This is a genomic window from Gaetbulibacter sp. PBL-D1 (assembly GCF_050509525.1).
GTDB classification, from domain to species: Bacteria; Bacteroidota; Bacteroidia; order Flavobacteriales; family Flavobacteriaceae; genus Gaetbulibacter_B; species Gaetbulibacter_B jejuensis.
In genome coordinates this window covers 57672-115342 of the sequence record NZ_JBNWKB010000006.1, presented here as the reverse complement: position 1 = coordinate 115342, position 57671 = coordinate 57672, and the positions used below count along the sequence as shown (strand labels likewise).

Annotated in this window: 51 protein-coding genes and 1 CRISPR repeat array (1 of these 52 only partly in view); of the genes, 27 read left to right on the top strand and 24 right to left on the bottom strand. The window is 33.6% G+C overall.

Translation table 11 applies throughout. From position 1 onward, the window contains the following. Together ACQ0RB_RS06765 and uvrB are read left to right on the top strand one after the other, a co-directional pair. Positions 1 to 1034, top strand: the 3' end of a protein-coding gene (locus tag ACQ0RB_RS06765; protein WP_430497405.1) for a T9SS type B sorting domain-containing protein. Its footprint begins 1879 nt before the window's first position; 1034 of the gene's 2913 nt are visible here — the last part of the coding sequence; its start codon lies beyond the left edge, outside the window; it ends in the stop codon at positions 1032 to 1034. A gap of 35 nt (positions 1035 to 1069) precedes the next feature. Further along, positions 1070 to 3076 carry an excinuclease ABC subunit UvrB gene (gene uvrB, locus ACQ0RB_RS06760; RefSeq protein WP_430497403.1) on the top strand — a complete coding sequence of 669 codons (2007 nt, stop codon included), beginning with the start codon at positions 1070 to 1072 and terminating at the stop codon, positions 3074 to 3076. 42 nt (positions 3077 to 3118) lie between these two features. Here uvrB and ACQ0RB_RS06755 read toward each other — a convergent pair whose 3' ends face one another. Then, a complete protein-coding gene (locus ACQ0RB_RS06755; RefSeq protein ID WP_129761634.1) occupies positions 3119 to 3520 on the bottom strand; it encodes a TerB family tellurite resistance protein in 402 nt (133 codons plus the stop codon). A 315-nt stretch (positions 3521 to 3835) separates the two neighbouring features. On the opposite strand from ACQ0RB_RS06755, the gene ACQ0RB_RS06750 reads away from it, so the two are divergent. Beyond that, positions 3836 to 4093, top strand: a complete 258-nt coding sequence (locus ACQ0RB_RS06750; protein WP_129761633.1) for a DUF1456 family protein — start codon at positions 3836 to 3838, stop codon at positions 4091 to 4093. Between the two features lie 47 nt (positions 4094 to 4140). Here ACQ0RB_RS06750 and sucC read toward each other — a convergent pair whose 3' ends face one another. Continuing rightward, on the bottom strand, positions 4141 to 5331 hold the full coding sequence (gene sucC, locus ACQ0RB_RS06745; RefSeq protein ID WP_131507770.1) for an ADP-forming succinate--CoA ligase subunit beta: 1191 nt from the start codon (positions 5329 to 5331) through the stop codon (positions 4141 to 4143). Between the two features lie 236 nt (positions 5332 to 5567). Here sucC and lysA point away from each other — a divergent pair, with 236 nt between their 5' ends. The 16 genes from lysA (at position 5568) to ACQ0RB_RS06665 (ending at position 22131) form a co-directional block, all read left to right on the top strand. Continuing rightward, on the top strand, positions 5568 to 6773 hold the full coding sequence (gene lysA, locus ACQ0RB_RS06740; protein WP_129761631.1) for a diaminopimelate decarboxylase: 1206 nt from the start codon (positions 5568 to 5570) through the stop codon (positions 6771 to 6773). A 60-nt stretch (positions 6774 to 6833) separates the two neighbouring features. Further along, complete coding sequence (locus ACQ0RB_RS06735; protein WP_430497399.1) at positions 6834 to 8189, top strand: Kelch repeat-containing protein; 1356 nt, start codon at positions 6834 to 6836, stop codon at positions 8187 to 8189. A gap of 71 nt (positions 8190 to 8260) precedes the next feature. Beyond that, on the top strand, positions 8261 to 10144 hold the full coding sequence (locus tag ACQ0RB_RS06730) for a sensor histidine kinase (protein ID WP_430497398.1): 1884 nt from the start codon (positions 8261 to 8263) through the stop codon (positions 10142 to 10144). Then, on the top strand, positions 10144 to 10761 hold the full coding sequence (locus ACQ0RB_RS06725) for a response regulator (protein ID WP_430497396.1): 618 nt from the start codon (positions 10144 to 10146) through the stop codon (positions 10759 to 10761). Before ACQ0RB_RS06730 ends, ACQ0RB_RS06725 begins: the two co-directional genes overlap by 1 nt. A 271-nt stretch (positions 10762 to 11032) precedes the next feature. Beyond that, positions 11033 to 11464 (top strand): hypothetical protein, encoded by a 432-nt coding sequence (locus ACQ0RB_RS06720; RefSeq protein WP_430497394.1) that lies wholly within the window; start codon positions 11033 to 11035, stop codon positions 11462 to 11464. A gap of 20 nt (positions 11465 to 11484) precedes the next feature. Beyond that, on the top strand, positions 11485 to 12264 hold the full coding sequence (locus ACQ0RB_RS06715; protein ID WP_430497392.1) for a hypothetical protein: 780 nt from the start codon (positions 11485 to 11487) through the stop codon (positions 12262 to 12264). 11 nt (positions 12265 to 12275) lie between these two features. After that, positions 12276 to 12794, top strand: coding sequence for a nuclear transport factor 2 family protein (locus ACQ0RB_RS06710; RefSeq protein WP_430497390.1), 519 nt, complete (start codon positions 12276 to 12278; stop codon positions 12792 to 12794). A 142-nt stretch (positions 12795 to 12936) separates the two neighbouring features. Next, on the top strand, positions 12937 to 13395 hold the full coding sequence (locus ACQ0RB_RS06705; protein ID WP_430497388.1) for a hypothetical protein: 459 nt from the start codon (positions 12937 to 12939) through the stop codon (positions 13393 to 13395). Continuing rightward, complete coding sequence (locus ACQ0RB_RS06700; protein ID WP_131507786.1) at positions 13352 to 13606, top strand: lactate/malate family dehydrogenase; 255 nt, start codon at positions 13352 to 13354, stop codon at positions 13604 to 13606. Before ACQ0RB_RS06705 ends, ACQ0RB_RS06700 begins: the two co-directional genes overlap by 44 nt. Positions 13607 to 13637: 31 nt before the next feature. Beyond that, positions 13638 to 14972: an MFS transporter gene (locus ACQ0RB_RS06695; protein WP_430497386.1), complete on the top strand. Its 1335-nt coding sequence runs from the start codon at positions 13638 to 13640 to the stop codon at positions 14970 to 14972. A gap of 193 nt (positions 14973 to 15165) precedes the next feature. Beyond that, positions 15166 to 16569, top strand: coding sequence for a vWA domain-containing protein (locus tag ACQ0RB_RS06690; protein WP_430497384.1), 1404 nt, complete (start codon positions 15166 to 15168; stop codon positions 16567 to 16569). A gap of 2 nt (positions 16570 to 16571) precedes the next feature. Continuing rightward, entirely contained in the window at positions 16572 to 17543 is a 972-nt protein-coding gene (locus ACQ0RB_RS06685) for a hypothetical protein (protein ID WP_430497382.1), read from the top strand. Between the two features lie 20 nt (positions 17544 to 17563). Next, positions 17564 to 18808 carry a DUF418 domain-containing protein gene (locus tag ACQ0RB_RS06680; RefSeq protein WP_262732605.1) on the top strand — a complete coding sequence of 415 codons (1245 nt, stop codon included), beginning with the start codon at positions 17564 to 17566 and terminating at the stop codon, positions 18806 to 18808. Next, on the top strand, positions 18805 to 20109 hold the full coding sequence (locus ACQ0RB_RS06675; protein WP_262732604.1) for an APC family permease: 1305 nt from the start codon (positions 18805 to 18807) through the stop codon (positions 20107 to 20109). Before ACQ0RB_RS06680 ends, ACQ0RB_RS06675 begins: the two co-directional genes overlap by 4 nt. A gap of 134 nt (positions 20110 to 20243) precedes the next feature. After that, on the top strand, positions 20244 to 21731 hold the full coding sequence (locus ACQ0RB_RS06670) for a PAS domain-containing sensor histidine kinase (protein ID WP_262732603.1): 1488 nt from the start codon (positions 20244 to 20246) through the stop codon (positions 21729 to 21731). Continuing rightward, positions 21718 to 22131 carry a response regulator gene (locus ACQ0RB_RS06665; protein ID WP_262732602.1) on the top strand — a complete coding sequence of 138 codons (414 nt, stop codon included), beginning with the start codon at positions 21718 to 21720 and terminating at the stop codon, positions 22129 to 22131. The genes ACQ0RB_RS06670 and ACQ0RB_RS06665 overlap by 14 nt, the downstream gene beginning before the upstream one ends. On the opposite strand, the gene ACQ0RB_RS06660 is transcribed toward ACQ0RB_RS06665, so the two are convergent. From ACQ0RB_RS06660 to ACQ0RB_RS06620, 9 genes are all read right to left on the bottom strand, one after another. Continuing rightward, complete coding sequence (locus ACQ0RB_RS06660; RefSeq protein WP_430497379.1) at positions 22128 to 22703, bottom strand: DinB family protein; 576 nt, start codon at positions 22701 to 22703, stop codon at positions 22128 to 22130. The genes ACQ0RB_RS06665 and ACQ0RB_RS06660 overlap by 4 nt on opposite strands. A gap of 5 nt (positions 22704 to 22708) precedes the next feature. Next, on the bottom strand, positions 22709 to 24112 hold the full coding sequence (locus ACQ0RB_RS06655) for a M20/M25/M40 family metallo-hydrolase (RefSeq protein WP_430497377.1): 1404 nt from the start codon (positions 24110 to 24112) through the stop codon (positions 22709 to 22711). Between the two features lie 72 nt (positions 24113 to 24184). Continuing rightward, positions 24185 to 25066 (bottom strand): PPK2 family polyphosphate kinase, encoded by an 882-nt coding sequence (locus ACQ0RB_RS06650; RefSeq protein WP_131507806.1) that lies wholly within the window; start codon positions 25064 to 25066, stop codon positions 24185 to 24187. 11 nt (positions 25067 to 25077) lie between these two features. Next, entirely contained in the window at positions 25078 to 26241 is a 1164-nt protein-coding gene (locus tag ACQ0RB_RS06645; RefSeq protein ID WP_129761614.1) for a sigma-54-dependent transcriptional regulator, read from the bottom strand. Positions 26242 to 26244: 3 nt separating this feature from the next. Further along, positions 26245 to 27078 (bottom strand): mechanosensitive ion channel family protein, encoded by an 834-nt coding sequence (locus ACQ0RB_RS06640; RefSeq protein WP_131507808.1) that lies wholly within the window; start codon positions 27076 to 27078, stop codon positions 26245 to 26247. Positions 27079 to 27082: 4 nt separating this feature from the next. Next, complete coding sequence (locus tag ACQ0RB_RS06635; RefSeq protein WP_335974649.1) at positions 27083 to 28396, bottom strand: ABC transporter permease; 1314 nt, start codon at positions 28394 to 28396, stop codon at positions 27083 to 27085. 2 nt (positions 28397 to 28398) lie between these two features. Further along, complete coding sequence (locus ACQ0RB_RS06630; RefSeq protein WP_430497370.1) at positions 28399 to 29325, bottom strand: ABC transporter ATP-binding protein; 927 nt, start codon at positions 29323 to 29325, stop codon at positions 28399 to 28401. 223 nt (positions 29326 to 29548) lie between these two features. Further along, complete coding sequence (gene dnaJ, locus ACQ0RB_RS06625; protein WP_430497368.1) at positions 29549 to 30673, bottom strand: molecular chaperone DnaJ; 1125 nt, start codon at positions 30671 to 30673, stop codon at positions 29549 to 29551. 5 nt (positions 30674 to 30678) lie between these two features. Next, positions 30679 to 31218, bottom strand: coding sequence for a nucleotide exchange factor GrpE (locus ACQ0RB_RS06620; protein WP_129761609.1), 540 nt, complete (start codon positions 31216 to 31218; stop codon positions 30679 to 30681). A 157-nt stretch (positions 31219 to 31375) separates the two neighbouring features. Between ACQ0RB_RS06620 and ACQ0RB_RS06615 the strand changes: the two genes are divergently transcribed. After that, positions 31376 to 32020 (top strand): YceI family protein, encoded by a 645-nt coding sequence (locus ACQ0RB_RS06615; protein ID WP_129761608.1) that lies wholly within the window; start codon positions 31376 to 31378, stop codon positions 32018 to 32020. 59 nt (positions 32021 to 32079) lie between these two features. Here the strand turns inward: ACQ0RB_RS06615 and ACQ0RB_RS06610 are convergent, their stop codons facing one another. The 4 genes from ACQ0RB_RS06610 to ACQ0RB_RS06595 form a co-directional block, all read right to left on the bottom strand. Beyond that, positions 32080 to 32985 carry a TIGR01777 family oxidoreductase gene (locus ACQ0RB_RS06610; protein WP_134201056.1) on the bottom strand — a complete coding sequence of 302 codons (906 nt, stop codon included), beginning with the start codon at positions 32983 to 32985 and terminating at the stop codon, positions 32080 to 32082. Between the two features lie 81 nt (positions 32986 to 33066). Further along, complete coding sequence (gene mnmD / locus ACQ0RB_RS06605; protein ID WP_430497365.1) at positions 33067 to 33735, bottom strand: tRNA (5-methylaminomethyl-2-thiouridine)(34)-methyltransferase MnmD; 669 nt, start codon at positions 33733 to 33735, stop codon at positions 33067 to 33069. Positions 33736 to 33737: 2 nt separating this feature from the next. Next, a complete protein-coding gene (locus ACQ0RB_RS06600; RefSeq protein ID WP_430497363.1) occupies positions 33738 to 34175 on the bottom strand; it encodes a hypothetical protein in 438 nt (145 codons plus the stop codon). Continuing rightward, on the bottom strand, positions 34176 to 34679 hold the full coding sequence (locus ACQ0RB_RS06595; protein ID WP_129761604.1) for a DUF4920 domain-containing protein: 504 nt from the start codon (positions 34677 to 34679) through the stop codon (positions 34176 to 34178). 270 nt (positions 34680 to 34949) lie between these two features. Here ACQ0RB_RS06595 and ACQ0RB_RS06590 point away from each other — a divergent pair, with 270 nt between their 5' ends. Then, entirely contained in the window at positions 34950 to 36014 is a 1065-nt protein-coding gene (locus tag ACQ0RB_RS06590; RefSeq protein WP_187347856.1) for a branched-chain amino acid aminotransferase, read from the top strand. Positions 36015 to 36046: 32 nt separating this feature from the next. Here ACQ0RB_RS06590 and ACQ0RB_RS06585 read toward each other — a convergent pair whose 3' ends face one another. Next, positions 36047 to 36433 carry a nucleoside triphosphate pyrophosphohydrolase family protein gene (locus ACQ0RB_RS06585; protein ID WP_131507820.1) on the bottom strand — a complete coding sequence of 129 codons (387 nt, stop codon included), beginning with the start codon at positions 36431 to 36433 and terminating at the stop codon, positions 36047 to 36049. Between the two features lie 513 nt (positions 36434 to 36946). Here ACQ0RB_RS06585 and ACQ0RB_RS06580 point away from each other — a divergent pair. Next, a complete protein-coding gene (locus ACQ0RB_RS06580; RefSeq protein ID WP_430497360.1) occupies positions 36947 to 37972 on the top strand; it encodes an SRPBCC family protein in 1026 nt (341 codons plus the stop codon). Further along, positions 37973 to 38338 carry a fluoride efflux transporter CrcB gene (gene crcB / locus ACQ0RB_RS06575; RefSeq protein WP_129761600.1) on the top strand — a complete coding sequence of 122 codons (366 nt, stop codon included), beginning with the start codon at positions 37973 to 37975 and terminating at the stop codon, positions 38336 to 38338. It begins immediately after the preceding gene. Here the strand turns inward: crcB and ACQ0RB_RS06570 are convergent, their stop codons facing one another. Next, on the bottom strand, positions 38339 to 38941 hold the full coding sequence (locus ACQ0RB_RS06570; RefSeq protein ID WP_430497358.1) for a DUF1684 domain-containing protein: 603 nt from the start codon (positions 38939 to 38941) through the stop codon (positions 38339 to 38341). It lies immediately after the preceding gene. A 233-nt stretch (positions 38942 to 39174) separates the two neighbouring features. On the opposite strand from ACQ0RB_RS06570, the gene ACQ0RB_RS06565 reads away from it, so the two are divergent. From ACQ0RB_RS06565 to ACQ0RB_RS06555, 3 genes are read left to right on the top strand one after another with little or no spacing between them, the layout of a single operon-like run. Continuing rightward, complete coding sequence (locus tag ACQ0RB_RS06565) at positions 39175 to 40407, top strand: MDR family MFS transporter (RefSeq protein ID WP_430497357.1); 1233 nt, start codon at positions 39175 to 39177, stop codon at positions 40405 to 40407. A 27-nt stretch (positions 40408 to 40434) separates the two neighbouring features. Beyond that, positions 40435 to 41406 (top strand): YpdA family putative bacillithiol disulfide reductase, encoded by a 972-nt coding sequence (locus ACQ0RB_RS06560; protein WP_430497355.1) that lies wholly within the window; start codon positions 40435 to 40437, stop codon positions 41404 to 41406. Beyond that, a complete protein-coding gene (locus tag ACQ0RB_RS06555) occupies positions 41403 to 41888 on the top strand; it encodes a hypothetical protein (protein WP_430497353.1) in 486 nt (161 codons plus the stop codon). The genes ACQ0RB_RS06560 and ACQ0RB_RS06555 overlap by 4 nt, the downstream gene beginning before the upstream one ends. Here the strand turns inward: ACQ0RB_RS06555 and ACQ0RB_RS06550 are convergent, their stop codons facing one another. Then, positions 41889 to 42332, bottom strand: coding sequence for an Lrp/AsnC family transcriptional regulator (locus tag ACQ0RB_RS06550; protein ID WP_129761596.1), 444 nt, complete (start codon positions 42330 to 42332; stop codon positions 41889 to 41891). It lies immediately after the preceding gene. A 118-nt stretch (positions 42333 to 42450) separates the two neighbouring features. Between ACQ0RB_RS06550 and ACQ0RB_RS06545 the strand changes: the two genes are divergently transcribed. Then, entirely contained in the window at positions 42451 to 42846 is a 396-nt protein-coding gene (locus ACQ0RB_RS06545; RefSeq protein WP_430497351.1) for a hypothetical protein, read from the top strand. Between the two features lie 89 nt (positions 42847 to 42935). On the opposite strand, the gene ACQ0RB_RS06540 is transcribed toward ACQ0RB_RS06545, so the two are convergent. From ACQ0RB_RS06540 to ACQ0RB_RS06515, 6 genes are all read right to left on the bottom strand, one after another. Continuing rightward, positions 42936 to 44171 (bottom strand): toxin-antitoxin system YwqK family antitoxin, encoded by a 1236-nt coding sequence (locus ACQ0RB_RS06540; RefSeq protein ID WP_430497349.1) that lies wholly within the window; start codon positions 44169 to 44171, stop codon positions 42936 to 42938. Between the two features lie 220 nt (positions 44172 to 44391). Further along, a CRISPR array of direct repeats spans positions 44392 to 46256; the repeat unit is 46 nt; unit sequence GTTGTGAATTGCTTTCAGATTACTAAATTAGTAGACCATTCACAGG. Positions 46257 to 46363: 107 nt separating this feature from the next. Beyond that, positions 46364 to 46711: a CRISPR-associated endonuclease Cas2 gene (cas2, locus tag ACQ0RB_RS06535; protein ID WP_430497347.1), complete on the bottom strand. Its 348-nt coding sequence runs from the start codon at positions 46709 to 46711 to the stop codon at positions 46364 to 46366. Between the two features lie 253 nt (positions 46712 to 46964). Further along, the gene (gene cas1 / locus ACQ0RB_RS06530; protein ID WP_430497345.1) at positions 46965 to 47861 is read right to left on the bottom strand and encodes a type II CRISPR-associated endonuclease Cas1; all 897 of its coding nucleotides are present in this window, start codon (positions 47859 to 47861) and stop codon (positions 46965 to 46967) included. Between the two features lie 3 nt (positions 47862 to 47864). Next, the gene (gene cas9, locus ACQ0RB_RS06525) at positions 47865 to 52280 is read right to left on the bottom strand and encodes a type II CRISPR RNA-guided endonuclease Cas9 (protein WP_430497343.1); all 4416 of its coding nucleotides are present in this window, start codon (positions 52278 to 52280) and stop codon (positions 47865 to 47867) included. Positions 52281 to 53115: 835 nt separating this feature from the next. Further along, complete coding sequence (locus tag ACQ0RB_RS06520; RefSeq protein ID WP_430497342.1) at positions 53116 to 53862, bottom strand: hypothetical protein; 747 nt, start codon at positions 53860 to 53862, stop codon at positions 53116 to 53118. Positions 53863 to 54045: 183 nt separating this feature from the next. Further along, a complete protein-coding gene (locus ACQ0RB_RS06515; protein ID WP_430497340.1) occupies positions 54046 to 57468 on the bottom strand; it encodes a methylmalonyl-CoA mutase family protein in 3423 nt (1140 codons plus the stop codon). Positions 57469 to 57671 lie beyond the last annotated feature (203 nt).

The window sequence follows — 57671 nt, the reverse complement described above, 5'->3', positions numbered from 1 at the left end:
TTAATGCTGGTGACAACATAACCACTAACCAAACTATTTATATTTACAATGAAGTTGGTACTGCTCCAAACAACTGCTCTAACGAAAGTAGTTTTGAAATAACCATTATAGGAACTCCTAGCGTTGACTCGCTTCCTGATGTTGACGTTTGCTCTGAATACACATTACCAACTCTTACCAATGGAAACTATTACACAGCAACTAACGGAACAGGAACACAGCTTAATGCTGGTGACAACATAACCACTAACCAAACTATTTATATTTACAATGAAGTTGGTACTGCTCCAAACAACTGCTCTAACGAAAGTAGTTTTGAAATAACCATTACAGGAACACCTAGCGTTGACTCGCTTCCTGATGTTGACGTTTGTACCGAATACACATTGCCAACACTTACAAACGGAAACTATTACACTGCAACTAATGGAACAGGAACACAGCTTAATGCTGGTGACAACATAACCACTAACCAAACTATTTATATTTACAATGAAGTTGGTACTGCTCCAAATACCTGCTCTAACGAAAGTAGTTTTGAAATAACCATATACCCAGCAACCGATTTTAGTTTAGACTCCACAAATATTATCATTGGCGCTAATAACATTACTGTTGTTATGGACGACTCTAGTATTAATTATGAGTTTGCTATTGATAATTCCAATTTCCAAACGAGTACTATCTTTAATAATCTAAGCGAAGGTTTCCATACTCTTTTTGTTCAAGATGCAAATGGATGCGTTATAAAATCTTTACAATTCTTAATTCAAGCAAGTTTACATATTCCTAAATTTTTCACTCCAAATAGTGATGGCTTCAATGACACTTGGATGGTATATGACCCAAACAATAGTGTCAAAGAAATTTTTATATTCAATAGATACGGTAAACTACTTAAACAGCTTTCTCCAAACTCTTATGGTTGGGATGGAACTTACAATGGTAACAATCTAGAGTCTAATGACTATTGGTATCTTATTACTTTGCATAACAACCAAGAGCTTAAAGGTCATTTTACATTAAAACGGTAGTTGAATACTCGCAATCTTTATCGTAAATTTGTGTTATGCGATTTAAGATAGAGTCAGAATTTAAGCCTACAGGAGACCAACCCAAAGCTATAAAACAATTAGCTACTGGTATAGAGAGTAATGAAAAATACCAAACGCTTCTTGGTGTTACAGGTTCAGGTAAGACATTTACTGTTGCCAATGTTGTTCAAGAAGTGCAAAGACCAACTTTGGTTTTAGCGCATAACAAAACATTAGCAGCACAATTATACAGTGAGTTCAAGCAGTTTTTTCCTGACAATGCTGTAGAGTATTTTGTGTCTTATTATGACTACTACCAACCAGAAGCTTACATTCCTGTATCTGGTGTTTACATTGAAAAAGACTTATCAATAAACGAAGAAATTGAGAAGATGCGTTTAAGTACAACCTCTTCTCTGCTGTCTGGTCGTAGAGATGTTTTGGTAGTTGCTTCAGTGTCTTGCTTGTATGGTATTGGAAACCCAATTGAATTTCAAAAGAATGTAATTTCTATTGAAGTTGACCAAACCATTTCCCGAACCAAACTGCTCCATCAACTTGTGCAAAGTTTGTATTCGCGTACTGAAGCCGATTTTAATCATGGTAATTTCAGAATAAAAGGTGATACAGTAGATATTTTCCCTGGTTATGCAGATAATGCATTCAGAATTCATTTCTTTGGAGACGAAATTGAAGAGATTGAAGCGTTCAACCCAATAAGCAATGAAATTATTGAACGTTATGAAAAGCTCAACATCTATCCTGCAAATATGTTTGTGACCTCTCCTGAAGTCTTACAAAATGCAATAAAAGACATTCAAGATGATTTAGTAAAACAACATGATTATTTCAAAGAAATTGGTAAACATTTGGAAGCCAAACGTCTTAAAGAACGTACCGAATTTGACCTTGAAATGATTCGCGAACTTGGGTATTGCTCAGGTATTGAAAACTATTCGAGATACCTAGATGGTAGAGCTCCTGGAACGCGACCGTTCTGTTTGCTAGATTATTTCCCTGATGATTTTCTTATGGTTGTGGATGAAAGTCATGTAACCATATCGCAAGTGCATGCTATGTATGGAGGTGACAGAAGTCGAAAAGAAAATCTGGTTGAATACGGTTTTAGGTTGCCTGCAGCTATGGATAATAGGCCTTTAAAGTTTGAAGAGTTTGAAGCTTTACAAAACCAAGTAATTTATGTAAGTGCTACTCCTGCAGATTATGAACTTCAAAAAACCGATGGTGTTTATGTTGAGCAAGTGATTAGGCCTACAGGTCTATTAGACCCTGAAATTGAAGTTAGACCGAGTTTAAATCAAATTGATGATTTAATAGAAGAAATTCAGCAACGTGTTGAAAAAGATGAGCGCACACTTGTTACTACACTTACCAAACGTATGGCAGAAGAGCTTACCAAATATCTGGAGCGCATACAAATTCGTTGTCGTTACATTCATAGTGATGTAGATACTTTGGAACGTGTTGAGATTATGCAAGATTTAAGAAAAGGCTTGTTTGATGTACTTGTAGGTGTCAACTTGCTTCGTGAAGGGTTAGATTTACCTGAAGTGTCTTTAGTTGCTATTTTAGATGCTGATAAAGAAGGTTTTTTACGTTCAGCACGCTCATTAACCCAAACCGTTGGTAGAGCTGCGCGTAACCTTAACGGTAAAGCCATTATGTATGCTGATAAAATTACCAATAGTATGCAAAAAACCATTGATGAAACTAATTACAGACGTGAAAAACAAATTGCTTATAACACAGCTAACAATATTACACCAAAAGCATTAAACAAAAGTTTGGATAATGCCTTAGCAAAAAACTCAGTGAGTACTTACAGCTATGAACTAGAAGCTTTAAAAGCTGCAGAACCTGAAAATGAATATTTAACAAAAGGTGAATTAGAAAAGAAAATACGCGAAAAACGTAAATCAATGGAACAAGCTGCCAAAGCATTGGACTTTATTGTTGCTGCTCAATTAAGGGATGAAATTAAAGTCTATCAAGAGAAGTTAGAAAAACTAAAAGTAAAGTGATTTGTGTTTAACATTTAGAACAACTGCTAACTGCTTACAAATCTAATTATATTGTACTTTAAAGATGTCAATTAAAAAATCTGGTGGTACAATTTTGTTTGGGAAACTTTCCATTAAATCCAACACTCTATTTATAGATTCGTGGCTTAAGCCCATTCTCAACCCAAAATTATGTAACCTTACAAGTTCTTTGGAAGTAAATTCTTTATCCAAATTCATTAACAACACCAATCTATGGAATTGTACAATGCGTTCGCTGTGCGATTTTAAATGCACATAATGTACTGGAGACTTAAATAAATAATCAAAATCTTCTTTAGATATTTCTAATTGTTTAGCGATGCCTAAAAGAAAATTGTATTCAATGGATTTAATATTCTCATCTTTCATAGCGAATGCTATCATCTCGGATAACAGACTCAACTTTTCAACACGATTTATCATACCTGAGGGAGTAATTATTACTTTTTATAAAGTTAAATAGATAAATACTTTTATTGTCGTCGATATTTCGTCGCTTATCGAAAAAAAAGATGTCATTCATCGTAGTTTTCTTACGTTCGTATATTTATTTCATATAAATAACTAAAAATCAACACGTTAACAACATATGCGCATTTCGTCGATTTTATAGACTTAAAAAAACAAGTTCGATGAAATGCACATTAGGAAATCGTTAAATTTATTGTACTTTGGTTTTTTATTAATGATTTCAAAAAATTCAGAGAAAAATCACCTTCTCAATTAAGTTAACAGACTATGACAAACAACGATATATTTAAAAAATTACGAGTAGCTCATAAATTAAGAGACGATGAAATTGTTGAAATTTTAGCTTTGGTTGATTTTAGAATTTCAAAAAGTGAACTTGGTGCTTTTTTCAGAAAAGAAGACCATCCTAAATATATGGAATGTGGCGACCAAATTTTACGTAACTTTTTAAATGGACTTATCATTCATTTACGTGGTCCGATGCCTAAAAAGGAAAATTCAAATAAACCACAAAAAAAGAGTTGAAACTTAAAAGCCTCAACTCTCTTATCTATTTTGGATTTATAATATTCTTAAGCCAATACCTGCTGTACTTTATCTGCAGCTTCTTGGAACTCAGTAGCACTTAGTACATCTAATCCTGAATTATCAATTAATTCTTTAGCGATATCAGCATTAGTTCCTTGTAAACGTACAATAATTGGCACGTTTATAGTTCCCATGTTTTTATAAGCATCAATTACACCTTGTGCAACACGATCACAACGAACAATACCACCAAAGATGTTAATTAAAATAGCTTTTACGTTAGGATCTTTTAAGATAATCTTAAACGCAGCTTCTACACGAGCAGCATCAGCAGTACCACCAACGTCTAAGAAGTTAGCTGGCTCTCCACCTGCTTGCTTAATCAAATCCATAGTTGCCATTGCTAAACCAGCACCATTTACCATACAACCAACGTTTCCATCAAGGTCAACATAGTTAAGTCCAACTTCTTTAGCTTCAACTTCAATAGGATTTTCTTCGCGTAAATCTCTTAAATCTATATAGTCTTTGTGACGGTAAAGTGCATTGTCATCAATAGTCACTTTAGCATCAACAGCCATAATTTTGTCATCACTTGTTTTTAAAACCGGATTAATCTCAAAAAGAGAAGAATCAGACTTTACATAAGCAGTATATAATGAAGAAACAAATTTTGTCATTTCTTTAAAAGCTACTCCACTCAACCCTAAGTTAAATGCAATACGTCTTGCTTGAAAAGGCATTAAACCTACAGCAGGATCAACTTCTTCATGAAAAATTAAGTGTGGTGTTTCTTCAGCAACAGTTTCAATATCCATTCCACCTTCAGTAGAATACATAATCATATTTTTACCTGTACCACGATTTAAAAGCACAGACATGTAAAACTCGTCTGGTTCACTATCACCTGGATAATACACATCCTCAGCAACTAACACTTGGTGTACTTTTTTACCTTCAGCAGAAGTTTGAGGCGTAACCAAATTCATTCCTATGATTTGTCCTGCTATACTTTCTACTTCTTGAAGGTTTTTGGCTAGTTTAACTCCTCCTCCTTTTCCGCGTCCACCTGCATGAACTTGAGCTTTTATAACATGCCAACCTGTTCCAGTTTCTTCAGTTAATTGCTTAGCAGCAGCTACTGCTTCTTGAGCGTTTTGGGCTACAATACCACGTTGTACGCGAACTCCAAAACCTGCTAATATGTCTTTTCCTTGATATTCGTGTAAATTCATAATTCGCTATAAAGTTTAAGTGGGACAAATGTAATTAATAGAGATTACTTACCCTAATATTTACTCGATAATTGAAATTTTAATCCTCTAAAAAAATACTGTCATAAAAGTCTTTTATTCTAGATAAAATTATTTGTTAATTATTTAACACAATGTTTAAATTGTGTGATATTTTAAATCTTAAATTTCAATTTAAAGGGAATAAAATACCTTTGGAAAAAATTTGCACCAATATAATGTTAGAAAAGCAACTACTTAATATCGCTCAAGAATTCGGGAGTCCTGTTTATGTATATGATTCTGAAAAAATAACCTCTCAATACAAGAGATTAACCAATGCTTTTAATAAAGTAAAACATCTTAAAATCAATTATGCTGCTAAAGCATTGTCAAACATTTCAGTATTAAAATTATTAAAAGGATTAGGTTCAGGACTCGATACTGTTTCTATTCAAGAAGTACAATTAGGTTTAGCTGCTGGTTTTTCACCTGAAACTATTATTTATACGCCTAATGGTGTATCACTAGAAGAAATTGAAACTGCAGCAAAACTTGGTGTACAAATAAATATTGACAACCTTTCTATTTTAGAGCAGTTTGGGACAAAGTATCCTAAAGTTCCTGTTTGCATTAGAATAAATCCGCATGTTATGGCTGGCGGAAACACTAATATTTCTGTTGGACATATTGATAGTAAATTTGGTATTTCCATTCACCAAATTCCGCATATACTTCGTATTGTAGAAAACACCAAAATGACCATCAATGGTATTCACATGCACACTGGTAGTGATATTTTGGATATTGATGTGTTTTTATATGCCAGCGAAATATTATTTGACACAGCTAAACACTTTAAAAATTTAGAGTTTTTAGATTTTGGTTCAGGATTTAAAGTTCCTTATAAAGAAGGTGACATTGAAACCAACATTGAAGAGTTTGGTAAAAAACTAACGAAACGATTTAATACCTTTTGCAAAGAATATGGTAAAGAGCTCACTTTAGCTTTTGAACCAGGAAAATTTTTAGTGAGTGAAGCTGGTTACTTTTTAGCTAAAGTAAATGTTGTAAAACAAACTACCTCAACGGTTTTTGCTCAAATAGACTCTGGTTTTAATCATTTAATAAGACCAATGCTTTATGGTTCTCAGCACGAAATAGTCAATATTTCGAACCCAAAAGGAAGAGAACGCTTTTACTCGGTTGTAGGTTACATTTGTGAAACCGACACCTTTGCCAATAACCGACGAATAAATGAAATTGCTGAAGGTGATATTCTTGCGTTTAAAAACGCTGGAGCCTACTGCTACTCTATGTCTTCAAACTATAACTCACGTTATCGTCCTGCTGAAGTATTATGGCATAAAGGACAAGCGCAATTGATTAGAAAACGAGAAACTTTTGAGGACATTTTAAAAAATCAGGTAGAGATAGACATTTAACTTTTATTGACTGCATTTAACATCTTTATTTTTTAATTTTATTGCAAACTATACTATAATTTGCAAAAAATTGCTCTAATACTGTTTTTGTTATCTCTTTCATTACATGGTCAAACCATTGAAGGTGTAGTTTTAGATTTTGACACAAAAATTCCATTAGAAAGTGTTAGTGTTATTTTTAAAGACGGTAAAACAGGAACTGCAACTAACTCTTCTGGAAAGTTTAGATTAAAACTCAAAACCAAACCTTCAAACAAAGACAGCATTACTTTTTCAGCTATTGGTTACTCCACAATAAAAGTGAGTGTTGAAGATTTTCATAAAAACCAAAATACCATACTTTTAAAGAGCAAAATAGAAGCTCTGAATAAAGTTACAGTCACTTCAAACATAAAATTAAAACCTAAAATATCTTATGAAAAGATTGAACCTTTAAGTAAAGGTGTTTATGCTTCTAGCTCTATAATTATCAATAACAATGTATATATAGTTGGTGGTGATGTATCACATATTGAAGATATAAATAAAAGAGTATTTAAACAGGTAAGTGAAATACCTGAAGCTAGCCTTAGTGATTTTTTAAAGGCATTAAGAAGTAATTATACTTGGGAAAAATACACTGATAAAATTCAGGTTTACAATCTTGACAACGAAACATTAACTACTTTACCTTCACAACTCCAAGAAAGAGCATATCATAAAATTGTTTCGGTTAATGATTCCATATATGTTTTAGGAGGAAAAAGTCTTTCAACAAATAGAAAACGTGAATACCTAAAAAACACAATTGAGGTTGTTGATTTAAACACTACCAAAATTATTGAAGATGAAACTTTTCCGCATCAAGCAATAAATTTTACTGCAATTGCTTATGACAGAAACATAGTAATAATGGGAGGCTCTACTAAACTTAAAAAAAATGGAGACAAAATTTTTACTAATGAATCTCATATATACAACTTAGATTCTGGTCTTTGGTATGAATTAAAAAATCTCACAAAACCCAAGGAAACCCAAGGCATTATCATTGGAAACACGATTTACTTAATTGGCGGATTCAATGGTAAAGCATTAAAAGAAATTGAATCTTATAACTTAACTTTAGGAGAATGGACTCATGAAGCTGATTTATTTTTTGGTATAAAAAGACCTTCTCTCTGTAATTCCAACGACACAATTTATATTTTTGATGACGACAATATATTTACTTACAACACTACCGCAAAAACACTTAAACAGTTTAAAATAGATTTACATTTAAAAGAAACTGAAATGCATTATTACAAAAATGCACTTTATATTTTTGGAGGCTATCATGTAGATGAATTTTCAAAAGTACCTTCAAAAAAAGTGTATAAAATTAGTCTAAAAGCGTTTTCATCTACAAAACCTATTGAAACTAAGATTTTCAAATAAAAGCTTTATATTTCTTTTTTTATTACCTTTAGCTTACCCTAAAGTCTTAATTAATAGCTTATTTAAGGCTTATGAAACAACTAACCATTTTTTTTGCATTACTATTTGCAATCACCTGTTCTGCACAACATTCTAATTCTAAAAAATTAGATTCGCTGCTCAATTGGTTAGATAATCACATCCATAATTCAAAAGATTCTACGCATATTTCAAAAAATGCGCATAAAGCCATTGCACTATCAAATACTACCAAAAATTCTGATGCGCTTGCCAAATCATACAGCTTTTTAATCACCTATCATAAAGACTATTCTAAACTAGATTCAGCTTTTATTTATCTTGAAAAAGCTAAAGACATCTATACTCAACAAGAAAACAATAATGCTTTAGCCAATGTATATCTAAAACACAAAGAACTTTTAATGGTAAAAGCTGATTATGCTCAGGCAACAAAAAAAACCTATGAAGCTCTGGAGTTATATGAGAAAACAAACAATAAAAAAGGGATTGCTCAATGCTATGCAGCTATTTGCGACCTAAAATATTACGAACGTAGTTATGCTGAAGGAGTTGAATGGTGTGACAAAGCCATTGCAATATTAGAACAGCTTGATAATGCAAAAGTTGAACTAGCCGAAACCTATCGTTTTAAGGCTTTTGATCAATTATTTTCTACTTCAAACCTAGAAGAAGCACTTGAAAGCATTAACACTTCTATTGACTTATACAAGGAATTGAACGAATACGGAATTCCTATGATGGCTTCAGTAAACTGGCGAGGAAATATCTATAAATACATGGAACGCTATGATGAAGCTATTGCAGATTATCAAGCTAATTATGACAATTCAACCAAACTAGGTTTAGAGCGTTATCTCATCCCATCACTTGCAAATACTGGTCATGTATATTATATGCAAGGTAGATATGAAGAAGCATTGCCCTATAACCTCAAAGCCATTGAGCTTATAAAAAAAACAGGTAGAGTTAGAAACCTTTGGGAAAACTATATGCATGTATCCAATATTTATGAGTCATTGGGTGAGTATGAATCTGCATTGCATTATCATCATTTATATGCTCAAACCTTAGAAGAGTTTAAAGACAATGTCATTTTCGGGTTAGAATCTGAAGCTCAAGCAAAATATGAAACTGGTCAAAAAAATGCTACTATCTATTTTCAGGATGAAAAAATAGCGCAACAAAAACGCACACAAATACTCTACATTATACTTGCTAGTTTATTAGCATTTATCCTCTTTGGGTTGTTTTACAATTACCGAAAACGTCAAAAGCGAAATCAAGAACTTCAAATCTTAAATAAAGAACTCGACACCAAAAACAAACAAAACGAATTACTGCTTAGGGAAATTCACCATCGTGTAAAAAACAATCTCGAGATGGTTAAAAGCCTTATCAGTTTGCAATCTGCTCAATTAAATGATTCAGCAACTAAAGAAGCTATGATAGCAAGCCAAAACAGAGTGCAATCTATGGGAATTATCCATCAAAAACTCTATCAAGGCGAAAACTTAGGAGCCATAGAAATGAAAGACTATTTTATAAACTTAGGCGATGGTATTTTAGACTCTTTTAATGCTGAAAACAAAGTAAAAATAGAATGTGCTATGGAAAATCTAGAACTAGACGTAGACACAGCTGTACCTATTGGCCTTATAGTAAACGAACTACTCACAAATGCAATAAAATATGCTTTTCCTGATGACGCAAAAGGGATTATAAACATTAGTCTTAAAAAAAATAACGACGCTACGCTTACATTAAAAGTAGAGGATAATGGCATTGGCAAAGTAAAAAATGCACCAGCAAAAGGCTCAGGATTTGGCTCACAGCTTATTCAATTATTAACACTTCAGCTTAATGGAAAAATGCAAGAAATTATTGATAAAGGAACAGCAGTTTTATTTCAATTCAAACTTAATACATCAACCTAATGTCGCAACCATCAAAAATATTAATTGTAGAAGACGAAATGGTTATTGGAGCTAATATTTCGTTACAACTCTCTTCTTTGGGTTATGAAGTTACTGGTGTTATTCCTCGTGGTGAAGAAGCTATTATTAATGTAAGACAAGACACTCCTGATATTATTTTAATGGACATTAACTTAAAAGGAGCTCTCGATGGCGTAGAAACCGTAAAACTGATTCAAAAAGAGTTTGATATCCCAATCATTTACCTTACAGCAAATGCTGATGATGCTCATTTTAATAAAGCAAAAGCTACCAATCCTCATGCGTTTATATCAAAACCTTTTAAAAAACTAGACCTTCAGCATGCTATTGAACTTGTAATTGCTAAACAAGACCTTAAACAAAACACTACAAAAACTGTAGAAAACAACCCTTCTCCTTTTATTTTAAGCGATTCTATATTTGTACGTCATCATGAAAAAATGGTAAAAGTGGATATTAAAGATATTCTTTACATAGAAGCTGAACGCAACTATTGTAGGATTCACTCCAAAAGCAAAGAGTACCTATTGGTTATCACTTTAAAGGATTTAGATGAAAAACTTCCAGAAATGCATTTTTTACGTATTCACAGATAATTTATCATTAATATTTCGCACATAGATGAAGTTGCCACAAGCCATGTGGTTATTGCTAAAAAAGCGATTCCTGTTAGTAAAACTTTAAAAGAAGAATTACTAAAAAGGCTACATACTATTTAATTTTCCCACTTAGAAAACTATAACCTACCCTTCGGACAGTATTTATATCCATTCGTCCTAAACCACTTCTTTCAATCATTGATTATTAGTTATTTAGATACCAAATCAAAAATAAATCACTATTAATTAACCATTAAAACTATTAATCATGAAAATTTTAAAAACTACGTTAGTATTAGCTTTATTACTAATGCTTGCACCAACAAACGCAAGTGCTCAAGACAATACTGTATTTACAGTTACCACATGGAAAATTACAATTCCAGAAAATGGCTCACAAGCCGAATTAGCTTCATTATTAGAAGAGTTCCAAAAAAAGGTTGTTCTACCTAATGACAAAATCATAAGCGAGCGTGCAATGAGACATCTTTCAGGTAGCGATTCTAGAGATTTAGTATTCGTTACAGAGTATGCCAACTGGAATGATGTTGAAGCTGCAAGTGTAAAGCAAGGAGAGTTAATTAATTCTGCTTGGAAAACTGAAAATGATAGAGATGCATTCTTTAAAAAGTTCAACAAATACTTTGTAATGCATACCGATGAGATGTTCTCGGGACTATCTAACCTAGACAAAAAATAATTCAAAAAACACTATTAATCATGAAAACTTTAAAAACAATTAGTGCCTCAAACACATTGAAATCTAAACTATTGCTTTTGGCTATACTATTGGTACTTCCAATGGTAACAGTAGCTCAGGTTCAAGCTTTTCTTATTCATGAAGATCAAGTGAAACCTTCAAAGCACAATGACTATGTTGAAGTTGCTAAAGAGTTTAAAGCACTATGTGAAAAGCATAATTTTTCAGAATCTTGGAGTGTTGCACAAATGGATGATGGTACATTTTTAACTATTACTCCTGTTGAAAAATTTGCAGATTTAGATGAAGATCCAATGGAAGATTTTGCTAAAACCGTAGGTGAAGAAAAATTCACCTCTTACTTTGAGCGTTTTAACGAATGCTACGACAAACACGGTAGCTACATTACATTACTAAATGAAAACCTGTCTTACATGCCAGATGGGATGAGTACAACTCAAGAAGGGCAAAACTACCGAAGATGGATTTTTATGGATGTTGCAGCCAAAAACGTAAGTAAAACCAGAGAAGCAATAAAAGCTATTAAAGATTTGTTTGCACAAAAAAATTCCAAAATGCACTATCGCATTTACCAAAACGGTTTTGGGCACGTTGGAGATAGATTTGTTGTGGTTATTTCAGCTAAAAGCGCTTTGGATTATGAACAAGTTTCTGAAGACAATTGGAAACTCTTAGGTGAAGAAGCTAGACCGCTTTTTGACAATTTAAATAGTCTTATTTCAAGTTACAGTGAAATATCTGGCTGGATGCGACCTGATTTAAGCTACAGTAAACAATAAAACCTAAACCAATGAAAAAGCTATTTATTTTAAGTATTGTACTAGTTTTATTTACAGCTTGCCAAGAGCAAAGCAAACGCTATACACAACAGTCGCCTGAAATTGAAACAGTAAAAAAAGCGATACAGCAATACAATGCCAAGAATTATGATACCAGCTTTTATGTTGACACTTGTAAAACTTACTTCAACTCTGATAAGTTTATGACTGTAGAAGAAACTATGTCGTTTCATAAAGCTAATGAAAATTACTACTCTAGCAGAGGGTTTACCGACAATGATCCAGAATATGAAATGGTAGTAACTGACGATGGCGAAACTTGGGTAAACTGTTGGCTAGAATGGAAAGGTACAATGAAAGAAACTGGTAAAGAAATTACAATGCCTGTTCATCTTACATATAGATTTGCTGATGGTAAAATTGTAAGACAATTAGGTTACTGGGATCCAACAGAGGTTATCTTAGAACTTCAAGCTATTGAAGCTAGTAAAAAAGAATTGTCGCAACAAGAAGCCGAAGCTTCTAAATAACCAACTCACAAAAAGGTAGATTTTAGTTTTGGTGGAGATGACTAAATCAATGGTTATAAGTAAAACATCATTAAAGTTTAGTGTTAAATATTTATAGAGCTGATCTTATAACCATTGCATCTACCTTAAGTAATACAAAATCATGGGTAAAATAATTCTATACTCAGCTTTACTGTTACTATCAAACTTTGGGGTTTCTCAATCAACAATAAACAATCAAGACCTAAACTCCATAACATTGTATTACAGTTTAGTACAAGATAACAAACTGACGTCAACATCTTTAAAGACCTTAGAGCAGTTAATGGATTGGGAATTGTCGAGAACTGAGACTGTAAGCTTAAACAATAGAAACTTTATAACGCTTGAAGCTGTTTTAATCAACCAATGGACACAAATTGAAATTACTAATCTAGAGTTAAAAATTGTTAGTGAAGAGAAAGTAATGGTTTCAGGAGTTTTATCAGGTCGTCAACCAACAGAATGCGATTATATCTCTACAAATTTTGAACATCTATGGATTAAAAAAAACAGAACATTAAACCAAATAACCCAAAATGAAAATAGTAGGTATCATAGGTGGTTCAGGATACATAGATGATAATGTTGTATCCCTGTTTTTAAATCAAAATTTTGATGTGAAAATCTCAACTTTAGACATTAAAAAGAAAGAGAACTATCATCATTTAATGGAACTGGAACATGCTGAAAACCTTCATGTATGTGAATTGGACACTTCAATAAAATCTGAATTGAAAAATTTTACCAAAGATTGCGATGTGGTGATATTCATAGATCCTACCAACATTTAATCTAGGGTTTTTAACTGTTAATACCTGAAGAATGAAATCACAAAATATAAAACCACATAAAACCCTAAGTAACAATGTCATTACGAGATATGTTTCGTTTTCGATATTGTATTTGGCGCAGGGCATTCCAGAAGGCATTACATTTTATGCCATACCTGCTTGGTTAGCTATGAATGGAAAATCTCCAGCTGAAATTGCCACTTTTATAAGTATTGCTTTAATTCCATGGAGTTTTAAAATAGTGGTTGCACCTCTAATGGATCGTTACACATTTTTAAGCATGGGCAGAAAACGACCTTGGGTAATTTTAGGGCAATTAGGGTTAATCTTAAGTTTTTTGGCTTATGGTATTGTACCTGACCCTCTTAATAACATAACAGGACTTATGGTTGCAGGATTCTGCGTCAACTTTTTTGGTGCTTTTCAAGATGTCGCAACCGATGGTATGGCTATAGATATGGTTCCTGTCAAAGAACAAGCAAGGGCTAATGGGCTTATGTGGGGAACGAAGATAATAGGTACTTCCCTATCATTACTAGTTGGTACATTCTTGATTAATACTATTGGGTTTTCATTAGCTATTTCTTCAGTAGCTATTACTGTAGCATTAATAATTTTAGTTCCTATTTTCATAAAAGAGCGACCTGGTGAAAAACTACTACCATGGACTAAAGGCAAAATATCTTCAGAATCTCTAAATAAACAAAGTAGAAATTGGAAACAACTATTGAATAACTTACTTAAAGTGGTAAAACAACCTACAAGTATGTTGTTTTTAATTGCTGTATTTGTAGTCAGCAATTTGTTTGGTGTGGTAGATGCCTTATTTCCGATTTTTACGGTACAGGAGTTAGGTTGGACTAACACGAGTTTCTCTCAAGTTTTCTCAACAGTCAATATTATTTCTGGTATTGTTGGGATGCTTATTGGTGGTTATTTGGTGGATAAACATGGAAAATTAAAAATGATTAACCACTATCTTATTTTGATAATCATTTCAATACTTATCTTTTCTTTCTTAGTAAATTCATGGAGTAGTAAAATAGTTGTTTATGGTTTTATGTTTCTTTACGGTTGTTTATATGTTTCTTTAACCATAGCTATTTTTGCTGCAGCAATGCATCTTTGCTGGAAAACCGTAGCAGCCAGTCAATTTACTTTATACATGACTATTTCCAACTTAGGAAGATCTACAGGTGCTGCTCTATTGGGAATGCTTAAATCTTATTTTAGTTGGGAAGCTCTATTTTTACTAATCGCTCTTATCCCATTACTTACTATTGTAATTTTGAAATTCACCAACTTTAAAAAACATCAAGAAAAAGTAAAAAGCTTTAAAAACATAAACATTAGTTATAGCGATTAAACATAAATTGATTTTATTCAAAAGTTAAAACTAATCAAACAAAACACTATATTTATAAACAATTGTTCCTCAAGTCTTTTGATTAATAGCACTCATTTAAAAGACTTTTATGCTTATTTTAAAACGCAACAATTTAACCCGTTCCCATTTTACTTTTAAGAGATTCATCTACTTCTTATTAAATTTTTTAAAAATGAAACGTTTAGTTATTCTTTTCTCTTTGTTTGGATTCGTTATTCAAACCTATTCACAAGAACAAAAAGCTCCTTCGCCAATTTTATTTATTTATGACGCAAGTGGTTCAATGTGGGGACAACTTGATGGAAAAACCAAAAAAGAAATTGCTTCCGAAGTAATGTCAACAACCGTAAACAACCTACCCGAAAACCAACATGTTGGGCTTATTGCTTATGGACATAGAACCAAAGGTGACTGTGATGATATTGAGTACATGGCAGACATAACCAATACTTCTAAATCAAAAATCACTGAAACTGTAAAAACTATTAATCCCTTAGGGAAAACACCATTAGCACGATCTGCAACTTTAGCTATAAACTCTTTAAAAGAAAACAATGTAAAAGCCACTATAATCTTAGTGACCGATGGAATTGAGTCGTGTGATGGCAATCTCTGTGATATTGTAGCACAAGCTAAAGCAAGTGGCATTGATTTTAAATTGCACATTGTTGGTTTTGGTTTAAAAGAAAATGAAACCGAACAGCTTAAATGTGCTGCTGATGCTGGAGGCGGAAAGTATTATGACGCTTCAAACGCTAGTGCATTAGGAGAAGGTCTTACTGAAGCAACATCAGCAACAGTAGATAAACCCGAAGGCAATTTTTCTATTTATACAACAAAAAACGGAGAACCTGTAGATGCATGGGTAAAAGCAACAAAAGCTGGAACCAATGAAACTGTTGATGGATCAAGAACTTATCGAGATTCAGCTTGGGTACATTTACCTCCTGGAAAATACGACATTGCCATTAGACCTCTTGAAGGTTCAGACATTCCTGGAACTTCAATTACAGTTGAGATGAAAGAAGGGGAAACAAAACATGAAACAATCAGTTTTGATGGAGGCACACTAGAAGTTACCGCTACTAATAATGGCGAAGGTTGGGATGCTGTGGTAAAAATGTTTGACTCAAATGGGAAAGTAGCCTCTAATACTCGAACTTATGGTCGTTCTAAAACCATGGAAGTACCAGCTGGAAAATATAAAGTTACTTTTCAGGGCCTTGTAATGAAAGGTGTCAACACCTACTTTGAGATAGATAATGTTGAAGTAAAATCGAACACCACAACTCCACTAACCCATAATTTTGACACTGGAAAAGTGATGGTTGGTGTACAAACTTCAAGTGGCGAATTAATTGATGCTACTGTTAACTTCCATGAAGTAGATGCCAATAAAAATGTGGCAGCCTCAAGAACCTATACATCTAGTAGTAGCAACCCTAGAGAATTTTTATTAAGCACAGGGACTTATAAAGTTAAAGTTGTAACCCTTGGAGTGCATAAAGGAAAAACCGAAACATTTACAATTGAAGTGAAAAAAGGCGAAACTGTTACTAAAACAATAACCTATTAATTATGGCACATCAAGCGGTTAAACCTTATAGCTTATTAATGTATTTTTTATCAATAATTGCCTTTTTCTTTTTAGGATTAATTTATGCAGGTATTACCGAAGCTGGTAAAGGACAAATGCTAGCTGGTGGTGCAATTGTATTGGGTTATGGCGTTATTGGAGCCTTTATTGGGTTGCTCTTATCAATACTTACAGCTATAAAATCTAAACGAAATCTAATCATTAAAATCAATATTTTTTTAACGCTCATTGTTATTGCCTCATTTACATATTTCACACTAAAATACCAAAAACGACAACAAGAGAAATTAAAAGATGAGCTCCCTAAAAAGGAACAACCTACTACTCCAACTTTAGATGCAAAACCTATGGCGATGTTAACACGCACAAACGTTGAAAAACAACTTAAAAATGAAATGGGTTTAGGTATGTTCTCTCCTAACTTTTATGAGCACAAAACGCTCTATTTCTATGGAAATTTAACTCATAGGAAATCTGTTCAAGAACATATACCTGTTGATAGCATAACATTTAAACAACGAGAATATGGAGGTTTTGATATAGCAACTGCTCCTTCTTGGTTAATGCCAGAGCATTTGAAACTGGATTATGACATGCTGTATTTCAAAGTAAAATCCATATCACATGATTTTATTGAAGTAGTTGTAAATACTAGAATCAACCAAACTGCTTTTGTAGACAGATACGCTGGAAAACTTCAATATTGGCCAGAGTTTTTATTGGGTGTTCATAGTGTTGAGTTTCGAGAACCTTCTGCCTATAAAGTATATATAAAACCTTTAGAGCATGCTGAAACAGTAACTATACCATATAGCTTTATGCGACCTATAAAAATTCAAAATGAATGGTTGTATGTTGAATTACAAGATAATAATTATAAAACCCTAGGAACTGGTTGGATTCGATGGCGGAAAGATGATAATCTTTTAATAAAATACTCTCTTCTTAATTAAAAATTTAAAAAACCAACCTTATGCAAAACCAAACCATTAACCCTGTTGTAAAAAATAATCGCATAGAATATTTAGATATTCTAAGAGGCATCGCTATTATGTTTATTTTCACTGCAAATATTCCGTTTTTTTCTGGACTTTGGTTTGTCAATGCAGATAGCAACTTAAGAGAAATAAATTGGGCTACCGATGAAATTTTCAACTATATAATGTATGTGCTTGTAGATGGAAAATTCTATTCTATTTTCTCATTACTTTTTGGCATAGGTTGTACTATCCAGTTTAACAATGTCACTTCACACAACAAGGCATTTGCTCGTTTTTTTAGGAGACGTATGTTTTGGCTCTTAGTGTTTGGATTAATACACTTGTTTCTTTTATGGCCTGGTGATATTTTAACACTCTATGCGCTTTTGGGCTTTTTCTTGATTTGGTTTATTAAAAAATCAAATAAAACACTTTTAGTTACTGCCATAATCTTAATTTTAGCCCCTATTGTAAATTGGGCATTTATATACTTTACTGGAATATTTTATCCTGGAACTTACTTTCAACTAAGTACAAATATATATCAACATTTTGGAATGCCAGTTATAGAAATGAATGGCCACTTACAACCTAACATTGTAGCTTTTTTAACCAACACAAACCTTCCTGATTTTTTTAAAATGAGTTTAGGAAATGCATTTATTAGGATAGGTATGATTTTAGAAGAAGGTCGCATTTTTAAAGTTTTTGGTATTTTCTTATTAGGCATTTGGGCTGGAAGAAAAATTTTAAATGAAAATTTATTAAACAATATTCCATTTTTAAGGAAGAGCTTACTTATTGGAATTCTACTAGGTTTACCAATGAACTTCATAAGAGGTTATATAGAATTTTTTAGCGTAAAAAATGTGTCACTAGAAATCTTACATATACTAACTTATGCCTTTGGCACTGTACCATTAGCTATGGCTTTTGCTGCAGGAATTGCTTTACTATGCAAAAGAAAAGTAAGTTTTTTAAACTGGTTTAAGCCTGTTGGAAAAATGGCATTAACATGCTACCTCACACAAACCATTATTTCAATAATTATTTTTTACGGTTTTGGATTCAATCAAACTGGAAAATATGGTTTTACTATTGTGATGCTAATTGCCTTAACTATTTTTGTTCTTCAAGTTATTCTCAGCAAACTATGGCTTAACTATTTTAAATTTGGCCCAATGGAATGGATTTGGAGACAATTAACTTATGGTAAAAAACTAACACTTAAAAGATGATAAAAAAAGATGAAGGCTTAAAACGCTCCATTGGTGTTTTTGGGTTATCTGCCAATATAATGAACATTATGATTGGAGCTGGAATTTTTGCTCTTCCTGCTGTAATTGCTGGCATTATGGGTTCAGCAAGTATTTTTTCTTACATTTTTTGTGGAATTCTTATTGCATTAATAGTACTCTGCTTTGCTGAAGCAGGAAGTAAAGTAAATAATACTGGAGGTCCTTACACTTACATTGAAACCGCTTTTGGTGATTATGCAGGTTTTCTTGCAGGTATTTTTGCTTCAGGTAGTAATATACTTGCATCTGCAGCAGTAGCTAATGCGCTATTAAATATTATAGCAACATTCAACCCTTTGTTTGAATTAACTTCTTACAGAGTACTTTCGTTACTTATAGTGTATGTATTACTGGTTACAATTAATGTAAGAGGTATAAAACAAGGTATTGGTTTGGTGAAAATCAACACACTTTTAAAAGTTATTCCTTTAATTGTTTTAGTGGTTTTAGGGTTTAAAAACATATCAGTGTCTAATTTGCATATTGAGACATTACCTACCTTAGGTCAACTTGGTGAATCCTCATTAATTCTCTTTTTTGCTTTTTTAGGTTGTGAAACTGGGTTAATTGTTGGTGGAGAAATTAAGAATCCTAAACGCACAATACCTCGTTCAATTTTTTTCAGCATAGGCTCTGTAGTAGTATTATATATTCTTATTCAAACGGTGTCGCAAGGTGTTCTTGGAACTGATTTAATAAACCACAAAGCAACACCTCTAGCTGAAACCGCAAAAATATCAATGGGAACATTTGGTTATGTTTTACTTACCATTGGAGCCGCTGTTTCAATGTTTGGTATGGTTAGTGGCGACTTGCTAAACTCACCAAGAGTAATGTATGCTTTAGCTAGAGATAAAGTTATTCCTATAAAACCACTAGCTAAAATCCACCCTAAATTTGCTACACCATACATTGCAATTATTGTACATGGTTTTTTGGTGTTTTTATTTGCATCTACAGGAAGTTTTGAACAACTTGTAATTATTGCTACTAGCTCTATTCTTTTACTTTACTTGGGTGTAGCACTTTCAGTTATAAAACTTAGGAAAACTAAAAAATCTGAGGCTGGTGAATTTAAAATTCCTGGTGGACTAACTGTTCCAATTCTATCAATTGGCATTATTATATATTTCTTATCTAATCTTTCTCATAAAGAAATGATAGCTACAGCTGTTTTTATAGGTTTACTAACTGCTATTTTCTTTGTTATAAGATTTATTAAACGTAAAAAGACCGATTAAATGTTTAAGAAGCATACTCAAACATTGTTAAGTAATCAAAACCATTAAGTTATTAGTAACGGTATAATTGCAAATTTCATTTCAAATTGTATATTTGAATTATCCCAATAATACCTTAAAACTAATAGCTATATATGCAATTCAATGTAAACGACTCTCAGCAAGTTCTCGATTTTATTCAGAAAGCTGCAAAAATTGGTACATGGCAAGTATTACTAGAACCTTATGAAATTCAATGGAGTGATATAACTAGAGAAATTCATGATGTTGGAAAATCCTATAATATAGAACTTGAAAAAGCACTAGATTTTTACAAAGAAGGCTACTCTAGAGATAAAATAACTTACTATTTCAATAGGTGTATTGAGCAAGGAGAACCTTATGACGTAGAATTAGAACTTGTAAGTGCTAAAGGTCGAGAAAAATGGGTTCGCGCTATTGGTTTTCCTGTATTAGAGAATGAAAAATGCGTAAAAGTTCAAGGACTATTTCAAGACATTACTGAGAAAAATAAAACTCAAAAAAAGGTTGCACTAAGAGAACAACAGTTTAGAAAAACTTTTGACAGTGCCTCCATTGGAATGGCTATTGTAAGTTTAGAGGGTAAATTCATTAGGGTAAACCAAAGCTTAAGAAACATGCTAGGTTATACTACTGATGAGTTTAAAACTTTTAATTTTAAAGATATAACTCACAAAGAAGACACTACTTTAGGAGATAAAAAATTTGCAAAACTATTAAGTAATGAAATCTCAAATTTTCAAATAGAAAAAAGATATCTTCATAAAAATGGAAGTATAATTTGGGCTAGTCTTAATGTATCTTTAGTTAGTAATGAAGATGACACACCTCTTCACCTAGTCGCTCAAATAAATGATATTACTAAACGAAAAGAATCTCAGAAAAAAGTTAACACCCTTTTAGAAATCACTAAAGACCAAAATTCAAGATTATTAAACTTTGCTCACATAGTTTCGCATAATTTGCGTTCACATTCTGGTAACTTAGAAATGTTACTAGATTTGATGAAACACGAAGAACCTGAAGCTACTGATAATAGCTATTTTCCTCTAGTTGACACTGCAGTTAATAATTTAAGTGAAACGGTAGAAAACCTTAACCAAGTTGCTATTTTAAACACAAAACTGCATGAAGATTTAACACCAACCAATCTTTATGAAGCCATAAACAAAACAAAAGAAAGCTTAAAAGCACACATCTTAGAAAATGATGGAAGCATAATCAATAATGTACCAAAACATCTTATCATTGATACTGTACCTGCTTATTTAGACAGTATTCTTTTAAATTTTATAAGTAATAGTATAAAGTATAAAAAGCCTGATGTTGCTCCAAAAATTAATATTAGTACTAGTTTTACTGACGATAACCAATATCTTATTTTAAAAATTGAAGACAATGGAATGGGTATCGATTTAAACAGACACAGAAAAAAATTATTTGGGATGTACAAAACCTTTCACAAGCACAAAGATTCTAGAGGTCTTGGGTTATTTATAACCAAAAATCAGGTAGAAGCTATAGGTGGAAAAATAGAAGTTGAAAGTGAAGTAGGTATTGGTACAACATTTTTACTACATTTAAAACATGAAATCAATTAACACCCTATATATAATAGACGACGATCCTATTTTTGTTTTTACAACAAAAAAGATGTTCGATAAGGAAAAAATCTGTCAAAACATTTTAGTATTTCCTAACGGAGAAGATGCCATAAATCATTTAACGCCATTAATGGATGCTAATAATGAAGAAGAACTTCCTGAACTTATTTTACTGGATTTGAATATGCCTATTATGGATGGATGGCAGTTTCTTGATGAGTTTGTAAAACACAAAACCAAAAAGAAAATTATCATTTTTATTGTTAGTTCCTCAATTGATCCTAACGATATTCAAAAAGCTAACGAGTACCAAAACGTTTCAAACTACATTATTAAACCTATTACTCGCGAAAAAATAAAACATATAGCTAGTGAAATTACAGCCTTAGTAAACTAATTACTTTTCACAGTACCTGTAAAATGATTAATATCAGAATTTATTGGATTTCCTGAAGTTCTTCTATAAGATGCTATTTGTCCTGAATGCCATATTGCATCAGCAATTGGGCCATTAATAGCATTCCAAAAAGGATTTTCTCTTTCTCCAAAAACAATAACAAATTTTGATACATCATCACTAGCTCTTAAAATATCAGCAGCTGTTTTTAAATTGATTAATGTTTGTTTACGTTTTTCTACAAAACTTAATTGTGATGTATCTTTTTTATCATATGGTTGATGTAAAGCTGCACTTAAAATCACATAAGAAAGTGTTAAAACATGATCAACGGTTTCTCCTGTAGAGCGTGAGCCACCAATAGGTTTATAACTTAAATCCTCTTCTGTCAATCCATCTGTAGCCCAATAAAACCTAAACCCTAAACCATCTATCATTCTTGCGGCTACAGTTCCTGCTGTGTAAGTATCTGAATATTCAGGGATTTCGTAATAAGGTAAATTATCATCATTATTTTGAGCCACAATGGATAGCGTAAAAAATAAGGATAACGCTGAACATACTTTTTTCATACCTATTAATCTTTTAACTGTTGTTCTGTAGTTATTGTTTCAGTACCATATTTATCAAACAAATATACCAAAGCAGTCATTGTTGCAGCACCAAGCTCTAGCTCTCTTTTATTAACATGCTCAAAAGTATCATTAGCTGCATGATGGTGATCAAAATAACGTTGAGAATCTGGTCTTAAACCTGCTAATACAATATTATCATCTTTTAAAGGTCCAATGTCTGCTCCACTTCCTCCTTTTTCAAAATAATGAATTAAGTAGGGCTTAAAGAGTTCTTTCCAACCTAAAACTTTATTATAAACCGCATCACTGCAATCAAAAGTAAATCCTCTAGGTGTAAATCCACCCGAATCACTTTCTAAAGCAAAAACGTGCTTCTCGCCTTTTGCCTTTGCAACTTCAGCATATTTTCGTCCTCCTCTAAGTCCGTTTTCTTCATTCATAAACAACACCACACGAATACTACGCTTTGGTTTTATACCACTTTCTTTTAACAATCGTAACACATCCATAGATTGCACACAACCTGCTCCATCATCGTGAGAACCATCACCTAAATCCCATGAATCTAAATGACCTCCAACAATAATATATTCGTTAGGAAATTCACTACCTATAATTTCTCCAATAACATTATAAGACTGCACATCTTTTAATTGTTGACAATGCTGACTGAAGTAAAACTTAATATCTTTATTTAAACCTAGCATATTACTTAGCAACTCAGCATCGTTAGTGCTTATTGCTGCTGAAGGAATACGTTGTGAGTTAGGTAAATCGCCATAACTCATGCTTCCTGTATGCGGATAATCGTCTAACCTTAAATTAACTGAACGTACAATTACACCAACAGCTCCAAACTTTCCTGCTTCTCTTGCTCCAGCATATCTTTGGTCTACACAACCTCCATAAGCTTCAAAAGTATTGATTAAGTCGGCTTGCATTGGTCTATTAAAAAACACAATCTTACCTTCTATTTTTTCTTTGCCTAGAGTCTCTAATTCATCCAAACTTTTAACCTCAACTACATTAGCTTTTATGCCTCCACTTGGAGTTGCTATCGAGCCTCCTAAGGCACAAATATTTACACTTGTAGTCTTTCCTGGAGAGGTTTCAATATATGCAAACTCAGGCGCGCCTCTTACCCATCTTGGTACCATAACTGGTTGCAACCATACTTTGTCTAAACCTAATTTTTCTAATTCTTCTTTAGTATATTCAACCGCTTTTTCAGCATTTAAAGAACCTGAAAGTCGACCTCCAATTTGATTAGATAAATGGTCTAACCATTCGTAGCTTTTTCCGTTGGTTAATGATGTTGAGTATATTTTTTTAATGTTATCAGCATCTTCTTGTGCAGTTACTGAAATGGATACAAGAATACTGAGTAGAAATAAAATGTTTCTCATAGATGGTTAATGTTTTAAAAAGCTAAAGATAAGTTTTAAATGACATTAAACTCTAAAAGAAAACTTAAAAACTTATTCATTTTCTAATTGCTGTTTGTAAATATGAAGGTTTTCTTTTACGTCATCATCTAATTCAGGCTCCTTGATATCGTCATACTGCTTCAGTGTATTGTATAAAATTTTGGCTACAATATAACGTGCTGTAGGTTTATCATCAGCAGGAATAGTGTACCAAGGCGCATGTGCTTTAGACGTTCTATTAATAGCATCTTCATAGCACTCTTGATAGTTGTCCCAAAGTTTGCGCTCTTTTAAATCGCCTGGAGAAAATTTCCAGTTTTTTTCTTGTTTTTCCAACCTACGAAGTAATCGGTTTTTCTGTTCTTCTTTTGAAAGGTGTAAAAAGAATTTGAAGATAATAGTTCCGTTATCAGCAATGTGCTTTTCAAAATTATTGATTTGCTCAAAACGTTTATCCCAAAAGGCTTCGTTAACATCCTCTACCGAATGAACATCAGGCAAGTTTTCATTTAAAATATAATTAGGATGCACTCTTGTTACCAATACATTTTCGTAATGCGTACGATTAAAAACTCCAAACTTTCCACGAGCAGGTAAAGCAATGTAATGCCTCCAAAGGTAATCGTGTTTTAGCTCTAATTCGGTTGGAACTTTAAAGCTATGCACCACAACACCTCTTGCGTTTAACTCCTTAAAAACCTCGCGTATCATACTGTCTTTTCCTGCTGTATCCATACCTTGAATACAAATTAAAACAGCATATTTACCATGCGCATACATTGCATTTTGAATATCAGCAAGGTCTTCGCACACCTCTTCCATTTCATCTTCAATCTTATCTTTATCTGCTTCAAGGTCATAGGTAGTACTTACATTTTTTAAAGAAATGTTTTGCGTTACCTTAAAATCGTTGATATCAATGTTCTTTTTCATACGGTTAGGTGTTATTTTGAAGCAAACAACTTCACGTCATTTTCGCTTACTATTTTTTCTCCAAGGATAATTAAACGTTCTACTACGTTTCTTAACTCTCTAATGTTACCTGTCCAATCATATTCTTGTAACAGTTTTATAGCCTTATCAGAGAATTCTTTTTTGGTCGAACCTTGTTCTGTTGCTATTTTATTGGCAAAGAAATCTACCAATAACGGAATGTCTTCTCTCCTATCATTTAAAGCAGGCACTTGAATTAATATTACCGCTAACCTATGGTACAAATCTTCTCTAAACTTACCGTCAGCGATTTCCTTTTTCAAGTCTTTGTTAGTTGCAGCAACAACTCTTACATCTACTTTTATGTCTTTATCGTTACCTACGCGCTGAATTTTATTTTCCTGTAATGCTCTAAGAACTTTAGCCTGAGCAGACAAACTCATATCACCAATTTCATCAAGAAAAATAGTACCTCCATTAGCTGCTTCAAACTTACCTGCTCTGTCTTTAACAGCACTAGTAAACGCACCTTTTACATGGCCAAATAATTCACTCTCGATAAGTTCTGACGGAATTGCAGCACAGTTTACCTCTATTAAAGGACCTTTAGAACGATCACTCTTTTGATGTAACCAATGCGCTACGAGCTCTTTTCCTGTTCCGTTTGGTCCAGTAATAAGTACACGAGCGTCTGTAGCAGACACTTTTTCTATCATTTCTTTAATATGAAGAATCGCCTTACTCTCACCTATCATCTCATAGTTTTTGCTCACTTTCTTTTTAAGCCTAGTGTTCTCAACCACAAGTTCTTTTCTATCTAAAGCAATACGAACAGTATTCAGCAACCTATTAAGATCTGGTGGTTTTGAAATATAATCAAACGCACCAAGTCGCATTGTATTTACAGCAGTATCAAGATCTCCATGACCAGAAATCATAACCATAGGAGTTTCAGGTTTTAATTTTTTAACAGCTTCTAAAACCTCAACACCATCCATTTTTGGCATTTTTATATCGCAAAGTACTAGGTCAAAATCGTCTTTTTTAATCTTTTCAATTCCAACAAGACCATCTTCAGCTTCAAAAACCTCATAAGTATCATTTTCTTCTGAAAGTATTTTAACCAATACTCTTCTAATAGCTGCTTCGTCTTCTATAATTAATATTTTAGGCATATTTTATTCTTTAGGTTTTGATATAATGTGAATATCTCTTTGCGGAAATGGTATAGATATATTATGCTCTCTAAATAATCGGTCAATTTCAAAACGAATATCGCTTCTCGGAAATTGTCCTTTAAAACTATCATTAAGCGTAAAAACCACTTTAAAGTTAAGTGAACTGTCTCCAAAATCGGTAAAAACAACAGCTGTTTCTGGTTCGCTTAAAGTATCAGGATGCGAATTGGCAGCTTGTAACAACAGCTTTTTAACCAACTGTACATCACTCCCATAAGCAACACCAACTGACACACTATCTCTAGTTATAGTTCCGTTTTGAGTCCAATTGTATAAAGTATTGGTTAAGTATAAGTGATTAGGAATAATTAGCACTTTATTATCTATAGTTACTGCTCGAGTTGTTCTTAATTTAATTTCCTCAACACGTCCTACTTTTCCATCTATTTCAATAATGTCTCCAACGTGTACTGTTTGATCTATAAGTATAAAAACACCTGAAATAATATCTTGAAACAGGGTTTGTAGCGCAAGACCAATACCAATTAAAAGTGCTGCAGATGCTGCAAAAATACCAGTAACATTTACACCTAAAGTGTGCAGCGTTATTAGCATTATTACAACATATATAAACCATCTTCCGTAGGAAAAAACTACTTTAAATTTTTGCTTGTCAGAATACGGTAGGTTTCTAGTAATTAGCTTACGAATAAGTCTTAATATTACACTTGCAATAACTAAGACTACAACCAATATAATAACATCCATGATGCTTATGGAGATATTATCAGTAATCTTGTAAGATTCTTTTAAAGCTTTTAAAAAATCTTTCATGCAATTAGTATTTCAACCATTTATAAAGCTCTTTGTAGCTTGGTTTTTTACCATACATTAAAATACCTACTCTGTAAATTTTTGCTGCAAACCAAACCGTAAACATAAATGTACCAATTAATAATGCCAATGACAACAGTTGTTGCCAAATTGGTACTCCAAAAGGAATACGCATAAGCATAACCACAGGAGAGGTTAACGGAATAAATGAGAATACTGTTGAAACGGTTCCGTGTGGATCTTCAATTACTGTGAATACACCAACATATACTGCCAAAATTAAAGGCATTAAAATAGGCATCATAAACTGTTGTGTATCTGTTTCGTTATCTACTGCTGCTCCAATGGCTGCATATAGAGAACTGTACAGTAAATAGCCTCCAACAAAGAAAAAGATGAATGCAAGTATAAGGTTAGCTATTGGTAAGTTTTGAAATGCTGCAAAAGCAAGTTTTAGTTGCGACTCAAACTCAGGACTCTCCATAGCTTGTTGCATTAGCTGTTGTTGAGAGGATTGCATCTCACTAAAATCAATTCCGAAAATTGTAGACACAATAAGCATCATTAAACCTCCTAAAATCACCCAAATTACAAATTGAGTAATACCTGCTAAGGATGTTCCAATAATCTTACCCATCATAAGCTGAATAGGCTTTACTGAAGAAATGATGACTTCAATTATTCTACTGGTTTTTTCCTCGATAACACTTCTCATAATCATGTTTCCATAAATAATGATAAACATGAACAGTAAGTAACCAGCTATACCACCAAAAGCTAATTTTAATACATTATCAATTTTTGAAGTGGTTTCTCCTGAAAAGCTTTCCTGCGAAATATCAACACTTGTTTTTGAAGATTTTATCTTCTCTAAGTCTACTCCATCTCTTTCCAATTTTATATCCTGAAATTTCTTTTCGAGTTTGTTTTCTAAAGAAGATATTACAGTTAAAGATGGTGTGTCTTCTGAGTAAAACGTAACATTGTTATAAAACTGAGTGGTATCTGCACTTTTGGTGATGTACAATAAACCATAAGTTTCATTAGTTTTTACGTCTTCTTTAGCGGCTTCAAGAGTAGTATTAGTTAAAACTTTGTAAGTGGTATGTTCTGTATCTTTAAAAATATCGCTTACCAATCCTGACTCGTCTAAAATGGCAATAGTACGTTCTTTATTATTGTTAAGCTGAGTCAAATAAGCCACCACAGCAATAAGAGCAATCATAATCAACGGACTTAAAATTGTCATTATTATGAATGATTTATTCTTAACTTTTGTAAGGTATTCTCTTTTTATTATAAGTGATAAATGATTCATTCTTAATTATTTTTTACAGTTTGAATAAAAATATCATTAGCACTTGGCACAACTTCAACAAAGTGGTGAACTTCTGCTTTAGATGTTAAAAACGATAGTAGATCGTTAGAGGTGTCGTTTGTGTTCAGTTTAATGTTCAGCTTTAAATCATCATTAAGATTTTTAAACGTAGCTGGAAACACTTCAAACTTATCTTTTATTAATCTAGTCACCTCATTAATGTTATCGGTTTGTAGTCCAACCTCAAAAGTATTGGTTTTAAACTGACGCTTAATATCTGTTAATTTACCATCCAATATTTTATTAGACTCGTGTATTAACGCAATGTGGTCGCACAACTCTTCAACCGATTCCATACGATGTGTTGAAAAGATAACAGTTGCTCCTTCATCTCTCAATTGTAAAATCTCGTCTTTAATCAAGTTGGCGTTTATAGGGTCAAAGCCTGAAAATGGTTCATCAAAAATCAACAGTTTAGGTTGATGCAAAACTGTGACTATAAATTGAATTTTTTGAGCTTGTCCTTTACTGAGTTCTTGTATTTTTTTATTCCACCAATCACCAATATCTAATTTATCAAACCAGTATTTTAGACGCTCTTTAGCAACAGATTTTGACAATCCTTTCAGTTGTGCCAAGTATAATGCTTGTTCACCAACTTTCATGGATTTGTATAGTCCACGTTCTTCAGGTAAATAACCAATATCCTGAATATGATGAGGTTGCAATGCATCTCCATCTAACATTACGCTACCTTCATCTGGCATTGTAATTTGATTGATAATTCTAATAAGTGTTGTTTTCCCTGCTCCATTAGGTCCAAGAAGACCAAATATACTTCCTGTAGGTACAGAAATGGAAACATTGTTTAGTGCTTTAAAGTTTCCAAAACTTTTAGAAACAGAATTAGCCACTAATAAATTGCTCATATATGTTGTTTTGTGAAATATATTTATTTGTTGCGTAAAGATATTAAATGTTACACAAGTAGCCTTTTTATAGGCATTTAAATATCAACAATTGTATCTAAAAAAACAAAACCCACCCTTAAAAAATTAAGGATGGGAAAAAATTGCTATGAAAAAGAAAAATTACCACTAAAGTTAATTAGTGATATTCAAATATAGTGTTTTTTATTAAATTAAGAGTTTTTTAAGAAAACATATCTTTAACTTTTTCAAAAAATGACTTGTCACTGCTTTCTGGTTTTGGAGCAAAGTGTTCATCTTCTCTCATGTTTTCAAAAAATTCTTTTTGCTGTTTATTAAGCGTTTTTGGAGTCCATACATTCACATGAACTAGCAAATCCCCTTTACCATAACCGTTAATACTTGGTATTCCTTTTCCGCGTAAGCGAAGGATTTTACCAGATTGAACACCAGCTTCTATTTTTATTCTTACTTTACCAGTAACAGTATCAATCTCAGTAGAGGTTCCTAAAACCGCATCAGGAAGACTTACATATAAATCGTAATGCAAATTGTCACCTTCACGTTTTAAGGTTGGGTGCTCTTCTTCTTGTATAGCAACCAACAAATCACCAGAGATACCATTTCCTGGAGCATCGTTACCTTTTCCTGTAACTTTAAGCTGCATACCATCAACCACACCTGCAGGAATTTTTACTGAAACGGTTTCTTCAGCAACTTTTAAACCTTGTGCATCAGCATCAGCAGGTTTTTTATCAATAGTTTGACCAGCTCCTCCACAGGTTTGACATGGTGCAGAGGTTTGCATTCTACCTAAAATGGTATTGGTTATTCTGGTAACCTGACCTGTTCCATTACAAGTACCACAAGTTTTATAGGTTGTTCCTGGTGCTTGAATTTTACGTTTTACTTTGATTTTTTTCTCAACACCATTAGCAATCTCTTCTAGTGTTAAAGTCACTCTAATTCTTAAGTTACTTCCTTTAGCGCGTCTTTGACCTCCACCAAATCCGCCACCAAAACCAGAGAAACCACCTCCACCAAAAGCACCTCCAAAAATATCACCAAACTGACTGAATATGTCATCCATATTCATACCTCCACCACCAAAGCCTCCTGCGCCTTCAAATGCTTGGTGACCAAATTGGTCATAACGTGCTTTCTTGTCAGCGTTACTTAAAACTTCATAAGCTTCGGCTGCTTCTTTAAATTTAGCTTCAGCATCTTTATCATCCGGATTTTTATCAGGATGGTATTTTAATGCCATTTTACGGTAAGCTTTTTTTATTTCTGCTGCAGTAGCCTGTTTACTGACTCCTAATACTTCGTAATAATCTCTTTTTGCCATATCTTTTATTGTCCAATAACCACTTTAGGAAAACGTATTACCTTATCTCCTAGCTTATATCCTTTTTCAACAACGTCTATAATTTTTCCTTTTAAATCGTCGCTTGGAGCAGGAATTTGGGTAATAGCTTCATGGTCATCTGCATTAAACATATCTCCTTGTTTTACTACAATAGCGCTCAACCCTTTTTGCTCTAGGGTTTTTAATAGTTTTTGGTAGATGAGCAATACACCTTTTCTTAAATCTTCAGCTTCTTTATCTTCTTCAATATGCGTTAAAGCTCTTTCAAAATCGTCTAAAACTGGCAACATTGCCAACATTACATCCTGACTTGCAGTTTTAAATAAATCTAGACGCTCTTTGGCAGTACGCTTTTTGTAGTTTTCAAATTCAGCAAAAAGACGCATAAACTTGTCTTTTTCTTTTGCTAAATCTTCATTTAGTTTTTCTTCTATGCTAAGTTCTTCTACCTGAGCTGTATCAGTAGTTACTTCTTCTTGTATTTGTTCTTTTTCAGCTTGTTCGCTTTTATCTTTTTTACTCATTGTTAAGTGCGCTTTATTCTTCGAATAATAGTTGGCAAAAGTACTGCCATTATTATTAAAATGTCAAAATGTCACTAAATATTTTTTACTCTTTTTTAACAAAAGTGTCTTTTTAAATATTTAAATTTGTTCTTTAACACAAAAACTTAAACTTTATATGAAAACTAATTTTTTAAATATTTTATTTGTAGCGTTTTTAGGACTTGCAGTTGTTGGTTGCAAAGATAAGGCTAAAGAAGCTGAAACTACAGATGCTGAAACAGTAGCTGAAACTACTGCAGAAGCCACTAAATACTCAGTGGATGCTGCTGCTTCAACTATAACTTGGAAAGGTTACAAACCTACAGGAAGCCATGACGGAACTATTGCTGTTGAAAGCGGTGTAGTTACTGTAAAAGATGGAGCTATTGAAAGTGGTACGTTTTTAATTGACATGAATTCTATTACTGTTACTGATATTCCTGCTGAAGAAGAAATGAACGGTAAATTAGTTGGTCATTTAAAAAATGCTGATTTCTTTGACGTAGAAAAATACCCTTCTGCTGGTTTTGAAGTAACTGGTTTTGAAAACGGAAACTTATCTGGAAACTTAAAGTTAAAAGAGAAAACTAATAACATTACTATTCCTGTAACAGTTACTGAAAGTGGAGATTCTGTTACTATCACTAGTGAAACATTTACTATTGACCGTTCTAAATGGGACGTAAAATACGGTTCAAAATCGTTCTTTGATAACTTAGGTGATAAGTTCATCAACGATGATATTGAATTAAAAATTACTGTTAAGGCTAACAAGTCTTAATTAATTTTCAAGATAAAATTTGAAGCCACTCTTTTTTGGAGTGGCTTTTTTTATATGTTTTATTTTAATAAATCTTCAAGTGTTGGTTGTAAATGATGATGCTTAAAATGGAATCCTTCATCTTCTATTTTCTTACTACTCACTCTTTGACTTTCAAAAAGCAGTATATGCATCTCTCCTAATAGAAGTTTCATAATAGATTTTGGAATATTAGGTAATAACAAAGGTCTCTTTTTTTGTTTTGCAATAGCTTTAATCAACTCATTATTGGTCACAGGATTGGGAGCTACACCATTATAAACGCCTTCAAGTTCTTCAGTAAATGTATACACAAAAAGTCTAGCTAAATCCTTTACATGAATCCAAGATTGCCATTGTGTGCCTTCGCCAAAAGCTGCTCCAGCACCAAACTTTACAGGTTTAACCATTTCTGGTAACGCACCTTCCTTAGCATCTAAAACCAAGCCTATTCTAACTTTGGTTACTTTTATGTTTAACGCTTTAAAAGCATCAACTTTATCTTCCCAAGCATTGACCACCTTTCCTAAGAATGTTGGCGAAACTTCATCAAAAGTTTCTTCATAATAATTGGTTAAAGAATCAGGATAAACACCAATAGCACTTGCCGAAATAATTTGCTTTACACTAATATTTTCATTTGCAAGGGTTGATTTCAACAACTCTAAGGACTGAATTCTACTGTCTAAAATTTGTTGTTTGTAGCTTGGTGTCCAACGTTTAGAAATTGAGGCTCCTGCTAAATTAATTATAGCATCTACACCCACAAAACACTCACTATCAATTTCATTGTTTTTAGGATTCCAATAAAATCCTTTATAGTTACTTGCTGTACTTATTTTATTTTTAGAAGTTGTTAAATAATGAACTTCAATACCTTTTTTATGGCATTGCTTCACTATTGCTTTTCCTATCAAACCTGTTGCGCCTGTAATTAAGACTCTCATTTACAATTTTTTAATAAAATTACGAAATAGTTTACCCTTAGACTTGGTATTTAATTAAGGTTTAACAGATTTAACTAAACTTTAAACTTCTAACTTAGTAGCTCTAAGCATTTCACGTTTTCCTGGTGGTCCAGGAAGTTTTTCAACACTAAATCCTACAGCTTGCATTGCGCGTCTTACACTTCCTTTTGCGGAATAGGTAACTAATACACCTTTGGTTTTTAATGCCTTATACATTAATTCAAAAATACCTTCTGTCCAAAGTTCTGGTTGCACTCTTGCTCCAAAAGCATCAAAGTATATGAGATCATATTCTACTACAGCATCAATTTCTTTAAAAAACTTCTGTTGTTTGGTTAATGAGAATTTAGGCGTAATATGGTGTAATATTTCCCAATCGCATTGGTGTAGTTTAGAGAATAAAGTGTTGTTAGTTTTTAACTGTTCGGTATAATTTAGAGCATCAACTTCTTCTTGTGTTACAGGATAAGCCTCTACTCCTGTGTAATTGATATGAAGGTTGCTTTTTTCACTTTCTAAAAGTGTAATAAATGCATTTAGTCCTGTACCAAAACCTATTTCAAGGATAGAAATTGGTTTATGGCTATCTAAAAAACAAAAAAGACCATGCAGTATAAAAACATGCATAGCCTCTTGTATAGCACCATGAACAGAATGGTATTGTTCGTTCCAATCTTCAATTTGAATGGTTTTAGAACCGTCTGCTGTGGTAATAATTTTTCGCTTCAAAACTAGTTGATAAGCAACTTTTTTATTCTAGGTATTGGACCTGTACAACTGGTTTGGTGACATGCCACACACAAGTTTACAGCGTTATTAAACCTTTCTTTGATATCTACTGTAGATTCGTCATTGAATATTTCCTTTTCTGTTGCTATAAACAACTTTGAAAAGCTTTCAAAAGTTTCATTTCTATCAGATGCTTTGGTCATTTCAGCAGAATGGATTTTAAGAAAATCCATTGGAAATTGTGTTGGTGTTTTACCCTCCAAAATATCTTGCTTTACCTTCATGTTATGTTCATACATTTGATTCATGAGGATAGCCATTTCAGACGGTTCGTACATATCATACACAATCTCCTCTTTTTGCTCAATGGTTTCTTTTTTATCAGACTCACCACACCCAAAAAGCACAAAAGTCAAAGCTATGCAAGCAAATAGTCTCATTTACTCTTCTTTTAACAATACACCATCTGCTAAAAAAGCATATTCTTTTTTAGGCTCAGTTATTGCTTCAATTTCTTCAGTTGTTTTTCCTCCATCTTCAGCAATATGGCGTAATTGATCTACTGAAGTTTCAGTAACAAAAGCTTGTCCGTTTATGATTACTTCTTTACCAGCAATATTTTTAGGCACAAAAAAAGCATAGTCTTTAAACTTCACCATAACTTGGCTATCATCTTCTAGTTTTAATTTCATCCAACAACCTTTAGCTTGACATACTTCTTCAACAGTAGCAATCATTTTAGAAGGAATACTATCTCCTACACTCATGTCTTTATAATGCTTTGCCATAGATTTAGCAGCAACGGCATCATCAGCAACTATTTCTTTTCCAAAAGAAGCATAAGTCACTTCTTCTTTTACAGTATCATTTGCAGGTTCTTTCTTTTCACTTTTACACGCTGCAAAAGCAACTAACACAACCAAAAGGGCAGCTATTTTTCTCATAATTTTAATAAATTTTAATAACGCCACTAAGATACTTGTTTTTTTTGTTAGAATGTTTCTAAACTTTTTAATTTAAAGTATAATACAAAGAGCATTACGTAATAATCACTTATAAAAGTTAAAAACACAATCACTTTTATAAAATCAAAAGTGTATAAAAATCAATACTTTTTTAGCCAATTGAAAAAGTTTAAACGAGTTCTTAATCCAATACTAAATTAAATACCATTATATTTTCATAATTTTGCAAAATATACTCAAAACATATCCATGGAAAATATAATCAACAATATCCCTGTAACTAAGTGTGAAAAAAGCAAGATAAGTGATGTAGATTTTAACAATTTAGCATTTGGTAGTGTGTTTTCAGATCATATGTTGGTTTGCGATTATAAAAATGGCGCTTGGGAAACTCCTACAATTGTACCTTACCAACCTATTACTTTGGACCCTTCTGCTAAAATATTTCATTACGGACAGTCTATTTTTGAAGGCATGAAAGCCTATAAAGACACTAATGAAGACGTGTGGTTATTTCGTCCAATGGACAATTGTAAGCGTTTAAATATTTCAGCAAAACGCTTGGCAATACCTGAATTACCAGAAGCGTATTTTATGGAAGGCTTAAAAGCACTTTTAAAACTGGATAGCAATTGGATTCCTACAAACTCTGGCGGTTCTTTGTACATAAGACCTTTTATTTTTGCTTCTGGAAATGGTTTTCATGCGTCGCCTGCTAATGCGTATAAGTTTATTATCGCAACTGCGCCTTCTGGCGCTTATTTTTCTGGCAAAGTTAAAGTGGCTATTGAAGAAAAATACTCGCGCTCAGCTAATGGTGGTGTAGGATATGCTAAAGCTGGTGGTAACTATGCAGGTCAATTTTACCCAACACAGTTAGCAATTCAAAAAGGATATAATCAAGTTATTTGGACTGACGATAACACTCACGAATATATTGAAGAAGCTGGCGCAATGAATATTTTTGTTAGAATTAACGACACATTAATGACTGCACCTACTAGCGATAGAATTTTAGATGGGATTACTCGTAAGAGTATTATTGAAATTGCAAAAGCCGAAGGTATAAATGTTGAAGTCAAAAAAATATCGGTGAACGAAGTTGTTGAAGCTGCCAAAAATGGATCACTTAAAGAAATGTTTGGCTCTGGTACTGCTGCTGTTGTATCTCCAATAGCTGCTTTTGGATATAAAGGAACTGATTACGACCTGCCAGAACTAGAAAACAGCTACGCTTCATTATTGAAAAAACGAATTACAGACATACAATATAACAGAACTGACGACCCTTTTGGTTGGAGAGTTAAGGTTTAAAAAAAAAGAGAAGCAACGTTGCTTCTCTTTTTTTATTTATCTAAAATAGATGCGATATCAGGTTTAAAATAATTAGGTCCTTTCAATACTTTTCCATCTTCTCTATAAATAGGTTCTCCATCTTCACCAAGCTTACTCATATTACTGCGTTGTATTTCTTCAAAAACTTCTTCTATTTTATATTGCAAACCGTGTTCAATAATGGTTCCGCATAAAATATAAAGTAAATCACCAAGCGCATCGGCAACCTCAACTAAATCATTGTTATTTGCTGCTTCTAGATACTCTTCGTTTTCTTCTCTCATCAGTTTATAACGCAACATATTTTTTTCTAAACCTAAATCGGCTTTTGGGGTTTCTCTATGTCCTATTTTAAATGCTGAGTGAAAAGCTTTTACAGCTTCAATTTTATCTTTCATTAGTATATTAGTATTATTTTATGCTTTTTTTAAAAATTTTTGAAATATAAATATTTAATTTTACATAAATTTAATTTTATGTTTACTAAAGGGCAATGGGTTTTTGGAATTTTATTTGCAATAGCATTTATTATTATATTAATTTTCACCTACAAAAAAGACCTTAAGCTACATAAACGTTATTACAAAGGCGTTATTTGGGTACTAATAGCTTTTATTTCTTTCATCTTTTTTATTTCTACAATGAAGTTTTTATTTAAGTAATTGAACTTATTTTTCATAAAAAGGTATGTTATTTATGTTTTTTGATGACAAATCAATTTAAATACGATTTACAATAAAGTAATCAGTTCTAACATAAACTTTTGCCTTATGAAAATCATTCTTTTAATAAGTATTTTGATTTTGTTCAACCTTATTCTACTTAGATTTAGTGTAAATAAATAGACATTACACAAATATATTGATATAGCTTTTTTAATTATCTTTGGTAAAACAACTATAAAACCAAAAATGAAAGCTTTAAAATATATATTCTTTTTACTTCTTATACTCATTATAGGTATTGCTATTTACATTGCTGTACAGCCTAATTCTTTTGAAGTTAAAAGAGAACGTACAATCAATGCGCCTGCTGCTGTTATTTACAATAATGTTATTGATTTTAAAAACTGGGAAGCATGGTCGTCTTGGGTTGAAAAAGATCCAGAAACAGTAATTACTCTTAGCGAACAAACCAAAGGTGTTGGAGGTGCGTACTCGTGGGTGGATTCTCATGGAGAAGGTAACATGAAAACCTTAGCAACTAAACCTAATGTTTCTATTGATCAAGAACTACAGTTTGGGGATTTTGACCCTTCAAAGATACAATGGGAATTTACTCCTACCGAAGACGGTAAAACCAACGTAGTATGGAAAATGAACAGTGACAATGTTCCGTTTATCTTTAAAGCTTCTGCATTAGCTTCTGGTGGTTTTGACAACATGATTGGTCCAGACTTTGAGCGTGGTTTAGAAAAACTAGATAGCTTAGTTGTTGAGTCTATGAAAGTCTATTCAATTAAAGTAAATGGAGTAACGCAGCACAGTGGTGGATTTTACCTTTATAATACCACGTCTTGTAAAATTAGCGAACTAGACACCAAAATGCAGGATATGTTACCTAAAGTTGGTGCTTATGCTATTACACATAATATTACTATGGCTGGACCTCCTTTTGTATATTATCACAAATGGGACGAAGCCAATAATGCTGTAATGTTTTCGTGCTGCATACCTACAACATCTCAAGTAATTACTGCTGATGATAGTGATATTTTAACAGGACAGTTACAACCATTTAAAGCAGTTGAAACAACTCTTACTGGCGATTATACTAACTTAAAAGAGGCTTGGAATACTACTATGAAATATATCACCGAAAATAATCTTGAATTCACCGATGAAAACGGACCAATGCTTGAAACGTACTTAACCGATCCTACAAGCACACCTAATCCTGCTGATTGGATAACTAAAATATACATTGCTGTAAAATAGATGAAAAACCTACTTCTTGTTTTTGTTGGTGGTGGTTTTGGAAGTGTTTTAAGATACATCCTAAGCAAATATCTTAACAGCACCGAAACAGGAATTCCTTATGGTACATTTGCAGCAAATATTTTAGGGAGTTTACTCATTGGCATTATTTTAGGATTAGCAGTTAAAAACAATACACTGTCTTCAAATCAAACACTGCTTTTAGCCACTGGTTTTTGTGGTGGATTCACCACATTTTCAACCTTTGCTTACGAAAACCATGTCTTTTTAAAATCAGGTGATTTTACAAGTTTTGCGCTATATACAATTGCTAGTTTTATAGTTGGATTTTTAGCAGTTTTTTTTGGAATGTACTTGGTTAAATAACTATTCCTTTTTGTAGGCCTTCACACCTGCTTGTATGTTGATATCTAAGTAATTTACTCTAGGCACAATTGGGCAAGAGTAGTTCTCATTGTAGGCACAATAAGGGTTATAAGCTTTGTTAAAATCAACCACAATAGTGTCGCCTTCAGGAATTTTTAAATCAATATAACGTCCGCCTCCATAGGTCGTCTCTCCATTTGTGTTGTCTAAAAAAGGTAAAAACAAATAATCTTGCTGATCTTCGCTAGTAATAGAATCTTCGCCTTGGTATACATTCAACTGATAGGTTTGACCTTGTAACTCAAACGTCAAAATACCATAAACACGCTCTCTAGATAAACGGTCAGTATTCGTTTTCATATTAAACCACTTAGAGTCTGGTGTACGTTTTAATTGAGCAGTAACTACATAAGCTGAGTCAAACTTAAAAAAATCAAGTCCCTTAAAATTCTTTTTAGCTCTTCCTTTAAGTGGCGAACTTGTTGCATCTCTAAAATCAGCATTCATCTTCTTTTGAAACTCGGTCTCACCAACAATCGGTTCTTTTCCTTGATGGCAACCTAAGGCTAATACCAACACTAAAAATGTAATAACTTTTCTCATCGGGTTAATTTTTTCAATTCAAAAATACAACTTAAACTTTTTTTACCTAGCTTTGAAGAGCAATAAAGAAAAAATCATGTTCAACTGTAATACAATTGTAAAGCAAAAATATACCTCTTCTCAACGAAGTCGGGCTTGCTATATATTGTAATGATAGTTGAATACAATTAATCAATATAGAAAAGTCCGACGCTAGCGTCGGACTTTTTACTTTTATAACAATCAATCAAACAATGAAATTTATTTATTTTTTAAACAACAAGTTATTACAACCCTACCTAAACACATTTAGCGGGTTGTCTAAAGAAGTATGGTGGTTATCGCTCATTACACTCATTAACAGAGCTGGCACCATGGTTATTCCGTTTTTATCATTATATCTCAATAAAAGCTTAGACTTTAGTCTTTCTGATGTTGGTATGATTATGAGTGCTTTTGGTGCAGGTTCAGTAGTTGGGTCTTGGCTTGGTGGCAAACTCACCGACAAAATTGGGTATTACAAAGTAATGGTAATTAGCTTAGTACTGTCAGGGCTTCTATTCATTGGCTTACAATTTATAAGCACCTACTATGGCATCATGCTAGGTATATTTTTACTCCTTGCAGTAGCCGATATGTTTCGTCCTGCAATGTTTGTAGCATTAAGTGCTTACAGTAAGCCTGAAAACAAAACACGCTCAGTTACACTTATTCGTTTGGCTATTAACCTTGGATTTTCTGCTGGTCCTGCCATTGGCGGATTAATTATTGCTACATTGGGTTATGGTGGTTTGTTTTGGGTAGATGGTATTACTTGTATAGCTGCAGGCTTCCTATTACTCAAGGTACTCAACCCTAAAACTGCCAGAGTTCAGGATAACATCGTTTCTCAAAACCCTAAATCGGCTTATAAAGACGGAAAGTACATTATCTTTTTAGTAGCTATGGTATTATTTAGTATTGCCTTTCTTCAGTACTTCTCAACAATGCCACTGTACTACAAAGACGTACATGTATTATCAGAGTTTAAAATAGGATTACTCATGGGAATGAACGGTTTATTAATTGCTGTATTTGAAATGCCTCTAGTAAAATGGCTCGAATCTCCTAAATACACCAAAACAGGTTTAGTAGCCTTTGGAGCTGTATTAACACTTATAAGCTTTATTGTGCTTAATGTTACTGCTTGGGTTGGTGTATTGGTTATTGGGATGTTGTTTATGACCATTGGCGAAATGATTGCCTTCCCATTTTCTAATGCTTTTGCCTTAAAACGTGCAAAACAAGGCAACCAAGGCGAATACATGGCTTTATACAGTATGGCGTTTGCTATAGCACATATCTTTGGGCACAATTCAGGAATGCACATGGTGGAATTAGTAGGCTTTACCAACACATGGTACATTGTGTCTTTAGTGATGGTAATATGTATTGCCATACTTTTAATGTTAAAGCGTAAAATGAGATTTCAAAAAATAGAAGAATAACCTTAATTTAGTAGCAACACAATATTAATGACACAAACAGATATACTAATTATTGGAGCAGGTCCTATTGGAATTGCCTGCGCTTTGGAATGTGAGAAAAGAGGTTGGAATTATATCGTGCTCGAAAAAGGCGCACTCACCAACTCTTTGTTTAACTACCCTTTAAACATGACCTTTTTCTCCACTTCCGAGCGTTTGGAAATCGACAACATTCCATTTATAAGCAATAACCCAAAACCAAATAGAGACGAGGCCTTGGAATATTACCGTCGTGTAGCAACATCTAACACGCTCAACATAAACCTGTATGAAGAAGTAACAGCCATACAAAAGCAAAACAACCAATTTCAGGTTACCTCAAACAAAACCAACTACAGTGCAAAAAAAGTAGTGATCGCCACAGGGTTTTACGACATCCCAAAACTTTTAAATGTTCCTGGTGAGTCCTTACCTAAAGTGTCACATTACTACAAAGAAGCGCATCCTTTTAGTATGCAAGATGTTATTGTGGTTGGTGCTAGCAATTCTGCAGTTGATGCTGCGCTTGAAATTTGGCGTAAAGGTGGAAACGTTACTATGGTAGTACGTAAAGGAGCTATTGGCGAACGTGTAAAATATTGGGTAAGACCTGATATCATTAACAGAATTGAAGAAGGTAGCATTAAAGCCTATTTTAATTCCGAAATCAAAGAAATTACACCACATCAGGTAATCATTACCACACCTAAAGGCACTGAAACCATTGCTAACGACTATGTAGTGGCACTCACAGGCTACCAACCTAACTTTCAGTTTTTAGAACAAGCAGGAGTTACCTTGTCTAATGATGGAAATTTCTTTCCGCAGTACAATCCTGACACCATGGAAAGCAACGTACAAGGACTCTACCTTGCAGGTGTAATTTGTGGCGGAACCGAAACCCACAAATGGTTTATTGAAAACTCAAGAGTACATGCTAAACTAATTGCTGAGCATATTGCAAATAATATTGGCAAATGATAGAAGAATGGAATAAAATACCAGTTTTTGCTAAAGCAATTGAAATTCAACAACTCGTTAGAAATTTAGTTGAAGCTATAGAACACACTGACATTGAGTTTAATAAAGACATTGAAGCAGAAATGATTAAAAATAATATTGATTATCTTTCAAAAAATACTTTAATCATTCCTGCTAAAATTGCTGGAGCTTTAAGTTCTAATATTCCTTATGCTATAAAAATGGAAAATGCAGCAATAATACGAAAAGCTGCTCGAGAAATTTCAACAGATTTAACAGGTATAGAAATGCACGGTTATAAAGATGTTGAATACCTAAATTTTCTAAGACAAGAAATAGAAGAGTTTAGAGTTTTATTTGCTGAATGGGTTAAAAGTTTTAATCCTTGGGATTATATTATTGACCGTTGGGGACTTTTTAACCCTCCAGGTGTCAACTATGACGATCATGACCCTGACGACGACTTACCCAACAAGAAGTAATCACTTCAATGGCTTTATCGCTCCATTCTTTACCACTTGCGAAAGTACTATTTGCGTTTTGGTTTCTCCATATATAATCAACTGGTCAATAAAGGTTTCTAAATGCTTTTGGTTTTTAAGTACCACTTCCATTACAATATTTTCGTTTCCTGTAATACGATAGCAGTTCAACACCTCATCATAGGTTTTTACCTTCTCAAAAAAAGGCTTTAGCTTTCCCATAAAAGCACGTAAGGTAATAATAGCTTTTAATTGATAACCTGCTTCAAAATAAGAAACTGATGTGTAATAGTCTTCAATAATACCTGCATCTTCCATCTTTTTTATACGCTCCGAAACTGCTGGCGAAGTAATACCAACTTGCCTACCAATTTCAGCATTAGACTGTCTTGCATTGTCCTGCAAACACTTTAAAATCTTCCAGTTTAATCTATCTATACTCATTTAAAGAGAAATTAAAAAATAACTTAATATTTAAAGCAAATATAACATATTGCTTTAATATCAAAAGTAGAATCTCAATTCTTGTGCTTAATTTTGATATAAATTGCTATTATATACTATGTTACCTCATTTACCATCTCATCTATCAGAATTGCCTATATATCAAAAGGCTATGGATATTTTTGTCCTATCTAGAAGCATCTCTACCTACTTAAGCCATGATTTGTCATATTTGCATAAAGATGGTTCAGAAAACGAACACATCTACTTCTCTGGAGACATCGTACAACAGTCTATTTCTTTAGCACCTGAAATCGCTAAAGCCGAACAAGAACGTCATACAGATAAAAAACACAAACACATGGCATCGGTAAGACAGCTTACCAACCGTTTGTATAGCAACTGTCGTCGTTTAGAAAAATGTAACAGTAACGGTAAAGACTACATCCCATTATTAAGGCGCGAACTTAAAACCTTTAAAAAGCTTCAACATACTTGGATGTTGACGTTGTAGTTAGGTGTTTAACAATCGATAAGAACAAGCGATTAAGTATCTAATATTTAGTTTTAGTACACTGTGTTTAAGAGAGTGCTAATAACTCATTATTTTTGTTCTAAACCATCTACAAATGTTTTTGTTTCGGTTAGTTTACCGTTTTCATCATAATAATTTACAGTACCATTACCATGTACCAAGGTGCCTTTGTCTAGTTTATTGCCTTTATTATCATAACAAGAAATAATATCCATAAACTTACCATCATCCCATAGTCTTATTTGATAGATGGTATTGTTTCTATGGTAAATTTTCCATTCTCCTGTGGCTTTGCCTTTAGTAAAATTTCCGAATTCCTGTAACTGCCCATTATCGTGATAATGTTTCCATTCTCCATCTTTTTTATAATTTTCACGTATTCCGACAGCTGATAATTGGCCATTTTCATGATAGGACTTCCACACTCCTTGTGATCCTTCAGCGTCAAAAGTTCCTATTTCAGATAATTGACCATTGTCATAGTAGAATTTCCATTCTCCTATTTTTTTACCATTTTCTATATATCCTATTTCAGATAATTGACCGTTTTCATGATAGGACTTCCACACTCCTTGTGATCCTTCAGCGTCAAAAGTTCCTATTTCAGATAATTTGCCATTGTCATAGTAGAATTTCCATTCTCCTATTTTTTTACCATTTTCTGTATATCCTATTTCTGATAATTGACCATTTTCATGATAATGTTTCCATTCACCAGTAGCTTTATCATCTTCATAATGCCCTATCCCAGATAGCTGACCATTCTCATGATAAGCTTTCCACAGGCCTTCATATTCACCAGCTTCAAAAACTCCTATCTCAGCTAATTGACCATTTTCATGGTATACTTTCCATTCCCCTACCTGAACATTATTTTCAAAGGTTCCTACGGTAGACAATTTACCATTCTCATGGTATTTTTTATATACACCATCTAGTTGTTTATTAGCATTATATAGTACTACTCTTTCTAATTGACCTGTTTCATAATAATACTTCCATTCACCTATTTCAATGCCATTTTCAAAATGTCCTTCACCATATAATTTACCACTTTCTGTATAGCTTTTCCACACACCAACAGTATTACCGTTTTCAAACTTTCCTGCCAATGCTAATTTTCCATTCTCATGATAAAATTTCCATTCGCCAACGCGTTTATCATCCTTATAGTAACCTGTTCTAGATACTGTTCCATCATCATAATATTCCTTGTGCGGTTCTTGAGCATAAAAAACATGAGTAGTAACTACTAGCATTAATAAAAATAATAAGGACTGTTTTTTGTTGTATAAGTATTGCATAGGGTTTGTTTTGGGTTAACAATTGTACATTCAAAAAATCTAATATATAGCAAATGAATTAGTTATTTGGTAAATTTCCTACAAAATCAAATTATTTTTTGGTCATTAGGGTGTAAATGGGTAGTAACTATCGTCATTTAGAAAAAGCTACGGTAATGATATGACTACGTATCGTTATTAAAACATGAGTATAAAGCCTTTGAGTATTTGTTTAATGGTAGTTGTGAATTGCTTTCAGATTACTAAATTAGTAGACCATTCACAGGTGGACCTGTTTGTATTTGTCCGTCTTCCTTGTTGTGAATTGCTTTCAGATTACTAAATTAGTAGACCATTCACAGGGATAACGGATTGCCTGACACTATTTATCCAGTTGTGAATTGCTTTCAGATTACTAAATTAGTAGACCATTCACAGGGAAAATGATACAACTTACTATGCTGATGACGTTGTGAATTGCTTTCAGATTACTAAATTAGTAGACCATTCACAGGAAACTAAAAAATGAAGAACCATTATTAGTGTTGTGAATTGCTTTCAGATTACTAAATTAGTAGACCATTCACAGGATCGGAAACCACCTCCATTTATCCCACTTTGTTGTGAATTGCTTTCAGATTACTAAATTAGTAGACCATTCACAGGTCCTGCTTCATAAGATTTGTTATCTCCTAAGTTGTGAATTGCTTTCAGATTACTAAATTAGTAGACCATTCACAGGCAAGCTGCACCAAGTTTTAACGTTGTAGGTGTTGTGAATTGCTTTCAGATTACTAAATTAGTAGACCATTCACAGGAATGATTGAAACTTTAAGTTTTGGCTGTGCGTTGTGAATTGCTTTCAGATTACTAAATTAGTAGACCATTCACAGGTAACAAGCCTATAAGGTTGTACACAGGCTTGTTGTGAATTGCTTTCAGATTACTAAATTAGTAGACCATTCACAGGTATGATGGAAGTAATCAACCTAAGCTGTTTGTTGTGAATTGCTTTCAGATTACTAAATTAGTAGACCATTCACAGGGTTAGCGTCTCCTGGTCTTCGGTCAATGCGTTGTGAATTGCTTTCAGATTACTAAATTAGTAGACCATTCACAGGTTCCTTTCATTACGTTACAACCAGGAGGTGGTTGTGAATTGCTTTCAGATTACTAAATTAGTAGACCATTCACAGGTTACCACCTCTCTCAATAGAAGAGTATTTAGTTGTGAATTGCTTTCAGATTACTAAATTAGTAGACCATTCACAGGAAAAATAGTTTTTCCCTCTGCTTCATCTTGTTGTGAATTGCTTTCAGATTACTAAATTAGTAGACCATTCACAGGGACTGTAATAATGAAGTTGTAAAAGACATTGTTGTGAATTGCTTTCAGATTACTAAATTAGTAGACCATTCACAGGTCTAACATCGATTGCCTAACATCGCTAACAGTTGTGAATTGCTTTCAGATTACTAAATTAGTAGACCATTCACAGGTTGATTCACCCGGTCATCAACAATAGAACAGTTGTGAATTGCTTTCAGATTACTAAATTAGTAGACCATTCACAGGAGTTATTGGGCAAAACAAGTTGTAAACGTAGTTGTGAATTGCTTTCAGATTACTAAATTAGTAGACCATTCACAGGGGTTCGCACGCTGAAAACAATGACAGACAGTTGTGAATTGCTTTCAGATTACTAAATTAGTAGACCATTCACAGGATGGAACTGCAAACTGAAGATAAGTACTTCGTTGTGAATTGCTTTCAGATTACTAAATTAGTAGACCATTCACAGGCTATACCAATTTAGAAGTACTTAACTACTGTTGTGAATTGCTTTCAGATTACTAAATTAGTAGACCATTCACAGGCCTAATGGTAATCCACTAACAATGTCTCTTGTTGTGAATTGCTTTCAGATTACTAAATTAGTAGACCATTCACAGGGCTGAGGATAATGACATCAACAAAGGTTATGTTGTGAATTGCTTTCAGATTACTAAATTAGTAGACCATTCACAGGTTTGTAAATAAAGAAAGAAAAAGGTTTCCCGTTGTGAATTGCTTTCAGATTACTAAATTAGTAGACCATTCACAGGATACTATCCGTAAAAAGCTAGTATCCTGTTATTTATGAATTAAATAGAATTTCCAAATGTCAGGTCGAGCGCAGTCGAGACCTCAATCAAAAACCAAATTCCACATCCTAAAACAACTCCAGTTGCTGGCTCGGTGGTTCAGGTTCAACCTCCTTTTGCCCGTGAAAAAGTTCCATCATCCCAAACTGCTTGTCCGTAATTTGCATAATACACACCTTCCCTTTTTTGGGCAAAGCGTTTTTGGTACGCTTAATATGTACCGCAGCATTTTCACGACTCGCACAAAAACGCATATAAATACTAAACTGGAACATGGCAAAACCATCATCCAATAAATTCTTACGAAAACGGGTAGCCACCTTACGCTCGGTTAAGGTTTCTGTTGGCAAATCAAAAAATACCAGTACCCACATACTTCTATATTGGTTCAATCGTAAAAACCTATCGTTTTCCATAATAAGCAATCACTATAATGTTTTTCCTCAAGGCTCCTCCCTTTAGTTAAAAGGAGGTGGCTAGAACGACCAAAAAAGTTCTAGACAGAGGGTTTGTCTAAAAAACCCAAAAGCAATCAACATAACACAACCGTCATTGAAACTCTCAAAGCACTCCCAAACCAATGCCTAAGGTTTACATTGAGGCTCTCGAAATGTCAAAACAATTACATAATTTGTCACACTGAGCTTGTCGAAGTGCTCTAAAAACCCACTAAACAAACTCCGGATACAACACACGCCTACTAACACCTGCAAAACACTCGTACAAACTATTGGTACTACGGCTCATGGCAACCATCAAGGGACTCTGCTTCCCATCAATAACCACATCCAAAGCAGGAATCATCAACAAATCAGCCTTAATACTTTTGGTCAGCTCATCCAAACCACAACCCGTTTCCACAATATCATACACCAGGGCATCCACAAAGGGCCTATAAGGTTCCATAACATCATCGGCTAAACAAAAAGCATTGTACTTATTACTATGAAAAACCCCAACCGAAGGCAACAGCCCACTGCTCACCAAAGCCCTAGCAGTAACAGCACGCAAAATGGCATAGCCATAGTTCAACAGGTTATTGGGCGGCACACCCTTCTGGTTACGGCTAAAGCCATCAATATCAAATAGGTTCTGAAAATAAAAAGCAGCAGCCAAAGCCTCTTGGTTACCAAAATCACCACTCTTTACATCCTTGGCATAACGTTTTAAACGAATCGCATTTTTCCCACGCGACAAAAAATGCTGCGCTTGATTATTAATCTTGGCAGTAACCGTTTGCTGCCATATATTTTTCTTGAGCGGCACACTAGCGTTCAATTGATAACGCATCCGCTCCGTTTGCTCACTATGCCCTACCAAAGGTTGTAAAAAACTACAAGGCAAATGCTGCTTATCACAGGTTATTACCGCTGTTTTGTTTTGCACTAATTTTAGCAGCAACCCGTTGGTTATGGTAATCTGCGGGTCTTCCAAGACCACATAGCCCAAATCTTCAATGGGAATGGTTTTTTCTGCTTTACCTTCTTCAGGAAAATCAACTACCAATTGCTCATTTTTAGTACTTAAATAAGCTGGGTTACCAAAAAAGAGGGTGCGTTTTATCATTATTCATGCTTTTGAAACATTTCCCAGTCTATCTATTTTCAGTTTAATGCAATGCATCTTTTCTTTTATTAATTCAATCTTGTTCAATTGAGTATATTCAATTTTATTAGCTATAGGTTTTGCTACATTAAAAGGAATAGCGTATAATCTTGAAGAAGTAAAACTTACTATTTTATAAATTCCCTTGATTTGCTCTTCTTTTAGATTATTAAAATCTACCAAACTTCTATTTTCTATTTCTTCTTCTGAAGGCACATAAACCAACTCATTGGGAGAAAGTGTAAACAGAAACTTCCCTTTTTCTGGTTTTGGCTGTATAGGAGTGCGTTGTTCTTTTGGCAAATTTGCTACTTGTTTTTGGTGGGCAATAACTTCATTTAACGGAACGGTATCAAAATTCCTTTTTTGCTTTTTATCATCCCAATACACAGCAAAAAACAAGTTTGTGCCTTTGGCTGCTTCAACATACTTTGAGGATTTGTTTCCGTTTTCACCTACTTGAAATTTACTACCAATTTCAAACATTTTAACCTTTTTAATAGGCTGATGTCTCTTTCCTTCATTTAATACAGTAATATTTTTATTCAAATCTTCAATACCTTCTTCACTAAATGCCAAATCATACAATAGGTTTCCTTTTTCATCCAGATATTTTTTTAAATGATTAGGCAAAATTACTTCTCTAATCCTTTCATCCGTTATTTTAGATAAATGTTTTTCATTCTTAATATCGGTTAATGAGCTTCTTACTGAAGTGGCAATTTTTCCTTTTGGAGTCTTAATACTGTAAAGTCCAGAAACAGTTTCTTTATGCAACGGTTTCCTAATAGCCCAATTGTCGCCTTGGGTTTGTTTGCGCAATTTTTTCTTTGGTTTACCATCTTTGCCTATATTCAACTTGCCTTTTTCATCTTTGTAGGACCAAAATTTATTATTTGTCTTATTAATTACCCTTGTATTTTGTTTAAAACTCACAATAGTCTTTTCTAATTCCGCTTTAGCTTCAACTGTAAAATGCTCCCAAGGCATACTAAAAGTTTTGGTATAATATCCTTTTTCGTTTTTAATCAGCAATTTATCACGTAAACCGTAGTTCTTTTTTTCGGCATTTAGTGCACTCAAATAATGAGTATGGTTTCTTGTACAGCAAGCTACCAACAAAGCATCGAGTGCATGATGTCGATGGTCAATTCGCTTTTTGCTAAATCCTTTGCTAATTTCATCAGGAACTTGAATACGGAACGCATTTATTTCTTTATCCCAAAAACCATAACTACTCGTATTGGTTAACTCATTTAGGCGTTTAAAACGAGACGCAATAATTTCGTTCCATTTATCATTTAATCCCCAATCCTGTTTGAGCTTTGAGGTTACTGCTCCTGTAACGGGAATCAATTTTTTTGAAGTGTCTTCTTGCTCATTGTCTTCTCTCAAAATATTACTTAAGAGGCCTTTTATCAATTTGCTTATGTAACGGCTATCGTTTAATTGTCTATTAATGAATCCTTCCGGAATATCTTCACTTAAAAGATTTTTGAGTTTTTGCGGATTGTTTTTAAAATATTTACCAATATGTGCTTCGAATTCTGGTAACGACAGTAATTTATGCCCATTAACAATGCTTCCTTTTTTCTCTTTTAAATATTCATAGGCAGTTTTATTATCCTTATCTTCATTCACTTCGCTTTCACAAATTACTTTATTCCCTAATGAATTATCAAAATATCGAGATTGTGGGATGATGTGTTCTATTTGGTATTCATGAGTAAACAGTTTACTTAAAGGAATTGGTTTTCCAGTATAAGGTGAAATATAACCCTGCTCCAACCATAACCTATAACGTTGAATCTCTTTTTGGGTAGGACTACTGTTTCTTTTTATTTTTTTGATTTCGTCCTCACTTACTTTGTCATATTTTACTTCTGGGTTTTGAGAAACACCTTCTTCATAGATTTTTAAAATTTCTTGTTGACTGGGAGAATACGACCTTACATCACCTTCAACTGATGGATCGTTCATTAATTCCTTTAAAATTTCCTTTATACGGTGGTTGGTATTTTCGTTTTCAGTATTTCTTTCAGATAATTTTTTTCGTTTTTCGGCAGGGTTTTTCAATTCACGCCCCAATTCTACATGTATTTCATTAAAGAAGTCTTTTACACCGTTTCCGTAATAACTCCAAATATCCCTAACAACGCGTAATGTTTCTGTTACTACTTGTTCAACTATTGGGTTGCGCAAGGAATGTTGCTTAAATTTCTTTAAATAATTGTCAATATCTGCAGGAGATTTCCATTGTTGGATATCCCCAACTTCTGAATGCCTTCCATACACCAAATAGGTAGCCTGATACGTATTTAATCCTGTTAAAGGATTTTTGCTTATAAAAGGAACAAAGCTTTTAATAAGTTGTTTGGGTATATCGTCATCACTCATTCTTATTATAGCTTCTGCCAATTCCTTTTCTGAATAATCTTCAGTTAGATTAAGCATATTCACACGCTCCATAATAGACTCTGCTCGTTCTTTTACATTATCTATAATAGCATTTTCGTTCCAGTATTTCCCCATTCGCATTAAGGGAACGAGTTTATCAAGTGCTTTCCGGGAATAGCTGCCATAATCACTTTTAAATGGAGGAAATTTGATAAAGCTTTCTATAAAAGACGCCTTATTTAAATGGTGCTTTTCTGCAAACTTTCCAAGAGCTTTTTCATATTCTTTTAAGTCTGAAACCGAATAGATAATATGCCACAACTGTTCTTCCCTGCTACAATAATGTTGTCCTATTTGCGTGTTTTCACTTAAAAAGGCCTCTGGTGAAGCTATGTCTTCAACTTTCTTTAATCTACTAATAAATTGTACCCTGGTTTCTGCCAAAGGATATTTTTTATCTTCAACATAATTCCATATATAATCCTCTTTTTGTTTCTTGTCTAATAAATTTTTCTTGACAAAGTAACCTATAAGATGCTTTTGCTCTATTTCTTTTTTAGCGTTTAAAAAATTGAATAAGCTCACCCAATCTTCTTCTGTAGGTAACAAGGTATGGGTAACATCTTCTAATTTTCCATTAACAACATTAGCCTTGTTGTATATTTTAAGATTTTGTAACCATTGCCATATCCTAAATTCCTGATACAACGGATGCGATTTTGAAATCGCCCTAACAGGTTCTTTTACTATTTCCAGTTTTCCAGTTTCAGTATGCCTTTTTTTGTAAACCCTAATCTCAAATTGACACCCTGAAATGTTGGATTTTTGACTTTTTAGTGGTCTTTGGTAAAAGATAATATCATCAGTAAGCAAATACTCAAATCCTTTGTCTTTTATATTATTTTGATGAGCTTCATTCCTTGGGTACAATTCTTCAACACAAGCGTTATATAATTCTTTGGTAAAAAGCTCTGGTTGCAATTCAATTTGTTTGGAAAGAATTCGTTTAAATTCGTCTTTGTAAAATTTACGTTCAATGGTTTTTACCAGTTTTCCCCTTATTTTTTGAGTAGGATTTTTAAGTAACGATTCATAAATATACTCCCCAACAGTTTTACCAGATTTCTCTATATCTTGCTCTGTTTTGGTCTTAATGGCAATCCAGTCTTTTTCCGAATCTACAGCTTTATAGGAATATTTTGTTTCCCCATTTTTTAAAGTTGAAATAGTTACAATAAATTCTTTTGTTCTACCTATCCAATCTTCTGTTTTTGTTACTTGTCTATCATATGGCCATCCATTTTCAAAAACAACATTATAAAGCGGCTTTCCTTTAACATTTTCACCCGAATCTATAACATCTTTAACTTTTAGCTGTACAAACTGTTTGTTTTTGTCATCATCAATGTCTTCTCCGCGTAATTGATAGTAGCCTCGCTTTTGATTAAAATTGAGAATCACCCAAGCTAATTCTTCTTTTGTAATTTTTTTTAGAAGTGCTTTTTTTCGCAAATAATATAAAGTCCAATCGTATGGTATTTTTATATCTTGTCCGAGCATTTTAAAATCTTCTACCATTTCATTAAAAGACGCCTGAAAAATGAAATGATATTTATCTTCTTCATCTTTACGATATACCAATTTAGGCTCTTTACCTGTTTTAAATTGTCCTAACCTTTTTGTAAAATCAATGTCCTTACTATAATGCTCTGGTAAAAAATCAAGAATGTTTAACACTCTGTGTAAACGTTCTCTTCGTAAATTATCTCTTTGGTATAAGCGCCTAACACCCCTATATCCCGTTCTTTCAGCAGTTTGAGAATGAGATTGTCCAGAATCAAACTTCCCTAATACATCTTGGCTCATTGGAATAATCCTTACTCCCAAACCTTCGATAGTTCCCTCTTTTTTTTCAAAGTCGTGTTCTATTAAGCTCCATCCAATTGAGTTGGTTCCTAAATCCAATCCTAATACTCTTTTCATTTATAAAATACTTTTTAATAAAATTACTTTTTTAACTTTTATACGCATTACGGAAATCCTTAATAGCAATATCCAAAACTTTCCTTATCTTTATAATCTGAAAGCAATTCACAATAAGGATTATTCCGTTGTGAAAACATTCAAGGTGGTACTTTAATTAGTATCGCCTTTTTTATTTAAATGTTTATCGAGCAACCATTTATCAAATAAACATCATGCGAACTAAAACATTTAAGCCGCCTCGACTTCTAATTCATTGAGTCTTTATACCAAATGCTTCTGAAGCTTCAAACCATCTACACAATATACACTAGAGTCTAACAATAAAAACCCTCTACCCATTACCAACTAAAGATCAGAGTTAAAATGCTATCAATTTTTTTAGGGAAGTACAGTAAAAATAGAAAAAAATCAAAACATTACTAGCAAAAACAAGAATCAAGTCACTTCGAGTGATTTGGTATCACAGCAGTGATAGCAAATAGTATAGAGAAGCGTATCCAAATAACACAAAAGCTTCGAATTCAGGGACGAGCGTTTAAAAATGATCCAGTGAATCATTTTAGCGAAGGAGCCAGCCGGTGGGTGGGCATACCCGCAAAGTTTTGGGTGTGGTTCGCGTAAAGCGAAATGCCTACCGACAAAGGACTTTTTGGTTCGTTTTTGGTTCGTTTTTGGTTCCTCAAAAATGAACATATAACCAAACATCATCTTTCACCTTATTTCAACTTTCAACCCAATTGTCACACTGAGCCTGTCGAAGTGCCTTTTAAATCACTAAATACCAACTTATCCCTCATGCCTAACACCGCTTTTCAACTTTCAACCCTAATACTCACCACTCACACCCAACAACCTCAATACCAAAAGCACCACCACCAGACAACAAATACCCCTCACCATTAACATCCTGATAAAACCCAACACGAGCAACAGCAAACAACATACCATCACCAGTAGGCAACCCAGAAACCACAACAGAAAAACTTGTGCCAATAAAATCACGCTCAACAACCAAAGGCGTTTCAATAACCTGAGTATAAGTGTTCGTTTCAAAATCAAATCGTATAACACCTACCAACACCTCCATATAGCTAGCATCCTCAGGAAACCCAGCCATAGCAGTACTAAAATCGTTAACGCTAAACGTTAAAGTATCCCAATCAAACCCATAACGACAAGGCAATAAACGCGATCGTTTAGGCGTAAACTCAAAACCTTTTAACAACTGTTTCCCATGCTCTGAAGTAATACCAACAGCAACTTCTCGCTTTCCACGTACCGAAACAGAATCACAATCCTTAATCTTTAAAAACAACTGCATCAACCTACTATGCAATGTGCCATCTTTATACCCAATCAAAAAAGGGCGTATCGCTTGCTTAAAAACCTTATTCACTTGAGAGCAGCCTGCAAACTCACTATTACTTTCCCTTACACGTACCATATTAGCACCTGTTTTAATTGCCTTTCTAGTAAAACCTCCTCCAGCTACACGTGCCGTAGGAACACCTTTTCTGTAGTAAAAATTAATACCTCCCAGAGTACCTTCAAAAAATATAACTCCTCGTTGTTTTGCCATAATATCAATATTAATCCAACTCTTAAAAGGGTTAATTTAATGAAAAACAAGTATATAAGTCAAATTTAAACCATATTTATACCAACTATATGCCGACTTTATACCGACTTAAATCTAGGTTAACTCCATAAAAAATCCCGAGCAAACACTCGGGATTCTTATAGCTTAAGGTGTAAAAACACACTACATATTACGTCTATACTGTCCGCCTACTTCAAATAAAGCTTCAGTAATTTGCCCTAAAGAACATACTTTACAAACATCCATTAAGGCTTCAAAAATGTTTTCGTTATTAATCGCTTTATGCTGAAGCGCTTTTAGCAACGCCTTAGTATCATTACTCTTATGTAAATTCTCAAGGGTTTGTATTTGGTATTGCTTCTCCTCTTCTGTTGCTCTTATAACTTCAGCAGGTTGTACCGTTGGCGATCCTTTACTACTCAAGAAGGTGTTTACTCCAATAATTGGAAAATCACCATTGTGCTTTAAAGTTTCATAATACAAGCTTTCCTCCTGAATTTTACTACGTTGGTACATGGTTTCCATAGCACCAAGTACACCACCACGTTCTGTAATTCTATCAAACTCTAGTAATACCGCTTCTTCAACCAAATCGGTAAGCTCTTCTATAATAAACGATCCTTGTATTGGGTTTTCGTTTTTAGCAAGTCCTAACTCCTTATTAATAATCAACTGAATAGCCATTGCTCTACGCACACTCTCTTCGGTTGGCGTAGTAATAGCCTCGTCATAAGCATTTGTGTGCAACGAGTTACAGTTATCATAAATAGCATACAAGGCTTGAAGTGTCGTACGAATATCGTTAAAGTCAATTTCTTGGGCATGCAAACTACGACCCGAAGTTTGTATATGGTATTTCAACATTTGTGCTCTTGGGTTGGCACCATACTTATGCTTTAAGGCTTTTGCCCAAATTTTACGTGCCACACGACCAATAACAGCATATTCAGGATCGATACCATTAGAGAAAAAGAACGATAAGTTTGGACCAAACTTATTAATATCCATACCTCTACTTAAATAATATTCCACGTAAGTAAAACCATTAGATAATGTCAATGCCAATTGCGTAATAGGATTGGCTCCTGCTTCTGCAATATGATATCCAGAAATAGACACCGAATAGAAGTTACGCACATTATTTTCAATAAAATACTCTTGTACGTCTCCCATTAAACGCAGTGCAAATTCCGTAGAGAAAATACACGTATTTTGCGCTTGATCTTCTTTTAAAATATCAGCTTGTACAGTACCACGAACTTGTGCAATGGTACGTGTTTTTATATCATTGTAAACATCCTGTGGTAATACTTGATCACCAGTAACGCCTAATAAAAACAAACCTAAACCATCATTTCCTTCTGGTAGCTCACCATTATACTTAGGACGCTCTACGCCTTTTTCCTTATATATTTTGGCAATTTTTGCCTCAACCTCTTTTTCTAGACCGTTTTCTTTGATGTAAAGCTCACATTGTTGGTCTATAGCAGCATTCATAAAGAAACCTAACAACATTGGTGCAGGACCATTAATAGTCATACTTACCGAAGTCATCACATCAGCTAGGTTAAAACCAGAGTAGAGTTTTTTTGCATCGTCTAAACAGCAAATAGATACACCTGCGTTTCCTATTTTACCATAAATATCAGGACGTAAGTCTGGATCGTTACCGTAAAGCGTTACACTATCAAAAGCTGTTGATAGTCGTTTTGCTGGCATACCTTGACTTACATAATGAAATCGTTTGTTGGTACGCTCTGGACCACCTTCTCCTGCAAACATACGCGCAGGATCTTCTCCTGTTCGTTTAAAAGGATACAATCCTGATGTATACGGAAATTCTCCAGGTACATTCTCTTGAAGTGTCCATCGTAAAATATCGCCCCAAGCTTGATACTTTGGTAAAGCAACTTTTGGAATTTGTGTATGTGATAAAGACTCGGTATGCGTGTCTATTTTAATTTCTTTGTCTCTTACTTTAAATGTGTAAACAGGATTCTTGTATTTGTTGACCTTCTCATTCCAACCTGTTATAACTTCCCAGTTGTAAGGATCTAAATTTAGTTTTACACGGTCAAATTCAGCAATTAAAAGCTTTATAAAATCATCATTGTCAGTCTGAGCTTGTCGAAGACTGTCACTATCTATACCATGCTTCGACAGGCTCAGCATGACACCTGTAACAGACTCTAAAGTCTTATAAATACCATATAGTTTTTGAGCGACCTCAACTTGCTCGTTAGCTGTTTTATCATACGCACGATTGTTTTCTGCAATCTCTGATAAGTAACGTGTTCTGTTTGGTGGAATTACAAAGATTTTCTCACTCATTTCTTTTGAAATTTCAAAAGTAGAGTTCAGGTCAGCATCAGTTTTTTCAACTAGCTTATCCATTATCGCTTTGTAAAGCGTGTTCATTCCTGGATCGTTAAACTGCGAAGCAATCGTTCCAAAAACAGGTAAATCATCCTGATTGGTATCCCACAATTGGTGGTTACGCATGTACTGTTTTTTCACATCGCGAAGCGCATCCAATGCACCTCGCTTATCAAATTTGTTAATTGCAACCAAGTCTGCAAAGTCTAACATATCAATTTTTTCCAGCTGTGTTGCTGCACCAAACTCTGGCGTCATCACATACAAGGACACATCGCTATGCTCTAAAATTTCGGTATCACTTTGCCCAATACCAGACGTTTCTAAAATAATGATATCGTAGTGCGCTGCTTTTAATACCTCAACAGCTTCGTTTACATATTTTGACAAGGCTAAATTAGATTGACGCGTTGCCAAACTACGCATGTATACACGTGGTGAATTAATAGCATTCATACGAATTCTATCACCTAAAAGTGCACCACCTGTTTTACGTTTTGATGGATCAACCGAAACAATACCTATGGTTTTTTCTGGGAAGTCAATTAAAAAACGACGCACCAACTCATCTACCAAACTAGATTTTCCGGCGCCACCAGTTCCTGTAATTCCTAATACAGGTGTTTTAGACGTTTTATTTTTCTCATGAATTTCGTCTAAAGCTTCTTTAGCTACTTCTGGGAAGTTTTCAGCAGACGAAATAACACGTGCAATAGCTTTTGGGTTTTTCTCTTCTAAAGTCGCTACTTCACCATTAAGCTGGTCTCCAATAGCAAAATCTGATTGCTGTACCAAATCGTTAATCATCCCTTGAAGTCCCATTTCACGACCATCATCAGGCGAATAGATTCTAGCAATCCCGTAATCCATCAATTCTTTAATTTCAGCAGGAAGAATTACTCCGCCGCCTCCGCCAAAAATTTTGATGTGTCCAGCTCCTTTTTCATTTAAAAGGTCGTACATATATTTAAAATACTCGTTATGCCCACCTTGATACGACGTTAATGCAATTGCATTTACATCTTCTTGTATAGCAGTATTTACAACTTCTTCTACACTACGGTCATGACCTAAATGAATAACCTCTACACCTGTTGCTTGTATAATTCGGCGCATGATATTTATGGATGCATCGTGCCCATCAAAAAGTGATGCTGCGGTTACGATACGTACTTTATGTTTTGGTTTGTATGGTGCGATTTGTTCCATTCGTAAAAATCTATCTTTTTAAGAGCTGCAATTTACGGATAATTCAAAAAAATTGCGATTTATAAAAGGATTTTTCAATAGCCCTAAAATTCAACTACATTTACTCATTTTAACTAAATAACTAAAAATCACTTGTTTATATTGTTTTAATTATCTACATTTAATTAAGTGGATTTAATTATTTAAGACTGTTTTGTATTAAG

What these genes read in the sequence shown, in the direction of transcription:
- dnaJ (WP_430497368.1), bottom strand. Translation starts at nt 30,673, where the DNA reads ATGGCAAAAAGAGATTATTACGAAGTATTAGGAGTCAGTAAACAGGCT.
- ACQ0RB_RS06715 (WP_430497392.1), top strand. Translation starts at nt 11,485, where the DNA reads ATGAAAACTTTAAAAACAATTAGTGCCTCAAACACATTGAAATCTAAA.
- ACQ0RB_RS06725 (WP_430497396.1), top strand. Translation starts at nt 10,144, where the DNA reads ATGTCGCAACCATCAAAAATATTAATTGTAGAAGACGAAATGGTTATT.
- ACQ0RB_RS06750 (WP_129761633.1), top strand. Translation starts at nt 3,836, where the DNA reads ATGACAAACAACGATATATTTAAAAAATTACGAGTAGCTCATAAATTA.
- ACQ0RB_RS06615 (WP_129761608.1), top strand. Translation starts at nt 31,376, where the DNA reads ATGAAAACTAATTTTTTAAATATTTTATTTGTAGCGTTTTTAGGACTT.
- ACQ0RB_RS06555 (WP_430497353.1), top strand. Translation starts at nt 41,403, where the DNA reads ATGATAGAAGAATGGAATAAAATACCAGTTTTTGCTAAAGCAATTGAA.
- ACQ0RB_RS06620 (WP_129761609.1), bottom strand. Translation starts at nt 31,218, where the DNA reads ATGAGTAAAAAAGATAAAAGCGAACAAGCTGAAAAAGAACAAATACAA.
- ACQ0RB_RS06635 (WP_335974649.1), bottom strand. Translation starts at nt 28,396, where the DNA reads ATGAATCATTTATCACTTATAATAAAAAGAGAATACCTTACAAAAGTT.
- ACQ0RB_RS06650 (WP_131507806.1), bottom strand. Translation starts at nt 25,066, where the DNA reads ATGAAAAAGAACATTGATATCAACGATTTTAAGGTAACGCAAAACATT.
- ACQ0RB_RS06685 (WP_430497382.1), top strand. Translation starts at nt 16,572, where the DNA reads ATGGCACATCAAGCGGTTAAACCTTATAGCTTATTAATGTATTTTTTA.
- ACQ0RB_RS06705 (WP_430497388.1), top strand. Translation starts at nt 12,937, where the DNA reads ATGGGTAAAATAATTCTATACTCAGCTTTACTGTTACTATCAAACTTT.
- ACQ0RB_RS06560 (WP_430497355.1), top strand. Translation starts at nt 40,435, where the DNA reads ATGACACAAACAGATATACTAATTATTGGAGCAGGTCCTATTGGAATT.
- ACQ0RB_RS06730 (WP_430497398.1), top strand. Translation starts at nt 8,261, where the DNA reads ATGAAACAACTAACCATTTTTTTTGCATTACTATTTGCAATCACCTGT.
- ACQ0RB_RS06550 (WP_129761596.1), bottom strand. Translation starts at nt 42,332, where the DNA reads ATGAGTATAGATAGATTAAACTGGAAGATTTTAAAGTGTTTGCAGGAC.
- cas2 (WP_430497347.1), bottom strand. Translation starts at nt 46,711, where the DNA reads ATGGAAAACGATAGGTTTTTACGATTGAACCAATATAGAAGTATGTGG.
- uvrB (WP_430497403.1), top strand. Translation starts at nt 1,070, where the DNA reads ATGCGATTTAAGATAGAGTCAGAATTTAAGCCTACAGGAGACCAACCC.
- lysA (WP_129761631.1), top strand. Translation starts at nt 5,568, where the DNA reads ATGTTAGAAAAGCAACTACTTAATATCGCTCAAGAATTCGGGAGTCCT.
- ACQ0RB_RS06515 (WP_430497340.1), bottom strand. Translation starts at nt 57,468, where the DNA reads ATGGAACAAATCGCACCATACAAACCAAAACATAAAGTACGTATCGTA.
- ACQ0RB_RS06700 (WP_131507786.1), top strand. Translation starts at nt 13,352, where the DNA reads ATGAAAATAGTAGGTATCATAGGTGGTTCAGGATACATAGATGATAAT.
- ACQ0RB_RS06660 (WP_430497379.1), bottom strand. Translation starts at nt 22,703, where the DNA reads ATGAAAAAAGTATGTTCAGCGTTATCCTTATTTTTTACGCTATCCATT.
- ACQ0RB_RS06540 (WP_430497349.1), bottom strand. Translation starts at nt 44,171, where the DNA reads ATGCAATACTTATACAACAAAAAACAGTCCTTATTATTTTTATTAATG.
- ACQ0RB_RS06545 (WP_430497351.1), top strand. Translation starts at nt 42,451, where the DNA reads ATGTTACCTCATTTACCATCTCATCTATCAGAATTGCCTATATATCAA.
- ACQ0RB_RS06665 (WP_262732602.1), top strand. Translation starts at nt 21,718, where the DNA reads ATGAAATCAATTAACACCCTATATATAATAGACGACGATCCTATTTTT.
- ACQ0RB_RS06570 (WP_430497358.1), bottom strand. Translation starts at nt 38,941, where the DNA reads ATGAGAAAAGTTATTACATTTTTAGTGTTGGTATTAGCCTTAGGTTGC.
- ACQ0RB_RS06680 (WP_262732605.1), top strand. Translation starts at nt 17,564, where the DNA reads ATGCAAAACCAAACCATTAACCCTGTTGTAAAAAATAATCGCATAGAA.
- ACQ0RB_RS06595 (WP_129761604.1), bottom strand. Translation starts at nt 34,679, where the DNA reads ATGAGAAAAATAGCTGCCCTTTTGGTTGTGTTAGTTGCTTTTGCAGCG.
- ACQ0RB_RS06585 (WP_131507820.1), bottom strand. Translation starts at nt 36,433, where the DNA reads ATGAAAGATAAAATTGAAGCTGTAAAAGCTTTTCACTCAGCATTTAAA.
- ACQ0RB_RS06630 (WP_430497370.1), bottom strand. Translation starts at nt 29,325, where the DNA reads ATGAGCAATTTATTAGTGGCTAATTCTGTTTCTAAAAGTTTTGGAAAC.
- ACQ0RB_RS06720 (WP_430497394.1), top strand. Translation starts at nt 11,033, where the DNA reads ATGAAAATTTTAAAAACTACGTTAGTATTAGCTTTATTACTAATGCTT.
- ACQ0RB_RS06640 (WP_131507808.1), bottom strand. Translation starts at nt 27,078, where the DNA reads ATGAAAGATTTTTTAAAAGCTTTAAAAGAATCTTACAAGATTACTGAT.
- ACQ0RB_RS06580 (WP_430497360.1), top strand. Translation starts at nt 36,947, where the DNA reads ATGAAAGCTTTAAAATATATATTCTTTTTACTTCTTATACTCATTATA.
- cas1 (WP_430497345.1), bottom strand. Translation starts at nt 47,861, where the DNA reads ATGATAAAACGCACCCTCTTTTTTGGTAACCCAGCTTATTTAAGTACT.
- ACQ0RB_RS06690 (WP_430497384.1), top strand. Translation starts at nt 15,166, where the DNA reads ATGAAACGTTTAGTTATTCTTTTCTCTTTGTTTGGATTCGTTATTCAA.
- ACQ0RB_RS06670 (WP_262732603.1), top strand. Translation starts at nt 20,244, where the DNA reads ATGCAATTCAATGTAAACGACTCTCAGCAAGTTCTCGATTTTATTCAG.
- cas9 (WP_430497343.1), bottom strand. Translation starts at nt 52,280, where the DNA reads ATGAAAAGAGTATTAGGATTGGATTTAGGAACCAACTCAATTGGATGG.
- ACQ0RB_RS06610 (WP_134201056.1), bottom strand. Translation starts at nt 32,985, where the DNA reads ATGAGAGTCTTAATTACAGGCGCAACAGGTTTGATAGGAAAAGCAATA.
- crcB (WP_129761600.1), top strand. Translation starts at nt 37,973, where the DNA reads ATGAAAAACCTACTTCTTGTTTTTGTTGGTGGTGGTTTTGGAAGTGTT.
- ACQ0RB_RS06710 (WP_430497390.1), top strand. Translation starts at nt 12,276, where the DNA reads ATGAAAAAGCTATTTATTTTAAGTATTGTACTAGTTTTATTTACAGCT.
- ACQ0RB_RS06565 (WP_430497357.1), top strand. Translation starts at nt 39,175, where the DNA reads ATGAAATTTATTTATTTTTTAAACAACAAGTTATTACAACCCTACCTA.
- sucC (WP_131507770.1), bottom strand. Translation starts at nt 5,331, where the DNA reads ATGAATTTACACGAATATCAAGGAAAAGACATATTAGCAGGTTTTGGA.
- ACQ0RB_RS06600 (WP_430497363.1), bottom strand. Translation starts at nt 34,175, where the DNA reads ATGAGACTATTTGCTTGCATAGCTTTGACTTTTGTGCTTTTTGGGTGT.
- ACQ0RB_RS06695 (WP_430497386.1), top strand. Translation starts at nt 13,638, where the DNA reads ATGAAATCACAAAATATAAAACCACATAAAACCCTAAGTAACAATGTC.
- ACQ0RB_RS06590 (WP_187347856.1), top strand. Translation starts at nt 34,950, where the DNA reads ATGGAAAATATAATCAACAATATCCCTGTAACTAAGTGTGAAAAAAGC.
- ACQ0RB_RS06755 (WP_129761634.1), bottom strand. Translation starts at nt 3,520, where the DNA reads ATGATAAATCGTGTTGAAAAGTTGAGTCTGTTATCCGAGATGATAGCA.
- ACQ0RB_RS06645 (WP_129761614.1), bottom strand. Translation starts at nt 26,241, where the DNA reads ATGCCTAAAATATTAATTATAGAAGACGAAGCAGCTATTAGAAGAGTA.
- ACQ0RB_RS06675 (WP_262732604.1), top strand. Translation starts at nt 18,805, where the DNA reads ATGATAAAAAAAGATGAAGGCTTAAAACGCTCCATTGGTGTTTTTGGG.
- ACQ0RB_RS06655 (WP_430497377.1), bottom strand. Translation starts at nt 24,112, where the DNA reads ATGAGAAACATTTTATTTCTACTCAGTATTCTTGTATCCATTTCAGTA.
- ACQ0RB_RS06520 (WP_430497342.1), bottom strand. Translation starts at nt 53,862, where the DNA reads ATGGCAAAACAACGAGGAGTTATATTTTTTGAAGGTACTCTGGGAGGT.